The sequence below is a fragment of the Phytohabitans sp. LJ34 genome, assembly GCF_052068095.1.
Classification (GTDB): Bacteria; Actinomycetota; Actinomycetes; order Mycobacteriales; family Micromonosporaceae; genus Phytohabitans.
On the sequence record NZ_JBQHDG010000012.1, the window covers coordinates 115,344 to 172,338 of the forward strand.

Genomic DNA, 56,995 nt, shown 5'->3' on the forward strand with positions numbered 1-56,995 from the left:
GCGCGTCGCGGTGGTCACGGCGGTGGCGCTCATCGTGGCGGGCGTGTTCACGTTCCTGTACTGGGATGTGCGGCTACTGGCCCGGCGGGAGATCATCCCCTGGTACCCGACCGCCCCCTGGTCCTGATCAGCGGCGGCGTGGGAGGGACGACGATGGGTGCGATCATGATCCACGGCACCCGCCGGGCGGGTGTGGAGCAGGTGCGATACCTCACCCCGATCCGGCTACGGGCCGCGCAGGGCCTCGTGGCCCGCGTGTACGAGCAGGTCGAGCGCGACTTCGGCATGCTGGCCCCGCCGGTCAGCCTGCACTCGCCCGCACCGGGACCGCTCGCCGCCTGCTGGTCGATGCTGCGCGAGACGCTGCTCGCCGGCGGCGTGGCCGACCGGGCGGTGAAGGAGGTCGTGGCGACGGCGGTCTCCCTCGGCAACTCCTGCCCGTACTGCGTGGACGTGCACGGCGCCACGCTGCACGGGCTGTCCTGGGGCGACGACGCGGCCGCGATCGCCGCCGACCAGATCGAGACGATCGCCGACCCCCGCGTGCGCGAGGTCGCCGACTGGGCACGGGCCTCCGGCACCCGGGAGACCGCCACCCGGCCGGTGCCGTTCGCGGCCGCGCTCGGGCCCGAGCTGATCGGCGTGGCGGTCGTCTTCCAGTACATCAACCGCATGGTCAACATCTTCCTCAGCGAGTCGCCGTTCCCGCCGGGGCTGCCCGCCGTGGCGCGCGGTGTGGTCAAGCGCGTCTTCGGCCGGATGCTGCGCCCCCTGGCCCGGCGGGTGCCGGAGCCGGGCGACTCGCTCGATCTGCTGCCGGCCGCCCCGCTGCCGCGGGACATGTCGTGGGCGGCCGGCAGCTCGGCCATCGCGCAGGCGTTCGCGCGTTCGGCCGCCGCGATCACCGCGGCGGGCGAGCGGTCGGTGGCCGCGCCGGTCCGCGAGCTCGTCACCGCGCGGCTCGCCACGTGGGACGGGCGCCCGGCGGGCCTGAGCCGGGCCTGGGTCGACGACGCCGTAGCGGGCCTGGCCACCGCCGATCGGGCCGCCGGCCGGCTGGCTCTGCTGGCCGCCTTCGCCTCGTACCAGGTGGGGCCGGACGACGTCGAGGACTTCCGGCGTGGCCACCCCGCCGACCAGGCACTCGTGGAGCTGACCTCCTGGGCCGCCCTGGCGGCGGCGCGGCAGGTGGGCACCTGGCTCGCGGTCGGGCTGCCGGCCGAGCCGCGGCCCGCCACCGGCCGGCCGGACAGCGGCGCACGCTCGAAGTAGGCCGGTCCGGACCCGCGCGCCAAGCTCGGTGGAGTGGGACGGGGAGGTAGCCATGGTCGCGGGTCGGGTCGTGTCGTCGGTGGTGCAACGTCAGGTCAAGTACGTGCGGACGGTACCGCCATCCGCCGCGGAAGGCCTCGTTGACGCCGTGTACCAGCAGGTGGCCGAGGAGATGCGGCTCGTCGTGCCGCCGGTCCTGCTGCACTCGCCGGCGCCGCCGGTGCTGGCCGCGTACTGGATGCTGATGCGCGAGCCGCTGATGACCGGGGGAGCCGTCGACCGGCTGGCCAAGGAGGCGGTGGCCGCCGCCGTTTCGGTGGCCAACATCTGCCCCTACTGCGTCGACATGCACAGCATGGGCATGTACGACCTCTCCACCGAGCACGACGCCGAGGCGATCGTCGCCGACCGGGTCGAGGAGGTAGCCGACGCCCGCGTGCGTGACCTGGCGGCGTGGGCCCGGGTGGCGCACCAGCCGGACGCGCCGGCGGTGCAGCGGCCCCCGTTCGCCGAGGCCGGCCGCGCCGAGCTGGTCGGCGTCGCGGTGAGCTTCCACTACCTCAGCCGGATGGTCAACGTCTTCCTGTCCAGCTTCCTGGTGCCGCCCCGTCTCGGCCCGCGCGCCCGCCGCCGCCTCAAGCAGGGCATCAGCCGCGTGCTCAGCGCGTCACTGCGGGAGATTCGCCCGCCCGGGCGCTCGCTGCCGCTGCTGCCCGACGCGCCGCTGCCGGCCGACGCCGGGTGGGCGGCAGGAAATCCAGCGGTCGCGTCCGCGGTCGCCCGGTCCTACGCCGCGCTCGAGGCGGCCGGCGAGCGGTCGCTGTCGCCGGCCGTACGCGAGCTCGTGCGGCGCCGGCTGGAGACGTGGCGTGGCGAGGAGCCCGGCCTGAGCCGGGAGTGGTGCGAGCGCCTGGTCACCCAGCTGCCCGAGGCCGACCAGGCCGCCGGCCGGCTGGCGTTGCTGGTGGCATTCGCCTCGTACCAGGTCGACGAGGACACCATCCGGGAGTTCCGGATCGGGCAGCCGGACGACGGGGCGCTGGTGGAGGCCGTCGCGTGGGCGAGCTACGCCGCCGCCCGCCGCGTGGGCAGCTGGCACCTGGTCGGCTGCGCGTCCTGATTCCACTAAAGTCCACAGTGGACATTGCACATCTGCGCAGCTAAGCGATAGTGGCAATCGCCACAACCGCATTATTGCGCTTCTGTCGCACGTTGGAAGAAGTCCGCAGCAAGCGCGAAGAAGACATTGGTAACGGTCCCTGCGAGGCTTCTACGGAGCCCACTCTCCGCGATGGGCAAAAGTCGACCGTTTGGGGGAGAGTTGACCAGTGCATGGCGAGCGCTGAGGCGCCGTATTTTGACACCTGACGTCTCGAACACGAGGCTCGACGTGCGCGGCTTCCACGTCAAGGACGCGGAATCGCGAGATTTGTTGGAGACCGTCGGCCGGACGTTTCTTCTCGGTTATGGATATGCCGCCGAGGCGCGCATGACAACCGACGCGGAAGAGCGCCTGGAAAGCGTCCCGACACGTTTTCGCGGTTTTGCGTACGAGGGCGCGGCAATGGGTTTCGCAATTCGCGACGCCATGCCCTTCGGCCGCGGAAACAGGGTCGCGCGATTCATCGCCGGCCGCGCCGAGGCGCACATCTACATGGTGTACGTCGGGGTCGGCTGGGCGATGGCCCGGCTGCCCCGGATGCTCTGGTCGCGGATCGCGCCGACCGATCCGCTGCTGCGCTGGCTCGCGCTCGACGGGTACGGCTTCCACCAGGCCTACTTCCGCACCCAGCGGTATGTGCACGAGCAGTACCGCGAGGAGCGGTTCCCGTGGCCGGCGGACGGACCGCGGTGGTACGCCGACCGCGTCATCGACCAGGGCATCGGCCGGGCGATGTGGTTCGTCGGCGGGACCGACGCGGACCTCGTCGCCACGATGATCGAAAAGTTCGCCGAACACCGGCGGGCCGACCTGTACGCCGGCGCCGGGCTGGCCGCCACCTACGCCGGTGGCGCCAGCGAAGCCGAGCTGCGGTCGTTCTGGGATCGGGCCGGCGACTGCCGCCCACAGGTCGCGCAGGGTTCCTCCTTCGCGGCGTCGGCCCGCCTCCGGGCCGGCCTGGTGGTGCCGCACAACGAGGTCGCGACCCAGGTGTTCTGCGGAATGGCGGCCACCGAGGCGGCGGAGGTGAGCGACCGCGTGCGCCCGGACGGGCCGGTCCGCGGCGAGTACCCCGCGTACGAGGTGTGGCGCCAGCGCATCGCCAACGAGTTCGTGTCGATCGGAAGGTGCTAGCACATGGCCCAGAGAGTTGGTTGGCTGCGTAGGCAGCTGCCCGGAATCGTCGCCCTGGCGCTCGTCGCGACGCTGTTCCAGGTCTCCCGGCTGCCCAGCGCGTCAGCCGCCGAGCTGGAGAGCATGGCGAGCAGGTACGGGTTCGAGTCGATGTCGATCGCGATGCCCGGCGGGTACCCGCAACAGACGATCCGCAAGGTCAACAAGGACTACCGGAACATCGACGCGTGGATCTCGTCGGTCGGTGCCGGTGTGGCGATGAACGACCTCGACGGCGACGGTCTGTCGAACGACCTGTGCATCACCGATCCCCGCATCGACAAGGTCGTGGTGACGCCGGTGCCCGGCGCCCGGGAGGGCCGGTACGCGCCGTTCGCGCTGGATCCCGCCGGGCTGCCGATGGGCGTGGCGATGGCGCCGATGGGCTGCCTCCCCGGTGACTTCAACGAGGACGGGCGGATGGACGCGCTCGTCTACCTGTGGGGCCGCACGCCGATCCTCTACCTGGCGCGCGAAACCCAGGGCGAGACGGCGTTGAGCGCGGCCTCCTTCCAGCCCACCGAGCTGGTGCCGGGCGGCAAGGGTCCGGGCTATACCGGTCCACTGTGGAACTCCAACTCCGCTGCGGCGGACGACTTCGACGGTGACGGCCACGTCGACATCTACATCGGCAACTACTTCCCGCACGGCCCGGTGCTGGACGACACGAAGAGCACGGGCGTGTCGATGAACCACTCCATGTCCAACGCCTTCAACGGCGGTGAGGACTACCTCTTCCGGTTCACCGGCGCCACCGCCGGCACGCGGCCGGCGGCCACGTTCGAGATGGTCGCGGACGCGCTGCCGCGCGACGTCTCCAAGGGCTGGGTGCTCGCGTCGGGCGCGAACGACTTCGACGGCGACCAGCTGCCGGAGCTTTACCTGGCGCACGACTTCGGCCCGGACCGCCTGCTCTACAACCAGTCGACGCCGGGCCGGTTCAAGTTCTCGCCGGTCAAGGCGGTTCGCGAGCCGTTCGTGCCCAAGTCGAAGCGGGTCGGCGCGGACTCGTTCAAGGGCATGGGCGTCGACTTCGGCGACCTCGACGGCGACGGCCTCTACGACATGTACGTCAGCAACATCACGACGACGTTCGGCCTGGAGGAGAGCCACTTCGCGTACATGAGCACGGCCAAGGACGTGGACGACCTGCGGGCCAAGCTGGGCGACGGCACCGCGCCGTTCGAGGACCGCAGCGCCCCGCTGGGCCTGGCCTGGTCCGGCTGGGGCTGGGACGTGAAGCTGGCCGACTTCAACAACAGCGGCAACCTGGCCGTCGCGCAGACGACCGGCTTCGTCAAGGGCGAGGTCAACCGCTGGCCTCAGCTTCAGGAGCTGGCGATGGCGAACGACGGCGTGGTGACCAACCCGTACTGGTGGCCGCACGTGGTGGCCGGCGACGACATCGGCGGCAGCCAGCGACTGCACTTCTTCGTCAAGGACGAGAACGGCCGGTACTGCGACCTGTCCAAGCAGCTGGGCCTGGACGTGCCGGTGCCCACGCGGGGCATCGCGACCGGTGACGCGGACGGCGACGGCCGGCTCGACTTCGCGGTCGCCCGGCAGTGGGACGCGCCGGTCTACTACCACAACGAGAGCCCGTCCCCGGGCGCCTTCCTAGGGCTGCGGCTGACCCACGCGCCCGCGCCGGCCGACGGCCCGTCCGCGGGGGACCAGCCCGGCACCAATACGGACCAGCCCGGCACCACCACGGACCAGCCCGGCACCGCCACGGACCAGCCCGCCGCCGACGTCCCCGGCTCCCCGGTCGTCGGCGCGCAGGTGACCGTCACGACCGAGGACGGGCGCACGCTGCTCGGCCGGGTCGACGGCGGCAGCGGCCACTCCGGCAAGCGCAGCCACGAGGTGCACATCGGCCTCGGCGAGAACGTCAACGGGCCGGTGCAGGTGCACCTGCGGTGGCGGGACCGTGCCGGAGAGGTGCACCAGCAAGACCTTCGACTGACCCCGGGCTGGCACTCGCTCGAGCTCGGCGCCCTGGCCCTGGAGAGGTGACGGACATGGCCGCGACCCAGACCAACGCACCACGCCACGACCCTAAGGTGATCAAGGCGCTTCGCAACTTCGCGATCTCGATCACCGTGTTCAACATCCTCGGGTACTCGCTCTTCGGGTTCGAGCAGCCGTGGACCTGGCCGATCATCGCCATCCTGACCGGTTACACGATCGAGATCGCGCTGGAGATCATCGGGGCCCGCGCCGAGGGACGTTCGCCGCGGTTCATGGGCAACGGCGTGCGCGGGATGGTGGAGTTCCTCTACCCGGCGCACATCACCAGCCTCGCGCTGAACATGCTGATCTACGTCAACGACCGGCTGCTGCCGATGATGTTCGGGGTCGCGGTCGCGATCGGGGCCAAGTGGGTACTGCGGGCCCCGGTGCGCGGCCGGCTGCGCCACTACATGAACCCGTCGAACTTCGGCATCACGGTGATCCTGCTCGTCTTCCCGTGGGCCAGCGTCGCGCCGCCGTACCACTTCACCGAGCACGTCGGCGGTCCGGTCGACTGGATCATCCCCGCCGTCATCATCTTCGGCGGCACCATGATCAACGGAATGTTGACCGGCCGCATGTGGCTGATCGTCGGCTGGCTGGGCATGTTCGCCATCCAGGCCATCTTCCGGGGCGTCGTGCTGGACACGTCGATCCCGGCCGCTCTGATCATGATGACCGGCGTCGCGTTCGTGCTCTTCACCAACTACATGGTCACCGACCCGGGCACCAGCCCGTCCAAGCCCGCCGCACAGTTGGCCTTCGGTGCCGGCGTCGCGGTCGTCTACGGGTTCCTCACCGGTGCCGGCATCGCGTACGGAATCTTCTTCGCCACCGCGATCGTCTGCCTGATCCGGGGCGGCTTCCACTGGTCCGTCCACTTCATGAACAAGGCCCGTGAGGAGCGCGAGCGGGCCGAGCGTGCCGCGGCGCTCGCGGTCGCGACGCCCGAGCCGGCAGCGGCGGTATCGCCCAACGGCAAGGACCACAGCGAGAAAGAGGTCGTGAACGCATGACCCGGATCGCCATCGTCGGTATGGCCTGCCATTACCCGGACGCCACCTCACCCCGACAGCTGTGGGAGAACGCACTCGCCGGGCGCCGCGCCTTCCGCCGGCTGCCGGACGTGCGGATGCGGCTCGCGGACTACTGGGACCCGGACCCGGCCACGCCGGACCGCTTCTACGCCCGCAACGCCGCGGTCATCGAGGGGTACGAGTTCGACCGGATCGCCTACAAGGTCGCCGGCAGCACGTACCGCTCGACCGACCTGACCCACTGGCTCGCGCTCGACACCGCGGCGCTCGCCCTGGCCGACGCGGGCTTCCCGATGGCCGAGGGGCTGCCCCGCGAGCGCACCGCCGTGATCGTGGGCAACACGCTCACCGGCGAGTTCTCCCGCGCCAACCAGCTGCGGCTGCGGTGGCCGTACGTGCGCCGCATGGTCGCCGCCGCGCTCAAGGAGCAGGACTGGGACGACGACCAGCTGACGTCCTTTTTGGACGGTTTCGAAGCGACGTTCAAGAGCCCGTTCCCGGCGGTCGACGAGGACACCCTGGCCGGTGGCCTGTCCAATACGATCGCCGGCCGGATCTGCAACCACTTCGACCTCAAGGGCGGCGGCTTCACGGTCGACGGCGCCTGCTCCTCCTCGCTGCTGTCGGTCGCGACCGCGAGCAAGAACCTCATCGACGGCGAGGTGGACGTCGCGGTCGCCGGCGGCGTCGACCTCTCGATCGACCCGTTCGAGATCATCGGTTTCGCCAAGACCGGCGCGCTCGCCCGGGGCGAGATGAAGGTGTACGACCGCGGCTCCAACGGCTTCTGGCCCGGCGAGGGCTGCGGCATGGTCGTGCTGATGCGGGAGAAGGAGGCGATCGCCGCCGGACACCGCATCTACGCCACGATCGCCGGCTGGGGCATCTCCTCCGACGGCAAGGGCGGCATCACCCGGCCCGAGGTGAGCGGATACCAGCTCGCCCTGCGCCGGGCGTACGAGCGGGCCGGCTTCGGCATCGGCACGGTGAGCCTCTTCGAGGGCCACGGCACCGGCACCGCGGTCGGCGACACGACCGAGCTCAAGGCGCTGTCGCAGGCCCGCCGCGACGCCGCCCCGGAAGCGGCGCCCGCCGCGATCGGCTCGATCAAGGCGATGATCGGCCACACCAAGGCCGCGGCCGGCGTCGCCGGGCTGATCAAGGCCGCGATGGCGGTACACCAGGAGGTCCTGCCGCCGACGCTCGGCTGCGTCGACCCGCACCCGGTGCTGACCGAGGATTCGGCGGCGCTGCGCGTGCTGCGCAAGGCGGAGGCGTGGCCGGCCGGGATGCCGGTGCGCGCCGGTATCACGGCCATGGGGTTCGGCGGCATCAACACGCACGTCGTGCTGGACAAGTCGGACCCGCCGCGGCGGATCTCGTTCGACAGCCGCACCCGCGCCCTGGCCTCGTCGGGACAGGACGTCGAGCTGCTGGTGGTCGACGGGGGCACGACGCAGGAACTGCGCGAGCGGCTGGAGCGGCTCGTCGAGTTCGTGCCCGGGTTGGCGTACGCCCAACTCGCCGACCTGGCCGCCACGCTGCACCGGGAGCTGCGCGACCTGCCCTACAGGGCGGCGGTCGTGGTCTCCTCGCCGGAAGACGCCGAGCAGCGGCTGCGGCGCGTGTGCGACGCGCTCGACGCCGGTGAGACGACGCTCTTCGCGGCCGACGGGCGCAGCTTCCTCGGTCACACGAGCGGGCCGGGCCGGATCGGATACCTCTTCCCGGGCCAGGGCTCGGGGCGCGGGACCAGCGGCGGTGCGCTGCGCCGCCGGTTCGCCGAGGTCGACGAGGTGTACAGCAAGGCGGCCCTGCCGACCGGAGGCGACATGGTCGCGACGGCGGTCGCCCAGCCGCGCATCGTCACCGGCTCGATGGCCGGCCTGCGCGCGCTCGAAACGCTCGGGTTGGAAGCCACCGTCGCGGTGGGACACAGCCTCGGCGAGATCTCGGCGCTGCACTGGGCCGGCGCGATGGACGAGGAGACCCTGCTGCGGGTCGCCGCGGTCCGCGGCCGCACGATGACCGAGCACAGCGCATCCGGCACGATGGCCGGCATCAGCGCGTCGGCGGAGACCGTGGGCGCGCTCGTGGCCGGCCTGCCGGTCGTGATCGCCGGCTACAACGGTCCAACCCAGACGGTCGTCGCCGGCACCGTGGAGGCGATCGAGGCGGCCGCGCGCAAGGCGGCTGACGCGGGCCTGCAATGCACCCGGCTGTCGGTGTCGCACGCGTTCCACTCGCCGCTGGTGGCGCCGGCCGCCGACGCGTTCGGCGACCGGCTGGCCGGCGAGCGTTTCGGCCGGGTCGGGCGGCGGATCGTGTCCACTGTGACCGGTGAGGCGCTGGCGCAGGAGACCGACGTGCCCGCCCTGCTGCGCCGGCAGATCACCGACCCGGTGCTCTTCGCGCAGGCGGTGGCGCTCGCCGCCAAGGACATCGACCTGCTCGTCGAGGTCGGGCCCGGACGGGTGCTCAGCGGGCTCGCCGGCGCCACGACGGACGTGCCGGCGGTCGCCCTCGACACCGACGACGAGTCGCTGGCCGGGCTGCTGCGCGTGGTGGCGGCGGCCTACGTGGTCGGCGCCGCGGGCGTGCACGACACGCTCTTCCACGGCCGGCTCACCCGGCCGCTCCAGGTCGGCACCGAGTTCAAGTTCTTCGCCAACCCGTGCGAGGCGGCCCCCGTGGTGGACGTGCGCGGCGGCGTCGGTGCCGCACCGGCGGCCGCGGCACCGGGCGCGGCGACCGTGGTCGACCCGGCAGAGTCCAGTGTGGACGTGCTGCGCCGGCTGGCGGCCGAGCGGGCCGAGCTGCCGGTGGATATGGTCCGCGAGGACAGCCGGCTCCTGGACGACCTGCACCTCAGCTCCATCACGGTCGGTCAGGTGATGAACCAGGCCGCGCAGCACTTCGGGCTGTCGCCGGCCCAGGCGCCGACCAACTTCGCGACCGCCACCGTGGCCGAGCTGGCCCAGGCGCTCGCCGAGCTGGCCGAGACCACCCAGGCGGGAGACGCGGCCGGGCCGGCGGTCGTGGCGGGTGCCGCGGCGTGGGCCCGAGCGTTCACGCTCGACCTCGACGAGTCGCCGCTCCCGGCCCGCGTCGCACCCGAGCGCAACGGCGCCTGGCGGGTGTACGCGGCCGGGGACAGCCTGCTAGCCGAGCCGCTGCGCCGCGCGCTCGAACGCGGCAACGTCGGCGGCGGGGTGCTCGTCTGCCTGCCCGAAGACTGCACCGAGGAGCACCTGGAGCTGGCCCTCTGGGGCGCCAACGCGGTCGCGACCGGTGCCACCGGCAACCGGTTCGTGCTCGTACAGCACGGCCGCGGCGCGGCGGGCCTGGCCAAGACGCTCCGGCTGGAGGCGCCGCACGTGCGCACCACGATCGTGCACCTGCCGCCGACGCCCGAGGCGGCGGACCGGGTGCTGGCCGAGGTGGCCGCGACGACCGGCTTCAGCGAGGCGTACTACGACGCGGCCGGTGTGCGGCGGGTGCCCACGCTGCGTCCGATGCCGGTGCGCCCGGCCCGTACGAGTCCACCGCTGGACGGCTCCGACGTGCTGCTCGTGACCGGCGGCGGCAAGGGGATCACCGCCGAGTGCGCGCTCGCGGTGGCGACCGACACCGGTGCCGCGCTGGCCGTACTCGGCCGCTCGGACCCGGACGCGGACCCGGAGCTGGCGGCCAACCTGCGCCGCATGGCGGACGCCGGTGTGCGCGTGCACTACGCGCGGGCCGACGTCACCGACCCCGAGCGGGTACGGGAGGCGGTCGCCGGCGTGACAGCGGAGCTGGGCCCGGTCACGGCCGTGCTGCACGGCGCCGGCCGGAACGAGCCGGCCGCGCTGACGAGCCTCGACAAGGACGCGTTCCGCCGCACGTTCGCCCCGAAGATCGACGGGCTGCGCGCGGTGCTCGACGCGGTCGACGGCGACCGGCTGCGCCTGCTCGTCACGTTCGGCAGCATCATCGGCCGGGCCGGGCTGCGCGGCGAGGCGCACTACGCCACCGCGAACGAGTGGCTCGCCGACCTCACCACCGGGTACGCCGAGGCACACCCGCACTGCCGCGCGCTCTGCATGGAGTGGTCGGTCTGGTCCGGCGTGGGCATGGGCGAGCGGCTCTCCGTCGTCGAGGGGCTCTACCGCGAGGGCATCACGCCGATCTCGCCGGACCAGGGCGTCGAGATCATGCGGCGGCTGCTCGCCGACCCCGACACCCCCGGCGTGGTGGTGGTCAGCGGGCGGACCGAGGGCATCGACACGGTCCGGCGCGAGCTGCCCGAGCTGCCGCTGCTGCGCTTCGTCGAGAAGCCGCTGGTCCGCTACCACGGAGTCGAGCTGGTCTCCGAAGTGGACCTGAACGCGGGCACCGACCTCTACCTCGCCGACCACCGCCTCGACGGCAACCTGCTCTTCCCGGCGGTGTTCGGCATGGAGGCGATGTCCCAGGTGGCCACCGCGGTCACCGGGCGGGGCACGGTGCCGGTGCTGGAACGGATCGAGTTCGAGCGGCCGATCGTGGTGCCGCCGGACGGGACCACGACGATCCGCATCGCCGCCGTCGTCACCGACGACGACACAGTGGACGTTGCCATCCGCAGCTCGGAGACCGGGTTCGCGGCCGACCACTTCCACGCCCGGCTGCGCTTCACCGGTGCGGGCGTACCGGACGGGCCGCCGGACGAGGTCGCCGAAGGGCTGCCCGCGGTGGCCCTGGATCCGGCCCGCGACCTGTACGGGGACACGTTGTTCCAAGGTGGACGTTTCCACCGGCTGCTGCGCTACCACCGGGCGGCCGCGCGGCAGGTCGACGTCGACGTCGCCGCGGTCGAGGCGGGAAACTGGTTCGCCGGTTACCTTCCCGGCGAGCTGCTGCTCGGCGACCCGGGCATGCGCGACGCGCTCATGCACGGCAACCAGGTCTGCGTACCGCACGCGACCCTGCTGCCGGCCGGCATCGAGCGGGTGCACCCCGCCGGAGACAAGCTCTCCACCGCGGGCGAGGTGCGCTTCTGCGCCACCGAACGCAGCCGCGACGGCGACACCTACGTCTACGACATCGCCGTGCGTACCAAGGATGGCGAGGTCGTCGAACGGTGGGAGGGCCTGCGTCTCCAGGCCGTGCGCAAGAAGGACGGCCGCGGGCCGTGGGTCGCCCCGCTGCTCGGGCCCTACCTGGAGCGTGCGCTGGAAGACCTGCTCGGCCTGCGGGCCGCGGTGGCCGTCGAGCCCTACCCGCGGGAGCGCGAGGCGTACCACCGCGACCAGACGGCGCTCGCCGCCAGCCGCGCGCTCGGCGGACCCACCCAGGTCCGGTACCGCCCGGACGGGCGACCGGAGGTCGACGGCGACCGGGCCATCTCGGCCTCGCACGGCGCGGGCGTGACGCTGGTCGTCGCGGCCACCGGCACCGTCGCCTGCGACGTGGAACCGGTCGCCGACCGGGATCCGGCGGACTGGCGGACGCTGCTGGGCGGCCACGCCGGCCTGGCCGACCTGGTCCGCACCGAGCTGGGCGAGTCGGCGGACACGGCCGCCACGCGGGTGTGGGCGGCCATGGAGTGCCTTCAGAAGGCGGGCCTGCCCGCGCACGCCCCGCTCACCGTCACGCCGCAGCGGCACGAGGCCTGGCTGGTCCTCGCCTCCGGCACCCTCCGGATCGCCACGCTTGTCACGAGCCTGCGTGACACCGCGGAACCGGTCGCGATCGCGATCCTCACCGACGGATGGAAGTAGCAGATGGACAAGTACTTCGAGTACGCGCACACGGTCGGCTTCGAGGAAACCAACATCGTCGGCAACGTCTACTACGTCAACTACCTGCGTTGGCAGGGGCGCTGCCGGGAGATGTTCCTCAAGGAGCGGGCGCCGGCGGTCCTCGCCGACCTCCAGGGCGACCTCAAGCTGTTCACGCTCAAGGTGGACTGCGAGTTCTACGCCGAGATCACCGCCTTCGACGAGCTCTCCATCCGGATGCGGCTGGTCGACCTGGCACAGACGCAGATCGAGTTCAGCTTCGACTACGTGCGGCTCGAACCGGGCGGCGAGACCCTCGTCGCCCGGGGCCGGCAGCGGGTGGCCTGCATGCGCGGGCCGAACACCGCCACCGTGCCGACAAGGGTGCCGGAGGCGCTGGCCAGCGCGCTCGAGCCGTACGCACCCGCCCGGGTGTAGCGATGGGGGAGGCGAGCGTGAACGGATCCACGACGGCCGGCGGGGTCACCGACGCGAAGTTGCTGCGGCGCGCGTTCGGCACGTTCGCGACCGGTGTCACGGTCGTCACCGTGGGCGGCAGCGTCGCGCACGGGATGACGGCCAACTCCTTCACGTCGGTGTCGCTCGACCCGCCGCTGGCGCTGGTCTGCGTCGACCGGGACGCGATCATGCACACGAACCTGACCGCGGCCGGCTGCTTCGGCGTGTCCGTCCTGGCCGCCGACCAGGAGGACGTGGCACGGCACTTCGCCAACCGCTGGCGTCCACTGGGGATCGCGCAGTTCGAACCCGTGTCCTGGCAACCCGGCGGGCTCACCGGCGCACCGCTGATCGGCGGTGCCGTCACCCACTTCGAATGCGAGCTGTGGCGCGCCTACGGCGGCGGCGACCACACCATCTTCCTCGGCAAGGTGGTCTCATTGGACCGGCGCTCCGACGACGACGTGCTGGTCTTCATCAACGGCCGGTTCCGCGCGGCCGCCGTGTCAGCGGAGGTGACGACATGACCCTTGCCCCCACTCGACGCGTGCCGCCCGGGCCACCGGCCCGGAAGGCACCCGGCCTGCTCTGGAAGCTGGTACGGGACCGGCTCGGGCTGATGTCGTCGGCCGCCGCCTACGGCGACGCGGTGCGGATCGCCATCGGCCCCAAGGTCCTCTACTTCTTCAACCACCCCGACCACGCCAAGTACGTGCTGGCGGACAACCCCACCAACTACCACAAGGGCGTCGGGCTGGCCCAGGCCAAGCGGGCGCTCGGCGACGGCCTGCTCACCAGCGAGGGCGACCTGTGGCGCAAGCAGCGCAAGGTGATCCAGCCGGTGTTCCAGGCCAAGCGGATAGCGCAGCAGGCGGGCATCGTGGCGGAGGAGGCGGCCGGCCTCGTCGCCCGCCTGCGGGCCCACGCGGGCGGTGAGCCGGTCGACGTCGTACGCGAGATGACCGGCCTCACCCTCGGCGTGCTCGGCCGCACCCTGCTCGACGCCGACCTGGGCGGCTTCCGGGAGATCGGGCCGTCCTTCGAGGCGATGCAGGACCAGGCGATGTTCGAGATGGTCTCGATGAGCATGGTGCCGATGTGGGTGCCGCTGCCGCACCAGCTCCGCTTCCGCCGCGCCCGCCGCGAGCTCCAGCGGATCGTCGACGAGCTGGTACGGCGGCGCGGTGACCGCCCGGCCGCCGACGACGCCCTGTCCCGACTGATCGACTCCACCTCGCGCGAGGGCGACCCGAAGGTGGGCCGGCAACGCATGCGCGACGAAATGATCACCCTGCTGCTGGCCGGCCACGAGACCACGGCGAGCACGCTGAGCTGGACCTTCTACCTGGCCGACCGCCACCCGGAGGTGTGGGAGCGGCTGCACGCCGAAGCCACCGAGGTGCTCGGCGACCGCCTGCCCACCTACGAAGACCTGCACCGGTTGCGGTACACCGCGATGGTCGTCGAGGAGGTCATCCGCCTCTACCCGCCCGTCTGGATGCTCTCCCGCCTCGCCCAGGAACCCGACGTCGTCGGCGGCTACGACATCCCGGCCGGCTCCGACGTGCTGATCTGCCCGTACACCCTGCACCGGCACCCGGCCTTCTGGGACCAGCCCGAGCGCTTCGACCCGGAGCGCTTCGACCACGCCCGCGCCGTGGACCGGCCGCGGTACGCGTACATCCCGTTCGGCGCCGGCCCGCGGTTCTGCGTCGGCAACAACCTGGGGATGCTGGAGGCCACATTCGTGGTGGCGATGGTCGCCCGCGAACTACGCCTCACCAAGGTCCCCGGCTACGCCGTCGTCCCCGAGCCGATGCTCTCCCTCCGCGTCCGCGGCGGCCTACCCATGAGCATCAGCGCCCGCTAAGACCTTCCGTCTTCGAAGCGGCGCTGCCGATCGTGGCGTCGATCAGGATCTCGGCCGCCTGCCGGGCCTGCCGCGCCGCGTCGCTCGTGCCGGCGATGGCCGCCGTTGTCTGCGCCCCCTCGGCGAGGATCGCCAGCTGGGCGGCGAGCGACGGCGGCCCGCCGGCCTCGGCGACGAGCGCGGTCAGCCGGGCCTGAAACTCCGCCTTGTGCGATCGCACGATCTCGGCGATCCGGGGTGCCGTCGTGCCCAGCTCGCCGAAGGAGTTGATGAACACGCAGCCGCGGAAGTCGTCCTGGTCGAACCAGCGGGCCAGCGCGTCGTAGAGGGCGAGCAGCCGTTCGCGGGAGTCGCCGGTGCTCATCGCCTCGTCGACCAGCGTGTGCCACATCTGGCGCCGGCCGAGCAGGACCTGCTCGACGATGGCCTCCTTGGAGGAGAACAGCCGGTAGAGCCGCTTGAGCGGCACACCCGACTCGGCCCGCAGGGCGTCCATGCCCACGGCCTGGATGCCGAGCCGGTAGTAGAGCCGGTCGGCCGCCGCCAGCACCTGGGCTCGCGCCGTCTCGTCGTCCATATTCCCCTCCGTCCCACCACGTGCGGTGACACCTCTCACGGTGTCGTGAGAACGCTCGTTCTCTAGACTACATCGCAGCGGTGAGAACGATCGTTCTCCCCAGATCGCAGGAGGCAGAGATGCCATTCGTCACCGTCGGCTCGGAAAACGACACCAGCATCGACCTCTACTACGAGGACCACGGCTCCGGTCAGCCGGTCGTCCTCATCCACGGCTACCCGCTGGACGGGCACTCGTGGGAGAAGCAGAGCGCGGTGCTGCTCCAGGCCGGCTACCGCGTCATCACGTACGACCGCCGGGGCTTCGGGCGTTCCAGCCAGCCGACCACCGGCTACGACTACGACACGTTCGCCGCGGACCTGAAGGTCCTGCTGGACACGCTGGACCTCACCGACGTCGTCCTGGTCGGCTTCTCGATGGGCACCGGTGAGGTCGCCCGCTACCTCGGCAGGTACGGATCGGCCCGGGTGGCCAAGGCCGCCTTCCTCGCCTCGCTGGAGCCCTTCCTGCTCAAGACCGACGACAACCCCACCGGGGTGCCGCAGGAGGTCTTCGACGGGATCCTCGACGCCGTGACCCGCGACCGGTACGCCTACTTCACCGCCTTCTACCGCGACTTCTACAACACCGACGAAAACCTCGGCACCCGGCTCTCCGAGGAGGCGCTGCGCAACAGCTGGAACGTCGCCGCCGGCGCGTCCTGGTTTGCCTCCAGCGCCGCGGTGCCGACCTGGGTCACCGACTTTCGGGGCGACATCCCGAAGGTCGACGTGCCCACCCTGATCCTGCACGGCACCGCCGACAACATCCTGCCCATCGACGCCACCGCCCGCCCGTTCCACCGGCTGCTGCCGGCCGCCGACTACGTCGAGGTCGACGGTGCGCCGCACGGTCTACTGTGGACGCACGCCGACGAGGTCAACGAAGCCCTGCTCGCCTTCCTCGGCAAGTAACCGGATTTCGGGGTCACCGCGGTCGTCGACCACGGTGACCCCGGGGTCCGAAGGCCGTCTCGTGGACCGGGCGGGAGAAGAGGTGGCCCTGGCCGAGCTCGCAGCCCAGCTCGCGGAGCACGGCGTGCTGCTCGCGGTCTTCGATGCCCTCGGCGATCACGCCCATGCCCAGGTTGTGTCCCATCAGGATGATGGTGCGGATCAGCTCGCGTGCCCTGGCGCTGGAGGCGACGTCGTTCACAAAGGACTTGTCTATCTTCAGCGCGTCGATGGGCAGCTCGCGCAGCAGGCTCAGCGACGAGTAGCCGGTGCCGAAGTCGTCCACGTAGAGCTTCAGCCCTTGGCCGTGCAGGTCGTGCAGCATGCGCCGGGCGGCGCCGACGTCGTGCACCACCACGCTCTCGGTGATCTCCAGCGCGACGCAGTGGGCGGGCAGCTCTTCCTGGCGCAGCGCCGCGGCGACGGTCGCGGCGGCGTCTCCGTACCAGAACTGCCGGTCCGACAGGTTGATGCTGACCCATAGGTCGTCGGGGACGGTGCCGGCCCGGCGCCAGCCGGCCAGCCGCCGGCACGCCTCGCCGATCACCCACTGGCCGATCGGCACCATGAGCCCGGCCTCCTCGGCCACCGGGAGGAACCGCGCGGGCGGCAGCAGGCCCTGCGTCGGATGGCGCCACCGCAGCAGCGCCTCCAGCGCCACCGTCGTGCCCGCGGCGAGGTCGACGATCGGCTGGTAGTGCAGCTCCAGCCGGCTGTCGGCGAGGGCCTGGCGCAGCTCGGTCTCGATACGCAGCCGGTCGACCGCCTCGGCGCGCATCGACACGTCGAAGACCGCGTGTGAACCCTTCTTGCGCGTCTTCGCCCGGTACATCGCGATGTCGGCGTTGCGCAGCAGGTCTTCGGCGCTCTGGTAGTCGCTGGTCCCCTCGGCGATGCCGATGCTGACGCTCACGACCACCTCCTGGCCGGCCACCATCTGCGGTCGGCCGACGGCCTCGCGCAGACGCTCGGCGACGGCGGCGAGCGCGGCGGGGTCGCCGATGCCGTCGACGAGGATGGCGAACTCGTCGCCCGCGAAGCGTGCCGGCGTGTCCACCGGCCGCACCTCCGCCCTGATCCGCTCCGCCACCTGGCACAGCAGGCGATCACCGGCCAGGTGCCCGAGGCTGTCGTTGATCACCTTGAGGCCGTCGAGGTCGAGGAAGAGCACGCCGAAGCGGTAGCCCGAACCGCCACCGGCCCGACCGAGCGCGCCGCCGATCCGTTCCAGGAAGAGCGTGCGGTTGGGCAGGCCGGTCAGCTGGTCGTAGAGGGCGGCGTGGCGGAGCTGCTCTTCCTGCCGCCGCAGGGACGTCACCACTTCCCGGTGGTCGAGCATGCCGCAGAGCAACGCCGCCCACTGGTTGACGGTCTCGACGATCGAAGACTTCTGCGTGTCGATCGGGCCGACGTGGGCGAGCATCCCGCGGTCGCTGTCGCGCAGGCGCACCGGCACCACGAACGCGATCTGTCCGGCGCCGGGATCTGACTCGTCGATCAGCTCGGCCGGCGGGAACGCGTCGACCGTGACCGGGCTCTCCGGCTTGAGCTGGCGGGTCGGGTCGCGGTGGTACGTGCCGGCGATATCCAGCAGCGGATCGGCGGTCCGGTCGGGCAGCCACAGGCCCAGGCACCCGGCGGTGGCCCGGGAACGCTCGAGCCACCCCAGGTCCGCCGGGTTGCCCTCGCTGCGCAGCAGCTCCATGGAGATGCCGTACTGGCTGCTCAGCGCCTGTTCCAGATATTGGTTTTCGGCCGCGAGCCGCAGCGGCGCGCTCGCCGCGTCGGGCCCGGGCTGGCGCGGGCGGCAACCACACGACTGGCGCACCACGAGGCGGGACCGGCCCTCGCGGGCGAACCGCTTTCCCGCCGGCACGTCACCGCCTTCCAGCATCGCCAGCAGCGTCTCGCCCGCCTCCTGCCCCACCTCGTCGAAGGCCCCCTCCACAGTGGACAGATTTGGGACGACGTGCTGCGCGGCGGTCACGTCGTCGAACCCGACTATGGCCAGATCGCGCGGCAGCGTGCGGCCCGCGGCGGTGAGCCCGCGGATCAGGCCCACCGCGTTGTAGTCGTTGGCGCAGAAGGCTGCGGTGACCGGCATGCCCGCGCGGACCATCAGCTCGGCGGCCACCTCGCCGCCGGTCGTCACGTTGTCGCCGGCGGGGAAGAGCATGCCCTCCTCGTACGGCAGGCCGTGTGCGGCGAGCGTCTCCCGGTACGCCTCGTGCCGCTGCCGGATGTCCTCCTGCGCCATCCAGCCCACGAACCCGATCCGGCGGTGTCCGTGTGCGATCAGGTGCTCGACGGCCAGCCGGGTGCCGCCGCGGTTGTCGGGCAGGACCACCGGGCAGTCGAAGCCGGGCACCTCCTGGCTCACCATCACGACCGGCTTGCCGGCGTCGCGCAGCGCGTCCAGGTACGGCCGGTCGGCCGAGTTGAGGACCACGACGAAGCCCGCCACGTGGCGCCAGGCGACGGGCCGCCGGAAGTTCGAAAGGTCCAGGTAAGCGATCTCGTCGACACCGGGGTCGAACGTCTGCACCGCGACCACGCGGCCGCCCGCCGCGGCGGCGGCGCGCGCGACACCCCGCAGCAGCCCTCCGAAATAGTGTCCGGACAGCAGCGGCGTTAGCACGCCGACGGTGATTCTCGATGACAAATCGGGCCCCCGCCCCTCACGGAGCAGCATCTGGTTGAGCATAGCCAGCGCCCGCCGCGTGAGCTGGGCCGATCGGTGCGGCGTCAGCGGGCGACGTAGCCGCCGTCGACGCTGAGGATGGTCCCGGTGATGCCGGCGGACTCCGGCGAGGCGAGGAAGACGATCGCGCGGGCGACCTCGTCCGGGGTGGACATGCGCCCGATCGGATGGTTGCTCAAGGTGACCGCGAGGCTCGCCGCCGGGTCGGGGTCGGCCGCCCGCGCCTCGGCCATGAACTCGGTGTCGACCGCGCCCGGTGCCACCGCGTTCACCCGCACGCCGCGGCCCGCGCACTCGATCGCGAGCTGGCGGGTCAGCTGGACGACCGCGCCCTTGGTCATCGCGTACACGCTCTGGTTGGGCACGCCGATCAGGCCCGAGATCGACGCGACGTTGACGATGCAGCCGCCGGCGTCGGTCAGGTGGGGCAGAGCGGCCCGCGCGAACCGGAACGCCGGCCGGACGTTGACCGCGAAGAGGGCGTCGAACTCGTCGTCGGTGGTGTCGAGGATGGGCCGGCGCAGAAACCGGCCGGCGTTGTTGACCAGCAGGTCGAGCCGGCCGAAGGCGGCGATGGCGCGCGCGACCGCGGCGTCCGGTGTCGCGGCCGCCGTCACGTCGGCGGGCAGCGGCACCACCCGGCCGTCTTCGGCCAGATCGGCGACCGCGGGCGAGACGTCGACCGCGACGACCCGGTAGCCCTCGGCACGCAGCCGGGTCACGACGCTGCGGCCGATGCCGCGGGCCGCGCCGGTCACGACGGCGGTCAGATCCATGCGATATCCCGTCTACCGGGGTAAGTATCCTGCAATGCAGGATGGGCTCTCCTGTCTGATCCCGTCAAGGGGCAAGATCTAACTCCTCGGCAATCCGGTTGAAATCTTCGTCGAGGGCTTGACAGGGCTCGGGCGTGATCACCTACATTCGCCGTACCGGATAGCTGGATGGTCGCCCCGCAATGCGGGACGGCGCCCGAGGTGGCGAGGAGGACACCCATGACAAACCCGTCCCGGGGTTCGCGTCCCGCCGCCGACGGGCTCGAGATCGCCAGCGGCGACATCCAGGTGGTGGCGCGCGTCGTCCAGCTGCTCCGGCTGCTGGCGGCCAACGAGACCATCGACCTGGTGTCGGCCGCCGAGGAGCTGGGCGTGGGTAAGTCCACGGCCCACCGCTACCTCGCGTCGATGGAAAACCACAGCCTGCTACAACGCCGAGACCGAAACCGGTACGAGTTCGGGGTCCTCCTCGCCGAGTTGGGCACGATGGCGCTCTCTCGGCTCGGGGTCACCGACCTCGCCGGTCCGGTGATGGAAGAGATCAGCGTGCGCGTCCGCCACACGGTCGTGCTCAGCGTGTGGAACGGTCAAGGTCCCACCGTGGCGCGGGTGCACGAGGACAGCAGCCGCACCGCGCACGTGTCGATCGCGGTCGGCAGCCGGCTCGGCCCGAGCACGGCGCAGGCCGTGGTCTTCTGGGCCTTCCGCGGCCAGTCGTTCTACAGGTTCGGCGCGGGGGCGGCGGACGCGACCGAGGAAGAGCTGGCGGAGGTTCGCCGGACCGGGATCGCGGTCCGGGCGAGCCGCAACGAGGGCGTGAGCGCGGTCGCGACTCCGGTCCGGGATCCAGCCGGTCGGGTCGTCGCCACGCTGGCCGTTGTCGGCATATCCCAGTTCGTGCCCATGGAGAGCGACAGCCCGGTGGCGCGCGCTCTGCTGGCGGGCGCGGAAACGATCAGTCGCCGGATGGTCAGCCCGCTCGAAGGCGGGTCGGACTGACGTACCGGACGCGATAGCTCCCAATCGATCGTCGAAAAAAAGGCGAAAAATGAGGACATTTCGGTTCTTAACCGTGGCCGCGATCGGTTCCCTGATGCTGACGGCCTGTGGCGCGGGTGGAGAGTCCGGCGGCACGGGCGGCGAGCAGAAGCTGACCTGGGCGAGCACCGGCGGACAGTTTCAGGAAGACGAGAAGAAGGCCCTCCAGGAGCCTTTCACCACAAAGACGGGCACCCAGTTCGCCAACGTCAGCCCGGCCGAGATCGCCCAGGTCCGCACCATGGTCAAGGCGGGCAAGACGATCTGGGACCTGGCCAACATGAGCTGGATCTACGCCGGCGCCTACTGCGGCGAGCTGTACGAGAAGCTCGACGATCCCGCCCTCGACCGCAGCAAGTTTCCCGAGGGTACGACGGGGGAGTGCTTCGTACCGACCTACCGGTACGCCAACATCTTCAGCTACAACGCGGACCTCTTCCCCGGCGAGAAGCCGACCAGGATCGAAGATTTCTTCGACGTCAAACGCTTCCCGGGTAAGCGGATCGTCTACGACTACCCGAAGGCCGGTCTCCTCGAGGCCGCGCTCGTCGCCGACGGCGTGCCGCCCGAGAAGGTCTACCCGCTCGACCTCGAGCGGGCTCTCCGGAAGATCGACACGATCAAGAGCTCGGTCGTCTTCGCGCCCAGCTACGGCGCGATCCAGCAACAGCTCGTCGACAAGCAGGCCAGCATGGTGCTCACCGTGACGGCGCGGTCGATCGTCACCTCGCAGAGCGGCGCCAAGCTCGTCCCGGTCTGGGACTTCAACACCACCGACATCGGCGCCCTCGTCATCCCGAAGGGCAGCCCCAACAAGCAACTCGCCCAGGAGATGCTCGCGTTCGTCACCGAACCGGCCCAGGCCACCGCGTACGCCAAGCTGACCGGCACGGCGCCGGCCCGGACCGACGTCGACGTCACATCCATCGGGTACACCGAGCAGCAGAAGGCGTTCAACGCGTTCCTGCCCGACCGTGGCCGGCTCGTCGAGCAGGACAAGCAGTGGTGGATCGCCAACACCGACGCGGTCGTCAAGCGCTGGACCGCGTGGAAGGTCGGCTGACGCGAATGGCCGCGCCAACAGCCACGGCCGAGGCGCCCCCCACGGGGCGCCTCGGGCGGGCCCGCGCCGACCGGAAGCAGGGCGCCGGATGGCTGCTCCTGCTGCCGTCGCTCGTCGCCCTGGCTGTCTTCTTCGTACTGCCGCTCGCGAACGTCGTCGTGGACAGCGTCACCGAGCCGGACATCGGCCTCGGAAACTACGCCTCGCTCTTCACCGACGGTTACACGCTGCGGGTGCTGGGCCGGACGCTGCTCGTCGCGCTGGTGGTCTCGGCCGTGGGCGTGGTGCTCGCCTACCCGTACGCGTACGCGATGACGCTGGTCGGCCCGACCATGCGCGCCGTGCTGGTGACCGTCGTACTCGTTCCATTTTGGACGAGCATGCTGGCGCGCAACTTCGCGTGGATGGTCCTGATGCAGGACGACGGCATGGTGCAGCGGATGCTCTCGCCGTTCGGGCTCGGCGACGTCACGCTGCTGGGCTCCACGACGGCCGTCGCGATATCGATGACCCAGGTGCTGCTGCCGTTCCTGGTGCTCCCGATGTACAGCGCGATGGACCAGATCGACCGGCGGCTGCTGGCGGCCGGGCAGAGCCTCGGCGCGCCGCGCGGGCGCGCGTTCCGCAGGATCTACCTGCCGCTCTCCATGCCGGGCGTCGTCGCGGGGGTCTCGCTCGTCTTCGTGCTGGCGCTGGGCTTCTACGTCACGCCGGCCCTGCTCGGGTCGACGCGAAACGCGATGATCGCGCAGGTGATCAACGTGCGCACCAAGGAGCTGCTCGACTTCGGGGGCGCCGGCGCGATGGGCGTCTTCCTGCTCGTCGTCACCCTCGTCGTGCTCGGCGTCAGCCGCCGCCTGGCCGGGCAGCGCGTCTCGTCCGTCGCACCCGGATACCAGCCGGCCCGCTCGCGCGGCCGGGAAGACCAGCCGACGGAGATGCGGCCCTGGCTCAAGGTGCACACGGGGCTCGTCGCGGTCCTCCTCGTCGCGCCGACCCTCGTGGTCATCCCGATGAGCTTCTCCTCGGGAAGGACCTTCCAGTTTCCGCCGAACGGCTGGTCGCTCCAGTGGTACGAGCGGCTCTTCACCTCGCCGGAGTGGACGGCCGCGATATTCAACTCGATCCAGGCGGGGCTCATCACCGCGCTACTCGCGACGGTGCTCGGCACGACGGCGGCCCTCGGCCTGATGCGGCTCTCCCCGCGCTGGCGCGGCGCCCTCACCGGGTTTTTGCTCTCGCCGCTCATCGTGCCGCACATCCTCGTCGCGCTGGTGGTCTTCGCCGCGTTCCTCCAGGTGGGCCTCAACGGCACGCTCATCGGCATCATCCTGGCGCACACCGCGATGGCCCTGCCCTTCGTGGTGATCGCGGTGACCGCGCGGTTGCAGGGGATGGACGGCCGGCTGCCCGGCGTCGCGGCGAGCCTCGGCGCCAGCCCGTTCGCCGCGTTCCGCAAGGTGACGTTTCCCCTGCTGCTGCCCGGCATCATGTCCGGCGCCGTGCTGGCGTTCGTGACGTCGCTGGACGAGGTCGTCATCGCCCTGTTCCTCCAAGGGCCCGGTGCGGTCACGCTGCCGGTCCAGATGTTCAACAGCGTCACCGTCCAGATCGACCCGACGATCTCCGCCGCGTCGAGCCTGATCGTCGTCCTGGTGAGCGTGCCCATCCTGCTCGCCCAAGTCGTCAGCGCGCGGCGCGGAAAGGGAAGGTAGCCGGTGAGTATCCGGACGGCCGGTGGCGGGCGCATCGAGTTGGTGGACCTGTGCAAGCGATACGGGTCCAGCGAGACGCCCGCGGTCGACCACGTCAGCCTCGACATCGAGCCAGGCGAGTTCGTCACGCTGCTGGGCCCCAGCGGCTCGGGCAAGACGACCACGCTCAACATGATCGTCGGCTTCACGACGCCGACGTCGGGTGGCATCCGCCTCAACGGGCGGGACATCTCCCGGCTCCCGCCGCACAAGCGCGAGTTCGGCATGGTATTCCAGAACTACGCGCTCTTCCCGCACCTCACCGTGGCCCAGAACGTGGCCTTCCCGCTGGGCGAGCGCAAGGTGTCCAAAGTAGAAATCGAACGGCGGGTGGGCGAGGCGCTGGAGCTCGTCGACCTGGGCGGGATGGAAAAGCGCCGCCCGCACGAGCTCTCCGGTGGCCAGCAGCAGCGGGTGGCGCTGGCCCGCGCCGTGGTGTTCTCGCCCAGTGTGCTGCTGCTCGACGAGCCGCTGAGCGCGCTCGACCGTAAGCTCCGGCAGTCGCTCCAGCGTGAGGTGAAGCGGCTCCACCGCGAGCTGAAGCTCACGTTCGTCTTCGTCACACACGACCAGGACGAGGCCATGACGCTGTCCGACCGGATCGCGATCTTCGACCGCGGCCGGATCGACTCCGTCGGCACACCCACCGACCTCTACCACCGGCCCACGACCCAGTTCGCGGCGCGGTTTCTGGGCGAGTCCAACGTCTTCGCGGGCCAGCACCGCGGCGGTGGCGTGTACGAATGGCGCGATCGCAAGTGGACGGTCGGCGACCCGGACCGCGGCAGCGTGCTCATCGTGCGGCCCGAGCGCACCGGCGTCGCTCTCGACGAGGCGTCGGTGCCGCCAGGCGCCAACGCCGCCGAGGCGGTGGTCACCGACGTCTCGTTCTACGGCACGTACTACCGGCTCGAGCTGACCTACGGCGACGGCTCGGTCGGCTGTGCCGCGCTGCCCGTCGGCACACCGGCGGCCGTCCAACCGGGCGCCACCGTGGTCGCCCACTGGCGGCCCGAAGACCAGGTCCTGGTGACCGAGTGAAGACGCGAGGAGGCGGGATGATCGCGGAGGTCTCCCTTTGGGACCCGGAGCTCGACGCGGACCGGAGGCTGCCCGACGAGGAGGTGGACAGCCTTCTGGTCGGCGCGGTCGACCTGCATCAACACCCCGGACCGAGTCCTTTCCCGCGGCGGATGAGCATCCTCGACGCGGCGCGCGACGCGGCCGGAGCCGGCTTTCGCGCGATCGTGGCCAAGTCACATCACCACAGCATGGTGAGCGACATCCTGGCGCTGCGCTCGGCGGGGCTGGCCGACCTCCCGATCGAGGTCTTCGGCGGCATCGCGCTCAACCGGACCGTCGGCGGCCTCAACCCGTACGCCGTCGAGCTGGCGCTGCGGATGGGCGGCAGGGTGGTGTGGTTTCCCACGCTCACCTCGGCCGCGCACGTGCGCCACCACGAGGAGCACGACACGGGCTTCCCCACCTCGGTGGTGAAGCTGCGTCCGCAGGAGGTCATCTCGATCCTCGACGAGAGCGGCGCGGTACTCCCGGTGGTCCGGGACATCCTGTCGGTTGTCGCGTCCGAAGACGCGGTGCTGACCTGCGGCCACCTCGGCGTCACCGAGTCACAGCGGCTGATCGACGCCGCGCTGGAGGCGGGTGTGCGGCGCATCGTCGTCAACCACCCGTGCTTCGTCGTCGGTGCCTCGGTGGAGCAGGCGGCGGCCTGGGCACGGCAGGGCGTCTACATCGAACACTGCGCCGTCATGTACTTCGGCCGCCCGGAGCGCCGCCGGGACCTCGGGGAGCTTCTCTCGTTCGTCGAGGCGGTCGGTGCCGGGCAGACCATCATGTCCTCGGACTCGGGGCAGAAGGACAACCCGCTGCCGGTGACGCTCTACCGCCGCGCCGTGCGGGGCATGCTGGACGCCGGCGTCTCCGCGGCGGACGCCCGGCAGATGGTGGGCACCAACGCGGCGCAGCTGCTGTTGCCATGAGCGGGAGTCGGGAGGCTACGGGTCTCGACCACGACGGCGAACGAGCGCCGAGCGACGGAGCGTGGAAGGCGCAGCACGAGGTGCTCGCGGTCCGGTACGGCACGCGGACGACCCGCAGGAGCGAGGTCTTCCTGCACTACGACACGTACGGCGAGCCCGACGCCGGTGTCGTCATGGACTACTACTTCTGGGTCGTGCGGCTCGACGGCCGGACCACGCTCGTCGACTGTGGATTCAACGACGCGAGTGGTGGGCGCCGCCACCGCACCATGCTCTGCCCACCGGAGCGGGCCCTCGTCCGGCTCGGCGTCGACCCGGGCGAGGTGACGACGGTCGTGCTGACCCACGGCCACTACGACCACATCGGCAACCTGCGCGTCTTTCCGGACGCCCGGCTGGTGATGTCCCGCCGCGAGTACGACTTCTGGACCGGCCCGATGGCCCGCAAGCCGCTCTTCGCGGGCTCCGTCGAGGACGAAGACGTCGCGGCCCTGCGCGTGGCGCACGCGGCGGGCCGGCTCGACCTCGTCGACGGCCGCACCACCCTGGCCGGCGGCATCGAGCTGGTGGAGGTGGGCGGGCACACTCCCGGTCAGCTCATCGTCCTGGTGGGCGACGTCGTCATCGCCTCCGACGCGCTGCACTACTACGAGGAGCTCGATCGTGACCGTCCGTTCGCGCATGTCGCCGACCTGCCGGCGATGTACGGGGCGTTCCAGCTGCTGCGCGAGCTCGCCGACACGCACCGCCTCGTGGCCGGCCACGACCCGGACGTGATGCGGCGGTTTCCGGTCGTCGGCGACGGCCTCGCCGCGACCATCGCGCTGGGCGGGAGGTAGGCGTGCGCGGGCTCGCGGGCAAGGTCGCGGTGGTGACCGGTGCGGCCGGCGGCATCGGGGCGGCCACGGCGCGGCGGCTGGCCGAGGCGGGAGCGCACGTCGTCGCGGTGGACAACGCCGACGGTGCCTGGGTTCGCGCCGACGTGTCCACAGAAGACGGTGTCGCCGCGTACATGGCGGCCGCCGTCGACAGGTTCGGCCGGGTCGACCTGCACCACCTCAACGCGGGCATCTCCGGTTCGTTCGCGAGGCTGCCCGAGCTGACGGTGGAGGAGTTCGACCGGGTGATGGCGGTGAACGTGCGCGGGGTCTTCCTGGGCGTGCGGGCGGCCTTCCGCCAGTACGCCGCGCAGGGCGGCACCGGCAGCATCGTGATCACCGGCTCGATCGGCAGCCTGCGCGGCAGCGCGGACCTCCTGGCCTACCAGACGTCCAAGCACGCGGTGCTGGGCGTCTTGCACGGCGCCGCGATGTACGGCGGCCCGCTGGGCGTCCGGGTCAACGCGGTCGCGCCCGGCATCGTGCCCACCGACCTGTTCGCCGGCGCGCCCGGCGCGGTCGGCGGCAAGGACGACATGGTGCGCCGGGCCGGCAGCACCCCGCTGCGCCGGGCCGGCACCGGCGACGACGTGGCGAGCGTGGTGGCCTTCCTGCTCAGCGACGAGGCCGCGTACATGACCGGCGAGGTGGTCTCGGTCGACGGCGGGGCGAACATCGTGAGCACGGTACGGCCCTCGGGCGGCGCCGGCGCCTGGGACTTCGCCGCGTACGACCGCGCCCTCTACGGGAGGAGCACTCCGTGAAGGTGGGTTTCATCGGCCTGGGCAACATGGGCGGACGCATGACGCGCCGGCTCGTCGACGCCGGCACGCCGGTGCTGGGCTTCGACACCGAGCCTTCGCGGGCCGCGGCCGCGGGCGCCGAGGCGGCCGGCGACGTGCGAGCCGTGGTGGAGGCCAGCGACGCCGTCCTGCTCTCCCTGCCCGACAGCACGGTCGTCGAGGCGGTCGTGCTCGGCCCCGGCGGCGTCCTGGAGTCCGGCCGCGCCGGCCAGATCGTCGTCGACCTCAGCACCGCCGCACCCGCCTCGACCGTCCGCGTGCACGCGGCGCTGGCCGCCATCGGTGTCGAGTACCTCGACGCGGGCATCTCCGGTGGCGCGGCCGCGGCGGAGCGCGGGACGCTCACCGTCATGGTCGGCGGCTCGCCGGACGCGCTGTCCACGATGGAGCCGGTGTTCGCCGCTTTCGCCCGCGCCGTCATCCACATGGGACAGCCCGGCGCCGGCCACACGACGAAGGTGCTCAACAACTTCCTCAACGCGATCAGCCTCGCCGCCACCGCCGAGGTGATGGTGGCGGCGAAGCGGGCCGGCCTCGACCTCGACCAGGTGCTCGACGTGCTCAACGCCAGCAGCGGCGTCAACTTCGCCACGCTCAACCGGTTTCCGCACATCGTCAAGGGCGACTACCTCGAAGGCGGTCTCACCAACGCGCTGATGACGAAGGACGTCACGCTCTACGTGGACTGCCTCGCCCAGCTCGGCGTGCCGTCGCTGTCGGCGGCCGGCCCACTGGCCGCGTTCGGGCTCGCCAACAACCTCGGTTACGCCGACCAGATAAGCAACCGGGTCGTCGACGCGATCGGCGACCTCGCCGGCGGGACGCGCCTGCACACACCGGAGGAGCACTGATGGAGATCGTCCGGGCACACGCCGACCGGCTGCCGTCGGAGCGGCGCACGGCCATGTTCACCGGCACGGTGTTCGCCGACCCGCTGCGGTCCGGGCCGGACGTCACGGTGGCGAGCGTCTTCTTCGCACCCGGCGCCCGGACCCACTGGCACACCCACGAAAAGGGCCAGATCCTGCTCGTCACGGCCGGCGCCGGGCTCGTCTGCTCGGCGGGCGGGGACCCACAGGCGCTCCGCCCCGGCGACACGGTGTGGGTGCCGCCCGGTGAGGCGCACTGGCACGGCGGCGCACCGGACACGTACCTCGTGCACCTGGCCGTCTCGCTCGGCCAGACGGCCTGGCGCGATCCGGTCGCCGACGACGACTACCTGGCCCGGACGTGATCGGCTTCGTCGGGCTGGGCAACATGGGCGGACCGATGGCCGCGCGCCTTGTCGCGGCCGGGCACGACCTGTGCGTGTACGACGTGGTGCCGGCCGCCCGCGAACGCTTCGCCGGCAGCGCCGCGCTCGCCGCCACGGTGACCGGTGTGTCCACAGCGGACACGGTGCTCCTCATGCTGCCGGACTCGGCGGTCGTCGAGCGGGTCCTGCTGGGCGACGGCCTCCTCGACCGGCTCCGTCCCGGCACGCTGCTGGTCGACATGAGCTCCTCCGACCCCGGCCGCACCCGTTCGCTGGCCCGTGTCGCCGGGGAACGCGGCGTCACGCTCGTCGACGCGCCCGTCTCCGGCGGCGTCGCCGCCGCCCGGGACGGCACCCTGACCATCATGGTCGGCGGCCCGGGCGCCGCGCTCGCCGAGCTCCGCCCGATCTTCGACGCGCTCGGCTCGCGCGTGGTGCACGCCGGCGAGGTGGTCGGCGCCGGCCACGCCGTCAAGGCGCTCAACAATTTGATGTCCGCCGCGCACCTGATGGTGGCCTCCGAGGCGCTGCTCGCCGGGCAGGCGTTCGGCCTCGACCCGCGCGTGATGCTCGACATCGTCAACGCCTCCAGTGGCCGCAGCGGGTCGACCGAGACCAAGTGGCCAAGGTTCGTGCTCCCCGGCACGTACGACTCCGGCTTCGGCCTGCGCCTGATGCTCAAGGACATGGGCATCGCGCTCGGCTTGCAGGAGGCGACCGGCACCCCGTCCGCGGTGTCGGCGGCGGCGCTGGCGGCCTGGGCGGCGGCCGCCGAGGCGCTCCCGCCGGACGCGGACCACACCGAGGTCGCCGCCTGGCTGGCGGCGCGCATGAAAACCGACGAACGAGGGAGTGGCCCGTGTTGACCGCCGAACAGCAGCAGATCAAGGACGAGTTCATCGCGGTCCGCTCCACCTGGAGCGACACGTGGGAACGGATACTCGAACTCGATCCCGCGTTCCTGCGCGCCTACCTGAACTGGTCGGCGGTGCCCTGGCGCAAGAACCACCTGGAGCCGAAGGTCAAGGAGTTCATCTACATCGCGGTCGACGCGGCGGCCACCCATCTCTACACCCCGGGCATCCGCCAGCACATCCGCGCCGCGATCGCCTTCGGCGCGACAGCGGACGAGCTGATGGAGGTGCTGGAGCTGACCAGCACGCTGGGCATCCACGCCTGCAACATCGGTATCCCGCTGCTCATCGAGGTGCTGGAGGAGGAGGGCAGGCGCACCGGACCGGCACCGCTCGACGAGCGGCGGGAGAAGCTCAAGGCCGAGTTCACCGCCAACCGCGGCTACTGGCACGAATTCTGGGACGGCCTGCTGGAGCTTGACCCCGAGCTGTTCGAGGCCTATGTGGAGTTCTCCTCGGTGCCGTGGCGGACCGGCGTACTGCCACCGAAGGTCAAGGAGTTCGTCTACATCGCCTTCGACGCGGCGGCCACGCACCTCTACGCCCCCGGGCTCAAGCTCCACATGCGCAACGCGCTCCGCCTCGGCGCCACCACCGAGGAGATCGTCGAGGTGCTCGAGATCGCCAGCGTCATCGGCATCCACGCGGCGACCACAGCCGTACCCATCCTCGCCGAAGAGCTGGCCCGCGGCGCTAGCTGATGGCCGCCTCCTGCTCGATGACCTGCTGGGCAAGGCGAAACGACTCCAGCGCGGCGGGCGCGCCACAGTATGCCGCGGTCTGTAGCAGGACCTCCTGGATCTCGTCCAGCGTGCAGCCGTTGCGGAGCGCGCCGCGCACGTGCACGGAGAACTCGTGCGGGCGGTTGAGCGCGGTCAGCATCGCGAGGTTGAGCAGGCTGCGGGTGCGGCGGTCGAGCCCGGGCCGGGACCAGACGTCGCCCCAGCAGGTCGCCGTCACGTACTCCTGCACGACCCGGGTGAAGTCGGTGGCCCGCGCCATCGACCGGTCCACATGCGAATCGCCGAGCACCTCACGCCGGACCCGCATGCCGCGCTCGAACCGGCTCTCGTCGTCACCCATGGACCGCTCCCTCCGAATGTCCGACCATCATACAATCTGGTCGGCGCCGGGGAAGGGCGCGCTACGCGCCGTCCTGCTCGGAGAGGGCGGTCAGCCCCGCCCGGCCGGCCTCCTCGACGTGGCGCGCGCAGGCCGCGGCGGCGGCTTCGGCGTCGCCCGCCAGCACGGCGTCGACGATCGCGCGCAGCTCCTTGGTGCTGTGCTCGACCCGGCCGGGCACCGACAGCGACAGCGAGCGCAGCACGCTCACTCGCGCGTGCAGGCTGCCCGCGACCGACCGCAGCGCGTCGTTGCCGCCGCCTTCGAAAAGCACGTCGTAGAAGGCGTCCTTGGCGGCCAGGACCGGGGAGCCCTTCGCGGCCAGCCGCTCGATCCGCTCCAGCGCGCGGACGAGTGCCTTGCGCTGTGCCGCGCCGGCGTGCTCCACGAAGAGGCGGCCGGCGAGCGCCTCCAGCACCGCGCGCACCTGGTAGAGCTGGCGCGCTTCCTCGGCGCTGACGCTGGTGACGATCATCCCCTTGTTGGGGATCGCGGTGACCAGACCCTCCGCGGCCAGCTCGCGCAACGCCTCGCGGACACTCGTGCGCGAGACGCCGGTGAGCTCCACGAGCTCGCGCTCGATCAGTCGCTGCCCGGGCGCGAGCCGGCGGTCGAGGATCGCCTGCCGCAGGTTTTCCACCACCTGCGAGCGGATCAGAGCCGGCGACCGCTCAACCCGCAACGTATTGGCTCGGGTCACCGCCGTCCTCCTTGTACCAGGTGTGCCCGCACATCGTACCCAGCGCGCACCGGCGCCTCCGCCGTTGTTCCAGATCGTATGACGATGCTACAATCTTGCGGACTGAAATCCCACGTGAGGAGCGTTATCGTGCGGTTGGGTTTCGCCCGCCGACTGGCTTCCAGCGATCGGTGTCTGGTGGGCACGTGGGTGAAGATTCCGGCGCTCGAGCCGGTGGAGATCCTCGCCGACGCCGGGTTCGACTTCGTCGTCGTCGACCAGGAGCACGCGCCGCTGACGTTCGAGTTCGCCTACCAGGCAACGGTCGTGGCGCAGGGCGCCGGCATGTCGGTCCTCGTCCGCGTTCCCGACCGCAGCGGCGGCTACCTCCAGCGGCTGCTCGACGCCGGCGTCGACGGCATCCTGGTGCCGCGGGTGACCTCCGTCGCCGAGGCGAGTGCGGCGGTCCGGCAGATGCTCTTCTCACCGGGCGGCGAGCGCGGCATCGGCATCACCTCGCGGGCCGGGCGCTGGGGTGCCACCCCGCGCGCGGAGTACCTGCGCTTCGGCGACGAGGAAGTCATGCGCGCGGTCCAGTTGGAGGAGCGCGCCGCGATCGAGGCGGTCGACGACATCCTCGCCGTCCCCGGGCTCAACGGCGTCTTTCTCGGCATGGGCGACCTACAGCTGTCCTCCGGGCTGCCGGAGGCAGACCCGTCGATCCAGAAGCTCGTCGACCGGCTGCTGGCCGCCGCCCAGGCGCGTGGTGTGCCCGCCGGCACCGCGGTGCGGAGCGCCGCGCAGGCACAGGCCGCCGCCGACCGCGGCTACCGGTACGTCATGGTCGGCAACGACACCAGCTTGCTGAGGAGCGCCGCGGCGTCCGCCGTCGCCGACGTCCGCAGCCGACTCTCCGGAGGGAAACCCCATGGCGTATGACGCCAGCGATCTGCGCTCGACCCTGCCGGCGAGCGCGGCGGCCTCCGCCGTGCCGGAGCGGTTCTCCGGGTCGGAGCACGTGAAGTTTCGCGACCTGGCCCCGGTGGAGAAGACCGACGGCGTCGCGACCTGGTACGCCCGCGGGCAGAACTTCGTCGTCGGATACTCCGAAGTGGACGGCACTGCCGAGTTCACGCGCCGTGGGCAGCCCGACGAGTACGTGGTGCTGCTGGCCGACGACGCTCTCGCCGCCCGCGTGGAGGCGCCGGGCGAGGAGGTCTCGGTGACCGGCCGCACGATGCTCGTCCTGCCGCCCGGCGACAGCACGGTGACTGTCACCGGGCAGGGGCGCGTGCTGCGGTTGCTGACCACGCGCTCAGCCGACGTCGCCGCGCTCGCCGCCAACGCCGAGTCCTACGCCGAGCCGCACGAAAACATCCCGCCGTTCCAGCCGTGGCCCGAGCCCGTCGGCGGCTATCGCGTGCGCAGCTACGACCTGACCGTGCCACCGCTGTCGAGCCCGCCGTTCCGCCTGTACCGCTGCACCACCTTCATGGTCAACTTCATCGACCCGAAGCAGGGCCCGCGTGACCCGGCGAAGCTGTCGCCGCACAAGCACGACGACTTCGAGCAGTGCTCCATCGTGCTGGCGGGGGAGTACGTGCACCACATCCGCTGGCCGTGGACGACAAACCGGGCCCACTGGCGAGACGACGAGCACGAGCTGTGCCACGCGCCGTCCGTCACGGTGATCCCGCCGCCCTCACTGCACACGAGCGAGGCGATCGGTGCGGGCGAAAACCACCTCGTCGACGTCTTCTCGCCACCGCGCTTCGACTTCTCGGCCATGGAGGGCTGGGTGTTCAACGCCGACGACTATCCGGCACCGCCCAGCCGATGAGGCGCGACCACACTCCGGTCCGGGTGGCCATCATCGGTGCCGGGCTGGGCGGCATCGCGGCCGCGGTCAAGCTCCGCCGGCTGGGCTCGGTCAGGTTCGTCATCTTCGAGCAGTCCGCCGGCGTCGGTGGCACCTGGTTCGACAACAGATACCCCGGCTGCGAGGTCGACGTGCACTCGCACGCGTACTCGTTCTCGTTCCTCAAGTACGACTGGCCGCGCACCCACGCGACCCAGCCGGAGCTGCTCGCCTACGCCGAGCACGTGGTCGAGCGCTTCGGGCTCACCCCGCACCTGCGCCTGAACACGCGGGTCACCGACCTCGTCTGGGAAGAGTCGAGCGGCTGCTACGTGCTGTCCACAGAGCACGGTGAGAGCACGGAGTTCGACGTCGTCATCTCCGCGCTCGGCCTGCTCAACGTGCCGCGCTATCCCGAGTGGCCGGGGCTCGACACCTTCGCCGGGCCGTGTTTCCACACCTCGCGGTGGGAAGACCACGACCTCACCGGAAAGTCGGTCGCGGTCGTCGGCACCGGGTCGACCGCCGTGCAGATCGTCCCGGCCATCGCGCCGGTCGCCGGCCAGGTCTACGTCTTCCAGCGGCAGCCCGGCTGGATCGAGCCCAAGCACGAGCGAGACTTCAGCCCGCGCGAGCGGTGGTGGTATCGCAACGTGCCGCTGGCCCAGCGGTTGAGCCGGGCCCGCATCTTCCACCAGGGCAACCGGCGGTTCAAGGGGTACGACGCCGGCTCCAGCCGCCAGCGGCGGATGCGCGAGGTGTGCCACAGGTTCATCGCCGAGAGCATCGACGATCCGGTGACGCGGGCGGCGGTGACACCGGACTACCCGTGGGGATGCAAGCGACCGGTCATCTCCTCGACGTTCTATCCCACGCTCAACCGCGACAACGTGGAGCTGGTGCCGCACGCGGTGAGCCGGGTGACCCCGACCGGGGTGGTCGACGCGACCGGCACCGCCCGCGAGGTCGACGTGCTGGTGCTCAGCACCGGCTTCCAGCCGACGAGGTTTCTGGCCAGCATCGACGTCAAGGGTCGCGACGGGCGCAGCATCCACGACGCCTGGCGCGAGCGGGCCAGTGCCTACATGGGCATCACCGTGCCCGGCTTTCCCAACTTCTTCATCCTCTATGGACCCAACACCAACGGCGGCGTGTCCATCATCGCCCAGCTGGAGCGGCAGGCCGAGGTCGTCGTGGCGGCCGTGCGGCGGCTGGCCCGCGGCCGCGCGCGGAGCATCGACACGTCACCCGCGGCGGCGCGGCGCTTCGTCGCGTGGGTCGACCGCCGGCTGGCCACCCGCGCCTCCGCGATGGAGTCCGGCTGCCACAACTACTACCACGACCCGGCCGGCCACAACGTGACGCAGTGGCCGGGAGGTCACCTCGCCTACGCCCTCGCCACCCGGCTCATCGCGCGGTGGGGCCTGCGGGCACGACGCTAGGATGCCCGCCGGCCAGGGACACCTCCGCCACGTGCAGGCCACCGTCCACTGTGGCGGTCGGAAACCGGTCCCACACGGCGGCGTCGTGAAACGGCAGGATCCGCCGGCTGTCGCCGCCGACGCTGGTCAGCATCTCGTCGGCGAGGTCGAGCCACGTGGTGGCGCTGCCGGTGCTCATCGCGATGGGCACGAAGACACCGTCGCCGCGCAGGCCCTCGATATTCTCGTAGCTGTACATGTTGTCGCCGGCGAACACCCATGTGCCGTCCGCCTCGTTGGTTACCGCGACGACCTGTGAGCCGGCGGTGTGGGTGTCGTACGCCGGCCGCAGCTCGATGCCCGGCGCCACCTGGGCCACCCCGTCGACGAGCGTCGCCCGCCGGGCGGCCAGCCGCCGCGGCAGGTCTGGCTGGCAGAAGCGGGTGAGGAACTCGAACCGGCCCGGCCGGGCGGCGGCGGCAAGGTACTGCTCGATCTCCCGCCGCTGGATGTAGACGTGCGCGGCGGGAAACGCGTCGACGCAGCCGGCGTGGTCGAAGTGGTTGTGCGTCAACAGGATCGTGTCGACCTGCTCGGCCTCGACACCCACGCCGGCGAGCACGTCGACCGGCGCGCGCCACGCGGTGTGCCCGTACTTCGCGGTGAGCCGGTCGTAGACCGCCTGGTCGACGAAGCCGGTGTCCACCAGCACGCAGCGTTCCGCCGACCGCACCAGCCCGAAGCAGTACGGCATCGGCCGGTGTCCCTCGTTGGGCTGCGCCGCGAAGATGTTGCTCGCCGGGAAGCGGTCGACGAAGCCGTACTCGAGGATCCAGATGGAGTAGCTCACGGCGCCTCCGGCGGCTGGACGTCGAAGACGGCGAGCTGCATGGCCACCATCGTGTAGTAGCCGATGATGGTGACCAGCTCGAAGAGGCCGGCCTCGCCGAGCACACCGGCGGCGTCGCGAAACTCGCCGTCGTCGAGCGTGCCCCGGTCGAGGATCCGCCGCGTCGTGCGGAAGACGCAAGACTCCACATCGGACATCCCCGCGGGCTCCCGCGCGTCGGCCAGCCCGGCGATGTCCGCCTCGGTCAGACCGGCGGCCGCCCCCGCGCGCCGGTGTGCGTACAGCTCGAAAGCGCTGCGATGGCGGTGGCCGACGAGCAGGATCGCGATCTCGCACGCCCGGGCCGGCAGCCGCGAGCCGAACCGCACCGCTCCGCCGATGTGTACGAGCGCCTGGCCGAACGTGGGGCTGAGGATCCAGACCGCGGGCGGCCCCTGGAGCCGGCCGTCCGGGCCGACGAGCAGGAAGGGGCTGTCCGGCGCCGCGCGCGGGCCGGTCGTGTACCGCTCGTACAGCGGTCGCTGCTCGTCGGTCATGTCCGCGGGATCGATCGCGTCAACTCTCATGCCGCATCTCCAGAAACGCTCGGGGGTTGGCGACCACCATCGTGGCGATCTGCTCGGCGGTCCAGCCGAGGTAGGCGAGCTGCTCGACGAACATCCGCAGGCACTCCGGCTCGGGCGGCACCCAGCGGGAGAACACGTCCGTGGTGAGGATCGCCCGCTCCGGCCCGACCGCGGTCAGTGCCTCGTGCACGTCGCGGACGGTCAGATGCCCGTCCGGATGCACCAGTGGCGCGTTGCAGAACTCGACGTAGGCGCCCATGTCGACGAACTCACGCAGCCGCGCCGGATCCTTCGTGTAGTGCAGCGGATGGGTGACGAGCAGCCGCTGCCCGACCGCCGCGCAGTACCCGGCGACCGCGCGGCTCTCCTCGACGGAGGCGTGGCCGGTGGCGAGCGCGAGGCCGAGCGCGTGGCAGGCGTCGACCACCGCGCGCGCCCGCCCGGACAGGGCACCGGTGGGGTCGAGCAGCGCGACGGCCGTGCGGGCGTTGTATTCGCCGAAGGATGGCGAGAGGCGTCGCAGCAGCGTCGAGATGTATCCGTCGCGCGCCGTGTCGGCGGCCGCACCCCACGTCGGCAGAAACACCACCCGCGCGCCATGCGCGGCGGCGAGCTCGACGACCGCGGGCTCCAGGCCGCCGACCGGCGGGTTGAGCGTGATGCTGCCGTAGACCCTGAATCCGGTCTCCGCCATGGCCCGCTCGACGCGTGCGGCTCTGTCCATAGTGGCCCACAGGTGTGACTTGAGGACCCAGCCCGACATGCCGTACGCGTGCGCCAACCGCGCCACCTCGACGTCGTCGCCCCGGTTGGCCAAGCCGGCCGACAGGTCGGGCTGACCGTGGACGTGCACGTCGACGGCACCGCGCAGCAGCCGGTCGAACCCGTCCGGCAGCGCCGCCGCAAGGCCCATCCGCGCACCTCCCGTCTTGTAGGACGATACTACAATCTGCGGGCGTCCAGCCGTCCAGGCCGTCGCGCCGGAGACCTGGGACCGCTCAGGAAAACGTCACGTCGGGGGACCAGCCGAGTGACGCGGAGAGGGCGGTGGCGGCGGCGGCCAGCCGGGCGAGGGCGTCGTCGGCGCGGGCCTGGTCGAAGCGGATCGTGGGCACGGAGACGCTCATCGCGGCGACCGTGCGGCCGGTGTGGTCGCGCACCGGCACGGCGACGCAGCGGACGCCGCGGGTGTACTCCTCGTTGTCCGTGCTGTGGCCGCGCTCGCGGATCCGCGCGAGCTCCTCCTCCAGCCGGCCGAGGTCGGTCAGCGTGTGCTCGGTGAAGCGCTCCAGCGGCTGGCCGGACAGCAGAGACCGGCGCTCGGCGTCGGGCAGGTCGGCGAGCAGCACCTTGCCGACGCCGGTGGCGTGTGCCGCGAGCCGCCGGCCGACGGCTGAGGCGAGCACGAGCATCTGCGTGCCGTCGACCTTCGCGACGTAGACGTTGTGCCGCCCGTCGAGGACGGCGAGCTGGACGGTCTCGCCGAGGGCGTCGCGGACGCGCTCCATGTGTGGCCGCGCGCGGTCGGCCAGGTCGACCGCGCGCAGGTAGGTGTTGCCGGCCTGCCACGCGCGGATGCCCAGCGTGTAGCGCCGGGTGACAGGGTCGAGCTCGGCCCAGCCGGATCGCACGAGCGTGGCGAGCAGGCTGTGCAGGCTGGACCGCGGATAGCCAAGCGCGCCGGCGATGTCGGTGAACGTCAGCGGGGTCTCGCGCCCCGTCAACAGCTCCAGGATCGCGAGCACGCGCTGCGCCGACTTGACCGTCTCCACGCCACGCACGGTAGCGCCAGTTCACGTATGCGAACAAGCGTCTCCATCCTTGACATCCGCCGCGATGGCGGGGCTAAAGTGCGGATCATGACGTTCGCGGTGCGGGCGCTCCCGGTCGGGCGGACGGAGATCCCCGGGCCGGAGCTCTTCTGGATGGGGGAGTGGGACCGCTGGTTTCCGCTCTCGTTCAACGTGCTGCTGGTCCGGGGCGAGGGCGTGACCGCGCTCGTCAACACCGGTGCGCCCGCCGACCTCGCGCCGCTCAACGAGATCTGGACCTCGATCCTGGGGCCGCGCGCGCTGTACCAGCGGGACGAGGGCGAGACCCTCGAAGCCCAGCTGGGCCGCGTTGGTGTGCGCCCCGACGAGGTCACCCATGTCTTCGCCACGCCGTTCCAGCTCTACACGACCGCGGGCATCCCGCTCTTCCGCAACGCGCGGGTGTGCCTGTCGAAGCGGGGCTGGATCCACTTCCACACCACGCACGACCACCCGCACGACAACCGGTGGACCTCGCTCTCCCGCGAGGTGCTCGTGCACCTCGTCACCGACGCGTGGGACCGGGTGCGGCTGCTGGAGGACGAAGACGAGGTGGTGCCCGGCCTGCGCACGTGGTGGGCGGGCACGCACCACCGCGCCTCGGTCGCCGTCGAGGTCGACTCCACCGCCGGCACCGTCGTCGCGTCGGACGCCTTCTTCTACTACGAGAACGTCGAGGATGGCCGCATGCTCGGCATCAACGAGAACATGTACGAGGGGCTCGCCTGCTACGAGCGCACCCGCCAGGTCGCCGACCACATCGTGCCGCTCTACGACCCCAAGGTCTTCGACCGGTACCCGGACGGCGTCGTGGCGGGGGAGTGACCGATGCGCGCGCTCGTCTTCCACGGACCCGGTGACCTGCGGGTGGAGCAGGTCCCCGACCCGGTGCCCGCCGGCGGCGAGGTGCTGATCCGGGTCGCCGCCACCGGCATCTGCGGCTCCGACCTGCACGGCTACACCGGGGAGAACGGCCGGCGCCACCCCGGCCAGGTGATGGGGCACGAGACGGTCGGCCGGGTCGAGGGCGAGGGCACGCTGGTGACGGTCAACCCGGTCATCGGCTGCGGCGACTGTCCACAGTGTGCCGCCGGCACCGAGCAGCTGTGCGCGCGCCGCCGGGTCATCGGCGTCGACCCCACCTACCGGTCGGCCTTCGCGGAGCTCATGACCGTGCCGGAGCGCAACGTGGTCGTCCTGCCAGCCGACATTCCCATCGAGTACGGAGCACTTGTCGAGCCGCTGGCTGTCGGTTACCACGCGGCCAAGCGGGGCGGCGTAGGCCCGGACGACCGGGCGCTGGTGATCGGCGGCGGGCCCATCGGGCAGGCCTGCGCGCTCGCGGCCCGCCGCCTCGGTGCCGCCGCGGTGGTGGTGAGCGAGCCACACCCGGGCCGCCGGGCGCTGCTGTCCCGGCTGGGCTTCGACGCCACCCATCCGTCCGATGTCGACGGTGCCGCGACCGTGGTGCTCGACGCGGTCGGCAGCAGCGCCAGCCTCGCCGCCGCGCTCGACAGATCCACATTGGGCGCCCGCGTCGTGCTCGTCGGCATGAACGCGCCCCAGGTGACCCTCGCCGCGTACGCGGTGAGCACCTACGAGCGCACCATCCTGGGCAGCTTCTGCTACCCCTCGGCGGAGTTCCGCGAGACGGCCGCCTGGGTCGCCACCCGGCCGCCAGGCCTGGAACACCTCGTGGAGGGGCGGGCCGGGCTGGGCGGCGCGCCGGACGCGTTCGCCGCGCTGGCCGCCGGCTCGCTGGACGCCAGCAAGGTGCTCGTCTTCTGCGGTGAGGCGTGAGCATGGGCATGCCGATCGTCCGCCAGGTGCGCGCGTACACGGTGCGCGGCGGTGGCGGCGACTACCACGACCAGGACACCGGCCACTGGATCGACGACCACATCGCGACGCCGATGGCCCGCTACCCGGAGTACCGGGGGAGCCGGCAGTCGTTCGGCATCAACGTGCTCGGCACGCTGGTGGTGGAGGTGGAAGCCGACGACGGGAGCGTCGGCTTCGGCGTCACCGTCGGCGGCGAGGTGGGCGCGTGGATCGTCGAGCACCACCTGGCCCGGCTCGTCGAGGGCCTGCGGGTCAGCGACATCGAGAAGGCGTGGGACCAGATGTACCGCGCCACGCTCTACTATGGACGTAAGGGCGTGGTGCTCAACGCGATCAGCGGCGTCGACCTGGCCCTGTGGGACGTGCTCGGCCACGTCCGTCAGGAGCCCGTGCACCAGCTGCTCGGCGGCGCGGTGCGCGACGAGCTCGTCTGCTATGCCACCGGGCCGCGCCCCGACCTCGCCCGCGAGATGGGGTTCATCGGCGGCAAGCTGCCGCTGCGGCACGGCCCGGCCGAGGGCGAGGAAGGGCTGCGCGCCAACCTGGCCGCGCTGGCCGAGATGCGCGACCGGGTCGGCGACGACTTCTGGCTGATGTGGGACTGCTGGATGTCGCTCGACGTCGACTACGCCACCCGCCTCGCGCACGCCGCCGACGCGCTGGGGCTGCGCTGGATCGAGGAGCCGCTGCTCCCGGACGACTACTGGGGCCACGGTGAGCTGCGCCGCCGCATGCCCGCGCGCATGCTGCTGACAGCGGGCGAGCACGAGGCCACCCGCTGGGGCTTCCGCCTGCTGCTGGAGCTCGGCGCCGTCGACATCGTGCAGCCGGACATGGGCTGGTGCGGCGGCATCACCGAGCTGCTGCGGATCGCCGCGCTGGCCGACAGCCACGGCAAGGCGGTGGTGCCGCACGCGTCCAGCGTGTACTCGTACCACTTCGTGGTGAGCCGGCCCAACAGCCCGTTCACCGAGTTTCTGATGATGCACCCGGACGGGAGCGAGGTCGTGCCGATGATGCGCCCGCTCCTGCTCGACGAGCCGGTGCCGGTCGGCGGCCGGATCCGGGTGCCCGACCGGCCCGGCTTCGGCGTGCGGCTCAACCCGGACGTCACGCTCACCCGGCCGTACCCGCGGGAGGGACCACCATGACGCTGGAAGGCAAGGCGGCGCTGGTCACCGGCGCGTCCCGCGGCATCGGGCGGGCTATCGCGCTCGGCCTGGCCGCCGCCGGCGCCGACGTCGCGGTCAACTACCACGTGCCCGGCACCGCGGAGTTCGGCCACGACAACGCCGGTGACGCCGCCGCGGTGGTCCGCGAGGCCGAGGCGCTGGGCCGGCGGGCGGTGGCGGTCGAGGCGGACGTCTCCGACTCCGCCGCGGTGACCGCGATGGTGACGGCGGCCGCCGGTGCGCTCGGTGGGCTGGACATCCTGGTCAACAGCGCCGGCATCTGCCCGTTCCACGACTTCCTCACGATGCCCGAGGAGCTGTGGGACCGGGTGCAGGGGGTCAACCTCAAGGGCGCGTTCCTGTGCTCGCAGGCGGCCGCGCGGGTGATGGTGGAGCAGGGGCGCGGCGGCCGCATCATCTCGGTCAGCTCGATCAGCGCGCTGGTCGGTGGCGCGCTTCAGGCCCACTACACGCCGACCAAGGCGGGCATCCACTCGCTCATGCAGTCGCTTGCCATCTCGCTCGGCCCGCACGGCATCACCTGCAACTCGATCCTGCCCGGCGCGATCGCCACCGACATCAACAAGGACGACTGGAGCGATCCGGCCAAGCGGGCCTACCTCGACCAGCGGATCCCGCTGGGCCGCTTCGGCGAGCCGAACGACCTCGCCGGCCCCGCCGTCTTCCTCGCCTCCGACGCCGCCCGGTACGTGACCGGCGCGAGCCTGCTCGTGGACGGCGGCCTGTTCGTCAACCTCCAGTGACGTAACAGGATTGCACGGGGTTATCACGTCGCTTCGTCACGCTTCCGTATGTGCTCTGACCTGGCGAAACGTCTGCCTTGACACGCCGATGACACAGCCATACGCTCCTCGTAACAAGATTTCTGCTAGTTTTAACACTCGCTCTCACAGTCATGGGAGAGGAACGCATGACAGCGACAGATAACCGTCTCAACCGGGCTCAGTTTCTGCGGATGATCGGCGGGCTGGCGGCCGGCGTGGGTGCCTCCGGCCTGCTCGCCGCGTGCGGCGACGACTCGTCGGGCGGCGGCGGGTCCAAGACGCTCAGCCTGGTCGGCGTCGCCGACGAGAAGGGCCCGCTCGACGTGCTGACCAAGCAGTACACGGACAGCGGCGCCGGCGTGACGTTCAAGACCTCGTACGCGCCGACCGACCAGGTGACCACCTCGGTGCGCACCCAGCTCGGCGGCGGCAACGCGCCCGACCTGCACGTGCTCTACCCCGGCGCGGGCAACTCGATGTCCACCACCGAGCTGGGCAAGGCGGGCCTGCTCGCCGACCTGAGCGGCCAGTCGTGGGTCTCGATGATCCCGGAAAACCTCAAGTCGTCCTTCACCTACGACGGCAAGACCTACCTCTTCTCCTCCGGACTCACCGTCATCGGCGCCATCTACAACAAGAGCGTCTTCTCCGGTGCCGGGGTCGAGATCCCCAAGACCTGGCCGGAGCTGATCAGCGCCTGCCAGAAGCTCAAGGCGGCCGGCAAGGTGCCGATCGCGCTCGGCGCGCAGACCCAGTGGGTCACCCAGCTCATCACGTACGCGCTGGTGGCCGGCTACGTCTACCGCGACACCCCGGACTTCGACGACCAGATGCTGGCCGGTAAGGCGACGTTCCTCGACTCCGGGTGGAAGAAGTCGATGGAGCTCTACATGAGCCTGCGCGACCAGGGCTTCTTCAACGACAACCCCAACGGCACCACGCTGGAGCAGCAGACCGCGATGGTCGGCACCGGCCAGGCCGCGATGGCCGTGCAGGTGGCGCCGCTGCTGCCGGCGTTCCGCGACGCGGCCACCAACAAGGACGACATCGACATGTTCCCGTTCCCGAACGCGGACACGGCCGACCAGGTCTACACCTGGGGCGCCGCGAACGTCGGCCTGGGCGTGCACGCCAAGAGCAAGAACAAGGACGCCGCGCTCGCGTTCGTGGAGTACCTCGGCAAGCAGGAGAACATCAACAAGTGGTGCGAGGTCGTCGCCGCCATCCCGATCAAGCGGGACGCGACGTCCAAGGTGGACCCGGCGCTCCAGTCGTTCCTGCCGTTGCTCGACGGCGGGCGCGTCGCGGCGGTCGGTTCGCGCTGGCCCAACGCCGAGGTGCAGCCGACGCACTTCTCGGTGATCCAGGACCTGCTGGCCAAGAAGATCACCGTCGACGACGCGCTGAAGAAGATGGACGAGGCCTACAAGAAGGCTCAGTGACCGTGACGAGAGCGAGCAGCGTGGCCACCGCAGCACCGGAGTCGAGCCCAGCAGCACCCCCGACGCGACCGGCGCGGCGGCGGCCGCGCAACAAGCTGGGCCCGCCCTGGCTCTTCGTGGTGCCCGCGCTGCTGTGCTACGCCGCGATCGTGCTCTACCCGAGCATCGCCGGCGTCGTCTACGCGTTCACCGACTGGACCGGGCTGGGCGACTGGTCGTTCGTGGGGTTCCGCAACTTCGACACCCTGCTGCACGACGACCAGACGCTCGGCGCACTGAAGAACACGCTGCTGCTGACCGTCGCGATCGTGGTCGTCCAAAATGGAGTCGGCCTGCTGCTGGCGCTCGGCGTGCACGCCCGCATCAAGAGCCGGATGCTGCTGCGGGCCATCTTCTTCGCGCCGGTCGTGGTGAGCCCGGTGATGGTCGCGTTCCTGTGGAAGTACGTGTACAACCCCGCGCCCGACGAAGGCCTCAACGGGCTGCTGGGCGCGGTCGGCCTGGGTTCGCTGCGGCAGGACTGGCTCGGCGACCCGTCGCTGGCGCTTTGGTCGGTGGCCGCGATGGTCGTGTGGCAGAACGCCGGCTACTCGATGGTGATCTTCCTGGCCGGGCTGGAGGGCATCGGCAAGGACGTGCGGGAGGCGGCCACCATCGACGGCGCCGGCCCGGTCGCCCGCTTCCGGTACGTCACCTGGCCGCTGCTCGCGCCCTCCACCACCATCAACGTGATGCTCTCCACCATCGGCGGGCTCAAGCTCTTCGACCAGGTGTTCGCGGCGACCGGCGGCGGACCGGGATACGCGACCGAGACACTGTCCACTGTGCTCTACAAGCAGGCGTTCGTCTTCGGCCGGTACGGCTACAGCACCGCGGTGGCGCTCGTGCTGGCCCTCTTCGTCGCCGCCGTTTCGCTGGTGCAGATCCGCTACCTGCGTGCCCGGGAGGATTCCGCGTGAACCGGTACCGCCCTCGTACGTTCCTGCTCGAGCTGGTCATGGTCGTGGCGGCCGTCGTGTTCGTCTTTCCGGTATATGCGTTGATCACGCTATCTCTAAAGGACCCGGGGCAGATCGCCGCTCACCCACTGTCGCTGCCCACTCCACCCACATTGGACAACTACTCGTCGGCGTGGTCGTCGGCCTCGCTGGGTGGCGCGCTGCTGAGCAGCACGTTGATTACCGTGGTGAGTCTGGTGTTGTTGATCGTGGTCGGCTCGTGTGCTGCCTATTGGATCGCCCGCACCGGCACCCGGCTCGGGTACGGGCTCTACATCCTCTTCCTGCTCGGCATCGTGCTGCCCTTCCAGCTCGGGATGATCCCGCTCTACAACCTCTTCTCCCGGCTCGACCTCATCGGCAGCTACCAGGCGATCATCCTGTTCTACACGGGGATCCAGCTGCCCTTCACGGTCTTCCTCTACACCGGCTTCATCCGCGCGCTGCCGCAGGAGTACGCCGCCGCCGCGCTGGTCGACGGCGCCTCGCACGTGCAGGCGTACACCCGGATCGTCTTCCCGCTCCTGCGACCGATCACCGGCACGGTGCTGATCCTCAACGCGGTCTTCATCTGGAACGACTTCTTCACGCCGCTGCTCTACCTGGCCGGATCGGACAAGGAGACGGTGCCGGTGCGCATCTTCGCGTTCGTCGGGCAGTACGTCTCCGACTACGGCCTCGTCTTCGCCGGCCTGGTGCTCGGCGCGATCCCGATCCTGGTGGTGTTCCTGGTGCTTCAGCGGTACGTCATCAAGGGCTTCGCGAGCGGGCTCAAGGGATGACGCTGCCCCCCTCGCTGGCCGCGGTGCTGGCCGAGCCGCCGCGCGCGTTCTCGCCGACGGCCATCTGGTGGTGGAGCGGCGACCCGCTCGACCGGCGGCGGATGCGCTGGCAGCTGGAGCGGTACGCGGCCGGTGGCATCCACAACCTCGTCATCACCAACCTCGCCGCCACCGGGCCGCTGTTCGGCAGCGACCCGGACCGGCCGGCGTTCTTCTCCGACGAGTGGTGGGCGCTGCTCGACGAGGTCTGCGACGACGCGGCCGAGCTGGGCGTGTCGCTGTGGTTCTACGACCAGATCGGCTTCTCCGGGGCCGACATCCCGGCCCGGCTCGTGGAGGAGCACCCCGGGTACGCGGGGCAGTGGCTGCTGCCGGACGGGAGCGTCGAAACGGGCGGCTTCGACTACCTCTCGCCGGAGGCCTGCGCGGCGCTGCTCGACCGGGTGCACGGCGAGTTCGAGCGGCGGCTCGGCCACCGGCTCGGCACGGTCGTCGTGGGCTCGTTCCAGGACGAGCTGCCGGCGATGCCGACCTGGTCGCCCACGTTCGCCGCGGAGTTCGCGCGGCGGCGCGGATACGAGCTGGCGCCGGTGCTGCCGGCACTGTGGGATGTGGACGATCCCGCCGGTCGCGCGATCCGCCGCGACTACCACCTGACCCGGGCCGAGCTGGCCGAGGAGGCGTTCTTCCGCCCGCACGCCGAGTGGCACGAGCGGCACGGGCTGCTCTCCGCCTGCGACCAGCAGGACCCGGCCCGCGCCGGCCATCCCATCGAGGGCGTGCAGCTGTACGCGGATTACGCCCGCACCCACCGGTGGTTCAGCGCGCCCGGTTCCGACCACCACGGCGACGCCCGGCTGCACTCCTCGCTCGCCCACCTGTACGGGCATCCGCGCGCCTGGCTGGAGGCGTTCCACTCCAGCGGCTGGGGTGGCACGCTGGAGGAGACGTTCGACTGGCTCCTGCCCTGGCTGCGGGCCGGCGCCACGCTCTACGACCCGCACGCCACCTACTACTCGACCCGTGGCGGCTGGTGGGAGTGGGCGCCGCCGTCGACCGACTGGCGGCAGCCGTACTGGCGGCACTATCCCGTCTTCGCCGGCGCGGTGGCCCGCCTGTGCGCGGCGCTCTCGCTCGGCCGGCACGTCTGCGACGTCGCGGTGCTGCTGCCGACCACCACCGTGCAGGCCGGCACCGGCGTACCGGGTGCCGCGACCACCGAGGTGGCGACCGACGCGGCCGCCCGCCTGGCCCACCGCACCTACCTCGACCTGGTCGGCGACATGACCTGGTTCAACACCGTGCCCGGCGTGCTCGACCGGCTGCGCCGCGAGGCGGACGTGATCGACGACGACTCGCTGGCCCGCGCCGACGTCACCGGCGGCCGGGTGCGGGTCGCCGGCGAGGAGTACCGCGTCGTCGTCCTGCCCGCGATGACGTTCGTGGACGATCGGGTGGCGGAGCGCCTCGACGCCTTCGTGGCCGGCGGCGGCCTGTTGGTGGCGGTCGGGGCGCTGCCGTCACACGGCGCGCTGCTCGCCCATTTCGAGGCCGGCAGGGCGCATTTCGTGCGTGACGTCGACGACCTCGGCGCGTTGCTGGCCGCCGTGCCGCCGCCGGTGGACGCGCCGGTGCCGTCGCTGGTCCGCGACGTCGACGGCACCCGGGTGGTCTTTCTGCCCGCCGCGGCCCCACGGGCGAGCGAGGTGGCCGTGGGCAATCCCGAGGCGCGGGGGATCTCGCTGGGCTGGCTGGACGCCGAGTACGACTTCGACCCCGGCCGCTACCACGACAGCATCCCCGTGCGGGTACGCGGCGTCGCGCCCAACGCGCTGCTCATCGACCCGTTCACCGGGCGGGCGCGGCCGCTCGACTGCACACCGTCCGGCGACGCGGTCGACGTACGCGTGCCGTTCGACGGCGGCCCGGCGGCCCTGCTCGTCTTCCCCTCCGCGCCGTCGGCGGCGACCCCTTCGCCGGCGCCCGCCCCGACGCACGCCCTCGACCTCGGCGACGAGTGGACGGCGGAGCTGGTGTCCACCATGGACAACACGTGGGGCGACTTCGCCCGGCCCTCCGGCGGCATGGTCCCGGTGCAGCGCTGGGAGGTGCGGCACTCCCTCGACGGCGAGACCTGGACGCCGGCCTACGCGACGTTCGGCCCGCACGCGGTCGCCGGCGGCCCGCTGGTGTACTCCACCTCGCGGGGCATCCGCAAAGACCCGATCCACCGCGAGACGCTCGGCCCGAAGGCCCACGTGCCGGAAGAGTTCCTCGCCCTCGGGCCGGCCACCGCCGGGGCCCCCGTGCGGGTGTGCACCGAGCTGGTGGTGGCCGCCGACGTCACCGGCTGGCTCGCGGTCGGCGCGCCCGCGGCGAAGGCCGCCACATTGGACGGTACGCCACTGCCTCTCGACGACCGCGGCTACCTGGCGCTCACCGAGGTGCGGCTCGCGCCCGGGCGCCACCCGCTGGAGCTGGCACTGACCCCGGACGAAGACCTCGACCTGCGCGCGTACATCGCGGTCGTCGGCGACCCCGCCCGCTTCGAACGTCCGGAGTGGATGGTCGCCGCCGGCGCTCCGGGCGGCCACGTGGTACTGCGGACGGCGGTCGGCGCGCCGTCCGGTGCCGTGCAAGTGGCCGCACGGGAGCGCTGCGTCCTGCGCGTCAACGGCGTCGAGGTCGGCCGGCAGGGCGGCTTCGAGCCGTACGCCGAACAGGAGACGCCGCGCGTGCGCCGCTACGACCTCACCCCGCACCTGCGGCCAGGTGAAAACGAGCTGTCGGTCGAGCTCACCGAAGGCACGGCCGCGGCCGCCGTCCTCGTCGACGGCGCCGCCCTCTCCGGCCGGCACTGGTCGGCCACCCGCGACGGCGTGCCGGTGGACACGCTGGTACGCCGCCGCCAGTACGGCGACCCGGCGGCCCTGCACCTGCCGCGCCGGCCACACCCGCTGCCGGAGACCGCCTGGCTGGAAGACACACCGGCCGACGGCACGGTACTTCCCGTGGTGCTCGCCGCGCCCGACCAGCCGCCGGTGCAGTGGCTGTCGTTCGTGGTGCCACCCGGTGCCACGGCGCTGCGCCTGTCGGCGTACGGCGAGGTCGCCGTACTCGTAGACGGCGTCACGCTGGCGAAGGGCGCCGGTGACCCGGTGACGCTGACCGTCGACCTGCCCGACTCGCGCGAATGCGTGCTGCGCGTCGTCACCCGACCCGGCTACTCGCACGGCGCGATCCTGGCCGGCCCGATCACCTTCGAGGTCGGGAGCGGGACCATCGCGCTCGGCGACTGGGAAGACGTGGGCCTGCCCGAGTACAGCGGCGGCGTCCGCTACCTCACCCGCTTCACCGCCGCCGGCGCCGGTCCGGCCACTGTGGACCTGGGCCGCGTGCGCGGCACCGCCGAGGTCACCCTCAACGGCCAGCCGCTCGGCGCCCGCGTCTGTTCGCCCTACGTCTTCGACGCCGCCGGCGCACTCCGCGACGGCGACAACGACATCGAGGTGGCGGTCTACGGCACGCTGGCCCCGTACCTTGACGCGGTCAGCCCCACCCACTTCGTCTTCAAAGGCCAACGCACCGCCGGCCTCTTCGGCCCGGTGACCCTCCGCTGGTGATTTGGACCGAGATTTGAGCTACCGCGATGTGCGTCGTGGTCCATACCGTTGCTCCCGCGGCCTCACCCGTCCGCCGCTGGTCGCGCTCACCCTGCGCGCAGCCCGCCCGGGGGAGAAGGGGGCCGGTGGATTGAGCTGGCACCAGGCGATGGTCGACGTTTGTCCACAATGCCCGCTCCCGGATCGCCGATCCGGGAAAGCAACAGGGGTTTCGTCGCCGCGAGTAGCCGCCGCGGCGGTGTGAGCGGCGTCCCGACCCCGGCCTGGTCACGCTGCGTCAGATCGTGGAGGTAGGGCCGCGAAGACCCGTCGGGGCTTGTTCCGCGGAGCCGGCAGTGGACGGCCGGGGAGTGCCTGACCCTGACCCCAAATGTCTCTAGGGGTTTACTTGGCCGGGTAGGGGAGTGCCGGCGGCGTAGGCGGTGACGACCTCGGCGGCGAGGCGGGCGGCGCGTTCGGCGGTCTGGACCGTGGCGCCGGCCAGGTGGGGCGTGAGCACCACGTTGGGCGCGGTGAGGAGCCGCGCGCCGGCGGGGATCGGCTCCGGGTCGTAGACGTCGAAGGCGGCGGCGCCGAGGTGTCCGGACTCCAGCGCGTCCACGACCGCGTCATAGTCGACAAGGCCGCCACGGGCGGTGTTGACGAGCAGGCCACCGCGCGGCATGCGGGACAGGGCGGCCGCGTCCATCATGTGCCGGGTCTCGGCGGTCAGGCGGGCGTGCAGGCTCACGATCGACGAGCGGCCGAGCAGTTCGTCCAGAGTGGATACGAAGCCCTCGCTCGGCTCGGCGTACGGGTCGTAGACGAGCACGGAAGCGTCGAAGGCACGCAGGATGCGGGCCACACGGGCGCCGATCGCGCCGTAGCCGACGAGGCCGGCCGTGGTGCCGGAGAGCTCGCGGCCGGCGGCGTTCAGCGCGTAGAGGTCGCTGCGCCATTCGCCGGCGCGGACGGTGCCGTGTACGTCGGGGATGTGGCGCAGGGCGGCGAGGATGAGCGCGATGGTGTGTTCGGCCGCGGCGGGCGCGTTGCGGCCGGGTGTGGCGCAGACGGCGATGCCGCGTTTGGTGGCGGCCGCGAGGTTGACGTTGACGGGGCCGCCTCTCGTGCAGACGATGAGGCGCAGCGCGTCGGCGGCCTCGATGACGCGTGACGTGAACGGCGCCATTTGCGTGATCGCGACCTCGACGCCGTCCAGCGCCGCGATCAGCTCGGATTCGTCGCCGCTGGCCTCGTCGACGTCGGCGATCGGGCCGAAGGGCTCGTAGGGCCACGGCAGAAGCAGCGAACTGACGTCCACACCGGACGGCAGCGAGGATGCCACGAGCGCCGGCGTCACGAAGTGGTCTCCGGCGACCAGGATCTTCACGGCTGTGCCCTCCACCAGTCTCGTGCGTGGCCGACCGCCCGCAGGTAGCGGGCGTAACCGTCGGCGTAGATCGCCGCGGCCGGGCCCGGCTCGACGAGCGTGCCGGCCGGGGCGGGCCAGCCCGTCGCGCCGGCGGCCAGCGCGGCGCCGCGCGCGCCCACCTCGTCGCCGGCGAGTGCGCGCAGCGGGCGGTCGAGCACGTCGGCGAAGATCCGCAGCCACGGGAGGCTGGCCGCGCCGCCGCCGCAGACGACGAGGTCGCCGGTGAGGCCGGCGGCGGCGAAGCAGTGCCGCGCGGCGTACGCGATGGCCTCGGCGGCGGCCCGCACGATGTCGGCGCGGCCGGTGCCGACGTGCAGGCCGTCGATGCGGGCGCGGGCGCGGGGCTCGACGAACGGCGCCCGTTCGCCGGCCTCGGCGAAGAACGGCAGCACGGTCACGCCGTTGGCGCCGGGCGGACTGGCGGCCAGCAGGTCGGGAAGCTCGGCCACGGTGGCGCCGACGATGTCGAGGACCCAGTCGAGCGCGGCGGCGCCGACCATCGCGGGCATCGCGCGCAGCCAGCGGCCCTCGGCCCAGGTGGCCAGGGTCAAGCCGCACGGCTCGCCGGACGTGTCGACGGTGTCGGTCAGCACCTGGCAGGCGAGCGTGGTGCCGAGGATGAGCAGCCCGTCGCCGACCTCCGTGACCCCGCCGCCCCAGGCGCAGGCGGGCAGGTCGTACGGCGCGGCGACGACCGGGATGCCGGCGGGCAGGCCGGTGCGGGCGGCGGCCGCGGCGGAGAGCGGTGCCCGCGGCCGGCGCAGCACGGGTGCAAGCAGCCGGCGATAGCGGTCGAGGCCGCAGAGCTTGAGCAGGTCGTCGGCGTAGTCGCCGGTGTGCGGGTCGAGAAACGGCACCGAGGCGTCGGACGGGTCGGTGGCGCGCAGGCCGGTCAGCCGCTCCAGCACCAGGTCTTTGCAGTAGCCGGCGGTCGCGGCCGCCTCCAGCGTCGCGGGCTCCTCCGCGGCGAGGGCGGCGAGGATCGGCGCGGCGGCCCCGAGGAAGAGCAGCGACCCGGTGCGCCGGAACAGCGCCTCGAGCGTCCCGTCGGCCTGCCACCGGGACAGGATCTCGCCGGCACGGGCGTCGAGCCAGGAGACGGCCGGGCGGACCGGCTCGCCGTCGGCGCCGGCCAGCCACACCCCGTCGCCCTGCCCGGTGATGCCGATCGCGTCGACTGGGCCGTGGCCGGCCAGCTGGCTGAGCACCGACTCCGCCGCGGCGAAGACCTCGCGCACGTCCTGCTCGTACCGGCCGGGGCCGGGTCGGTCGAGCCGCGTGCGCTCGGCCGCGCGGGCCAGCGGCGTGCCGTCGTCGGCGAACGCGACCGCCTTGATGAGCGTGGTGCCCAGGTCGAGCCCAATGATCATGTAATCACCTCGTACCGCACGCCGTGTTCGCGCATCTCCGCCAGCGACTCGCGGCTGGCTGACCCGTCAGTCAGCACCAGCTCGAAGTCGCGCAGTGGGGCCAGCCGGTGCAGCGCCACCCGGCCGAGCTTGGTGTGGTCGACCATCAGCACCGAGCGCTGGGCGGCCCGCATCATCGCCCGCTTCACCAGCACGATCTCCTGCTCCTGGTGGTAGGCGTAGCCGCCGCCGATCGCGGACGTCGACGCGAAGAGCAGGTCGACGCGCAGCGCCTCGATCGCCTCGATGCAGGGCACGCCGAGGAACGAGTCGTGGGTGCCGTGGTACTCACCGCCGAGCGCCAGCAGCCGCAGGCCCGGCCGGCCGGCGAGCAGCTTGACCGTCTCGAGGAAGTTCGTCACCACGGTCAGCGGGGTGATGCCCTCCAGCAGGCGGGCCAGCTCCAATGTGGACGTGGAGTCGTCGAGCATCACGGCCATGCCGGGCTCGATGAGCGTGCGGGCGTGCCGGGCGAGCGCCTGCTTTTCGGCCAGCGCGGCCTGCATCCGGTAGGACACGTTGCTCTCGAAGACGCTCGACGGCTGGGCACTGACGCCGCCGCGGTACTTGCGCACGACGCCCTGGCGTTCCAGCTCGTCGAGGTCGCGGTGGATCGTCATGAGACTCACGCCGAACGCCTCGGCCAGGTCTGTGGCGGAGACGGAGCCGCGGCTGACGACGTACTCGGCTATCTCGGCCTGGCGCTGCGCGGGCCGGCTGCGCTCGGCGGAGGGGGTGGCGGTCATGCCGCACATCCTGCGTCCAGAGGCACGTTGTAGGCCAGCAACGCGACCGCGCCGCCCCGCACTTCCAGCTCCGTGCGGGAGGCGGGGGCCAGGCGGGGGAGCTTGCGGCGGTACTCCCGGAGCGGCACGCCCAGCGCCGCGCACACCACGAGCCGGATGAGCGTGCTGTGCGCGACCACCAGCAGGGTGCCGTCGGGGTGCGTCGCCGCCAGGTCGGCCAGGGCGGCCGTCGCGCGGGCCACCGCGTCTTTGGGCGCCTCGCCGCCGGGCATGTGGTGCGTGTCCGGGTCGGCGACGAACCGCTCGACCGCGGCCGGGTCCTCGGCCCGCATCTCGGCGAGGGTGCGCCCCTCGGCCCGCCCGAAGTCCAGCTCGCGGAGGCGCTTGTCGACGAGCGGGGTCAGCCCGGTACGCGCCGCCGCCGGCTCCGCGGTGCGGACCGCCCGGCGCAGGTCGGAGCAGGCCAGCGCCGTCAGGCCGGCCCCCTCGGCCCACCGCGCCAGGGCCTCCGCCTGGCCGACGCCGACCTCGTCGAGGTCGATGTCGGAGCTGCCGGTGTACCGGTTGGGCCGGTGCCACGGCGTCTGCCCGTGCCGGGCGAGGTGGATGAGAGTCACGCCAGGCCTCCCCGCGCGTGCTTGGCCAGGGCCGCGTCGATGTATCCGCGCCGGAGCAGCTCGTCGACGAACAGCCCGAACGGCTCGGCGAACCGCTCCGCCGCCCCCGGCCGCGGCTCGACGGCGCCGACCAGGCGGACCATCCGCCGGGCGGTGACCGACAGCGAGCCGTTTCCGGCCGCCGCGAGCACCGCCATGCCGAACGCCGGCTCGGCCTGTGCCGGCAGGTGCAGCGGCCGGCCGAGCACGTCGGCGCGCAGCTGGGTCCAGTAGTCGCTGCGGCTGCCCCCGCCGGTCACCATCGTGCGGCCGTCGACGCGGGCGCCCAGCGTCTCCAGGTACGCGTAGCAGAGCCGCTCGACGTACGCGACGCCTTGGAGGACCGCCGCGTACCGGTCGGTGTCCGAGCGTGGGGTGCCGAGCAGGAACCCCTCGGCGTCCGGCCGTACGAACGGGAACCGCTCGCCCCGCGACGCGAGCGGGTAGGCCACCGCGCCGGCCGGCTCGCGGTCGGCGGCCGCGGCGTCGAAGCCCGCCAGGTCGGCGCGGAACTCCGGCGGTATCGAGCCGGCGCCCACATTGGACGCTCCGCCGGGCAGCCATCCGCCGTCCGGGTGCCGGTGCGAGTAGACGGCACCACCGGGGTCGGCGAGCCGCCCGGCGGTGACGCCCTTGAGGACGAGCGTGGTGCCGAGCACGGAGTTCCACTCGCCGGGGGCGAGGGCGCCGGCCGCGATCTGGGCGGCGCAGCCGTCGGTCATGCCGGCGAGCACCGGTGTGCCGGCCCGCAGCCCGGTGTGCGTCGCGGCCTCCGCGCCGACCGTGCCGAGGCGGGTGCCCGGCCGCACCACGTCGGGCAGCATGGCGAGGGGCATGCCGAGCTCGTCGAGCACCTCGGTCGGCCAGCGGTGCGCGGCCAGGTCGTACCCCGTCTTGAGCGCGTGGCTGAAGTCGGTCGCGACCGGAGCGCCCACGAGCCGGCCGGCGAGGTAGTCCGCGGAGTGGGCGAGTCGCACTCCGCCGCGCTGTGCCGCCCGCCGGGTGTCCGCGTCCGCCCGGCCGAGCAGCCACAGTGCCTTCGGCAGGGCCCAGGAGCGCTGCATCGGGTAGCCGAGCGACACCCACAGCGCGCCACCGGCCTCGGCCGCGCGCTGCTCCTCGGCGGCCGCGCGGGCGTCGTCGTACATGAGCGCGGGGCCGAGCGCGGCACCCTCGCGGTCGGTGAGCAGGACGGTGCCGGAGGTGCTGCACAGCGCGATGCCGCGCACCCGCTCGGGCGCGATGCCGCCGAGGGCGGCGCGGCTGGCCTCGCCGAGCGCCCGCCACCAGGTCGCCGGGTCCTGCTCGTGGATGCGGCCGGGCGCCCGCTGGCTGGCGAGGGCACGCGCCGCCTGCCCGACCACCGAGCCGCCGGCGTCCACGACGGCGACCCGGAGGCTCTGCGTGCCGACGTCGACCCCGGCCCACAGCGGATCGCCATTGGTCGCTGACGAGTGAACCATGGGCGATCGGCGCTCCCTCCTCCGACTTAACGTGGAATATAACAGGCTCGGGTGTTAACTAGACAAGCAGGGCTTTAAAAACGGGCCCCGGATGTGTGGCCGCGGCGTTGCGGGTACCGATGGGCCGATGTCGCGCGATCCCAGCGAGACCGAGGGCTGGAGTAGCCGCGACGAGACCGGCGGCGCGGAAATGGGTTGCGTGGGGCCTGCCTCGGCGGCAGGCTGTGCGGGTCGATCGGGAGCCGGTCTTTGAGCCGGTGAGCGGAGGGAGGCGAGTCCTGTGTTGAAGCCCGTCGCGGGCGCGATGACGCCTGCCTTGACCGCTTTCTTCCCGAGGAGCTCCTCCCTTGCGCGACTTCACTTCGCGACGCCGTGGCAAACGGCGTTTTGACGACGACGAACCAAGCTACGACAAGCGCCACCCCGGCCGCGCCCAGCTGCCCAGCGAAGACGCCCTCGATGCCGTCGACGGGCTGCCGGAGGGTGACCGCTGGTCCACATGGGACCAATCCACGGCCGGGCAGCGCGGGCCGCGACCGCATCCTGACTGGCTCGTCACCGCGCTCGCCGCGGTCGACACCGAGCTGGGTGTGCTGAAGACCGGCAAAGAGGCCGACGTCTTCCTGCTGCGGCGGGGTGTGCCGGACACCGGCGAGTCCTGCCTGCTCGCGGCGAAACGCTACCGCGGCGCCGAGCACCGGCTCTTCCACCGCGACGCCGGATACCTGGAGGGCCGGCGGGTCAAGGAGTCCCGCACCAACCGGGCCATGGCCAACCGCACCGCGTTCGGGCGGCAGATGGTCGCCGGGCAGTGGGCGGACGCCGAGTTCGGCGCGCTGTGCCGGCTCTACGAGGCGGGTGCGCCGGTGCCGTATCCGGTGCAGATCCTCGGCACCGAGGTGCTGCTGGAGTTCATCGGCGACGACGACGGCACGGCGGCGCCGCGGCTCGCCGAGACCCGCACGCGGGGTGCCGAGCTCGTTCCGCTCTGGGACCAGGTCGTGGAGATGCTCGTGACGCTGGCCCGCTTCGGGTTGGCGCACGGCGACCTGTCCGCGTACAACCTGCTGGTCCACCGTGGACGGGTCGTCATGATCGACCTGCCGCAGGTGGTCGACGTGGTGGCCAACCCGCGCGGCGCCCACTTCCTGGAGCGGGACGCGCTCAACGTGGGGAAGTGGTTCACCGGGCACGACCTGACCGGCGGGACAGTCGCACCGGACGAGCTGCCCGCCCTGCTCCGCAAGGAGGCCGGCCTCGACTGACGCCACACCGTACGTCCACGCCTCACCGACCGCCGGTGTTGCGGTACTCGAAGAGCCGGTTGTACGCGGGATCGTCGAGGTCGCGCCCGGCGTCGGTGCGAGCGGCGAAGGGGCGCGCCGTGGTGGCCGCCGGGGCCCACGGTGCCACCGCATCGAAGCCCGCGCCGAGGTAGCTGTCGCGGATGACGAGCTGCCCGTTGGGACTGACGCCGGGCACGTATCCCGTGGCGCCCGCGCCCTGGTCCCACGCCCGCCCCAGGTGCCCGGTGGGTGCGGCCGCGTAGCCCTCGTCGGCGGTGATCAGGCAGTGCCGGACCAGGAAGCCGTACGGATAGGCCGGTGCGGTGCTCGGCGCGAAGATGACGCCGCCGGACGGCTTGCGGGTCGACACGAGGTGAAACCTTGTGCGCTCGAAGAGCGCGCTGGCCCGCCCGAAGACGAAGTCGGTGTCGCCTTCGATGTAGCTGTCGCGGACCAGCACGCGGGCGATGCGGTCCGGGTCGTTCGCGTTCGCGTAGAACGTGTCCTGGCGGCTGACCAGCCGGACCTGCTCGATCTGCGTGCGGTCGGCGTCCGTGCGCAGCGCGAGCGCCTGGTGCGTGCCACTGTCCACGGTGTCCAGCAGGGTGTTGGTGATGGTCAGCCCGCGCAGTCGCAGGTCGGTGCTCTGCGACCAGACCACGGTGGCGCACAGCCCGGCCGTCGCGCTGGTCCTTGTCGCGCACGACTGGTACATGTCCCACGCCGGGTCGCCCTCGCGGTACTGCCCGGACGGGTTCACCCGGGCCGCCCATTGGGCCGGGGTGACCGTCGCGTCCACTGTGAACTCCAACCGCACGTCGTCGGGGCGCCGTCCGGCGCCGTAGAGCGTCAGCGGTGGCGTGCCGGCGGGGATGAAGACCGTCCCGGTGTACGTGCCGGGCAGCACCTTGATGTACCGGCGGCCGGTCCCGCCGGCGGCGAACGCCGCGTTGACCGCCGCCTGCACGGTGGGGTGGCTGCCGGCCGGCGCGCCGACGACGAAGTCCGGACGGCCGGTGGCGAGGATCGGGCCGGGGAGCCAGGGGTCGCGGACCGGCGCCGTGTACGGCCCGGACCAGCCCAGGTAGTTGCCCGGCGTGTAGGGCGCGGCCTCGGCGGGGGAGAGGATCGGCCGCGCGGATGTGCCCGGCGCGATCTGCCCAGGGTGGGCCTGCGCGGGCGCCGCCCACAACAGAGCCGCCGCGGCGACCGCGGCAAAGAGCTTCGTCATCGGACCCCAATCAGCGAGGAAAGCGCTTGCCTCAGCGCGGGCAGGCTGATCATAGACGGGGTTTCGATAGATCGCTATCGTTGGCCTGCCCGGCGGGGTGGAATGCCGTTGCAATGGTCAACTACCGTCCATAGCGGCGTATCCAAGGGAGCGGCTCATGAGGCGATCCAATGCCGTACCGCTGGGGCGGAGCTACCTCACATTGGCGGCCCTGGCCACGACGGCCGGGCTGACGGCGGCGTGCCAGAGCACGCAGAGCGCGCCCGAGCGGCAGGTCTACTGCGGCGACGACCAGGGCGTGATCGTCGAGGAAGACCGGTGTGACGAGCCGAACGGGCGCTACTTCCTGTGGACCGCGGCG

The 56,995-nt window shown here is 71.9% G+C and carries 50 protein-coding genes (2 of these 50 only partly in view); 35 read left to right on the top strand and 15 right to left on the bottom strand.

The features are described 5' to 3' along the window. From ACTMTJ_RS22030 to ACTMTJ_RS22075, 10 genes are all read left to right on the top strand, one after another. Positions 1-127, top strand: the 3' end of a protein-coding gene (locus ACTMTJ_RS22030) for a hypothetical protein (protein WP_441219457.1). 866 nt of this gene lie to the left of the window's left edge; 127 of the gene's 993 nt are visible here — the last part of the coding sequence; its start codon lies beyond the left edge, outside the window; it ends in the stop codon at positions 125-127. A 26-nt stretch (positions 128-153) separates the two neighbouring features. Continuing rightward, positions 154-1,272 carry a carboxymuconolactone decarboxylase family protein gene (locus tag ACTMTJ_RS22035; protein WP_441219459.1) on the top strand — a complete coding sequence of 373 codons (1,119 nt, stop codon included), beginning with the start codon at positions 154-156 and terminating at the stop codon, positions 1,270-1,272. Positions 1,273-1,324: 52 nt separating this feature from the next. Beyond that, positions 1,325-2,392: a carboxymuconolactone decarboxylase family protein gene (locus ACTMTJ_RS22040; protein WP_441219460.1), complete on the top strand. Its 1,068-nt coding sequence runs from the start codon at positions 1,325-1,327 to the stop codon at positions 2,390-2,392. A gap of 171 nt (positions 2,393-2,563) precedes the next feature. Next, positions 2,564-3,568, top strand: a complete 1,005-nt coding sequence (locus tag ACTMTJ_RS22045; RefSeq protein WP_441219461.1) for a DUF1702 family protein — start codon at positions 2,564-2,566, stop codon at positions 3,566-3,568. 3 nt (positions 3,569-3,571) lie between these two features. After that, complete coding sequence (locus ACTMTJ_RS22050) at positions 3,572-5,623, top strand: CRTAC1 family protein (RefSeq protein ID WP_441219463.1); 2,052 nt, start codon at positions 3,572-3,574, stop codon at positions 5,621-5,623. Positions 5,624-5,628: 5 nt separating this feature from the next. Beyond that, positions 5,629-6,636, top strand: coding sequence for an enediyne biosynthesis protein (locus ACTMTJ_RS22055; protein WP_441219465.1), 1,008 nt, complete (start codon positions 5,629-5,631; stop codon positions 6,634-6,636). Next, complete coding sequence (locus tag ACTMTJ_RS22060) at positions 6,633-12,401, top strand: type I polyketide synthase (protein WP_441219467.1); 5,769 nt, start codon at positions 6,633-6,635, stop codon at positions 12,399-12,401. The genes ACTMTJ_RS22055 and ACTMTJ_RS22060 overlap by 4 nt, the downstream gene beginning before the upstream one ends. A gap of 3 nt (positions 12,402-12,404) precedes the next feature. Then, entirely contained in the window at positions 12,405-12,839 is a 435-nt protein-coding gene (locus tag ACTMTJ_RS22065) for an acyl-CoA thioesterase (protein WP_441219469.1), read from the top strand. Positions 12,840-12,856: 17 nt separating this feature from the next. Then, a complete protein-coding gene (locus ACTMTJ_RS22070; RefSeq protein ID WP_441219471.1) occupies positions 12,857-13,387 on the top strand; it encodes a flavin reductase family protein in 531 nt (176 codons plus the stop codon). Beyond that, positions 13,384-14,730 (top strand): cytochrome P450, encoded by a 1,347-nt coding sequence (locus ACTMTJ_RS22075; protein WP_441219473.1) that lies wholly within the window; start codon positions 13,384-13,386, stop codon positions 14,728-14,730. The genes ACTMTJ_RS22070 and ACTMTJ_RS22075 overlap by 4 nt, the downstream gene beginning before the upstream one ends. Here ACTMTJ_RS22075 and ACTMTJ_RS22080 read toward each other — a convergent pair. Next, positions 14,717-15,307, bottom strand: a complete 591-nt coding sequence (locus tag ACTMTJ_RS22080; RefSeq protein ID WP_441219475.1) for a TetR/AcrR family transcriptional regulator — start codon at positions 15,305-15,307, stop codon at positions 14,717-14,719. The two genes, ACTMTJ_RS22075 and ACTMTJ_RS22080, sit on opposite strands and share 14 nt — an antisense overlap. 119 nt (positions 15,308-15,426) lie before the next feature. Between ACTMTJ_RS22080 and ACTMTJ_RS22085 the strand changes: the two genes are divergently transcribed. Then, a complete protein-coding gene (locus ACTMTJ_RS22085; RefSeq protein WP_441219477.1) occupies positions 15,427-16,260 on the top strand; it encodes an alpha/beta fold hydrolase in 834 nt (277 codons plus the stop codon). A 13-nt stretch (positions 16,261-16,273) separates the two neighbouring features. Here the strand turns inward: ACTMTJ_RS22085 and ACTMTJ_RS22090 are convergent, their stop codons facing one another. Further along, positions 16,274-18,991, bottom strand: a complete 2,718-nt coding sequence (locus tag ACTMTJ_RS22090; protein WP_441219479.1) for an EAL domain-containing protein — start codon at positions 18,989-18,991, stop codon at positions 16,274-16,276. A 53-nt stretch (positions 18,992-19,044) separates the two neighbouring features. Next, positions 19,045-19,776 carry an SDR family NAD(P)-dependent oxidoreductase gene (locus tag ACTMTJ_RS22095; protein WP_441219481.1) on the bottom strand — a complete coding sequence of 244 codons (732 nt, stop codon included), beginning with the start codon at positions 19,774-19,776 and terminating at the stop codon, positions 19,045-19,047. Positions 19,777-19,995: 219 nt separating this feature from the next. Here ACTMTJ_RS22095 and ACTMTJ_RS22100 point away from each other — a divergent pair, with 219 nt between their 5' ends. The 11 genes from ACTMTJ_RS22100 (at position 19,996) to ACTMTJ_RS22150 (ending at position 30,182) form a co-directional block, all read left to right on the top strand. Further along, positions 19,996-20,775 carry an IclR family transcriptional regulator gene (locus ACTMTJ_RS22100; protein ID WP_441219483.1) on the top strand — a complete coding sequence of 260 codons (780 nt, stop codon included), beginning with the start codon at positions 19,996-19,998 and terminating at the stop codon, positions 20,773-20,775. A 94-nt stretch (positions 20,776-20,869) separates the two neighbouring features. After that, positions 20,870-21,877, top strand: coding sequence for an extracellular solute-binding protein (locus ACTMTJ_RS22105; protein WP_441219485.1), 1,008 nt, complete (start codon positions 20,870-20,872; stop codon positions 21,875-21,877). A gap of 5 nt (positions 21,878-21,882) precedes the next feature. Then, positions 21,883-23,592 (top strand): ABC transporter permease subunit, encoded by a 1,710-nt coding sequence (locus tag ACTMTJ_RS22110; RefSeq protein ID WP_441219487.1) that lies wholly within the window; start codon positions 21,883-21,885, stop codon positions 23,590-23,592. Positions 23,593-23,595: 3 nt separating this feature from the next. Then, positions 23,596-24,672, top strand: coding sequence for an ABC transporter ATP-binding protein (locus ACTMTJ_RS22115; RefSeq protein WP_441219489.1), 1,077 nt, complete (start codon positions 23,596-23,598; stop codon positions 24,670-24,672). Between the two features lie 17 nt (positions 24,673-24,689). Further along, positions 24,690-25,631, top strand: a complete 942-nt coding sequence (locus tag ACTMTJ_RS22120; RefSeq protein ID WP_441219490.1) for a DUF6282 family protein — start codon at positions 24,690-24,692, stop codon at positions 25,629-25,631. After that, positions 25,628-26,470 (top strand): N-acyl homoserine lactonase family protein, encoded by an 843-nt coding sequence (locus ACTMTJ_RS22125; RefSeq protein WP_441219492.1) that lies wholly within the window; start codon positions 25,628-25,630, stop codon positions 26,468-26,470. The genes ACTMTJ_RS22120 and ACTMTJ_RS22125 overlap by 4 nt, the downstream gene beginning before the upstream one ends. A 2-nt stretch (positions 26,471-26,472) precedes the next feature. Next, positions 26,473-27,273 carry an SDR family NAD(P)-dependent oxidoreductase gene (locus ACTMTJ_RS22130; RefSeq protein ID WP_441219494.1) on the top strand — a complete coding sequence of 267 codons (801 nt, stop codon included), beginning with the start codon at positions 26,473-26,475 and terminating at the stop codon, positions 27,271-27,273. Further along, positions 27,270-28,163, top strand: coding sequence for an NAD(P)-dependent oxidoreductase (locus ACTMTJ_RS22135; protein ID WP_441219496.1), 894 nt, complete (start codon positions 27,270-27,272; stop codon positions 28,161-28,163). The genes ACTMTJ_RS22130 and ACTMTJ_RS22135 overlap by 4 nt, the downstream gene beginning before the upstream one ends. After that, entirely contained in the window at positions 28,163-28,546 is a 384-nt protein-coding gene (locus tag ACTMTJ_RS22140) for a cupin domain-containing protein (protein ID WP_441219498.1), read from the top strand. The genes ACTMTJ_RS22135 and ACTMTJ_RS22140 overlap by 1 nt, the downstream gene beginning before the upstream one ends. After that, the gene (locus ACTMTJ_RS22145; protein WP_441219500.1) at positions 28,543-29,433 is read left to right on the top strand and encodes an NAD(P)-dependent oxidoreductase; all 891 of its coding nucleotides are present in this window, start codon (positions 28,543-28,545) and stop codon (positions 29,431-29,433) included. The genes ACTMTJ_RS22140 and ACTMTJ_RS22145 overlap by 4 nt, the downstream gene beginning before the upstream one ends. Further along, positions 29,427-30,182 carry a carboxymuconolactone decarboxylase family protein gene (locus ACTMTJ_RS22150; protein ID WP_441219502.1) on the top strand — a complete coding sequence of 252 codons (756 nt, stop codon included), beginning with the start codon at positions 29,427-29,429 and terminating at the stop codon, positions 30,180-30,182. Before ACTMTJ_RS22145 ends, ACTMTJ_RS22150 begins: the two co-directional genes overlap by 7 nt. Here the strand turns inward: ACTMTJ_RS22150 and ACTMTJ_RS22155 are convergent. Together ACTMTJ_RS22155 and ACTMTJ_RS22160 are read right to left on the bottom strand one after the other, a co-directional pair. Beyond that, complete coding sequence (locus ACTMTJ_RS22155; RefSeq protein WP_441219504.1) at positions 30,175-30,564, bottom strand: carboxymuconolactone decarboxylase family protein; 390 nt, start codon at positions 30,562-30,564, stop codon at positions 30,175-30,177. The two genes, ACTMTJ_RS22150 and ACTMTJ_RS22155, sit on opposite strands and share 8 nt — an antisense overlap. A 61-nt stretch (positions 30,565-30,625) precedes the next feature. Further along, positions 30,626-31,303, bottom strand: a complete 678-nt coding sequence (locus ACTMTJ_RS22160) for a GntR family transcriptional regulator (protein ID WP_441219506.1) — start codon at positions 31,301-31,303, stop codon at positions 30,626-30,628. A 189-nt stretch (positions 31,304-31,492) separates the two neighbouring features. Here ACTMTJ_RS22160 and ACTMTJ_RS22165 point away from each other — a divergent pair, with 189 nt between their 5' ends. Genes ACTMTJ_RS22165 through ACTMTJ_RS22175 form a run of 3 tightly spaced genes read left to right on the top strand, consistent with a single transcriptional unit; the run spans position 31,493 to position 34,582 of the window. Then, positions 31,493-32,221, top strand: coding sequence for an HpcH/HpaI aldolase family protein (locus ACTMTJ_RS22165; protein ID WP_441219508.1), 729 nt, complete (start codon positions 31,493-31,495; stop codon positions 32,219-32,221). Next, positions 32,211-33,122 (top strand): hypothetical protein, encoded by a 912-nt coding sequence (locus ACTMTJ_RS22170; RefSeq protein ID WP_441219510.1) that lies wholly within the window; start codon positions 32,211-32,213, stop codon positions 33,120-33,122. Before ACTMTJ_RS22165 ends, ACTMTJ_RS22170 begins: the two co-directional genes overlap by 11 nt. Next, positions 33,119-34,582: a flavin-containing monooxygenase gene (locus tag ACTMTJ_RS22175; protein WP_441219512.1), complete on the top strand. Its 1,464-nt coding sequence runs from the start codon at positions 33,119-33,121 to the stop codon at positions 34,580-34,582. Before ACTMTJ_RS22170 ends, ACTMTJ_RS22175 begins: the two co-directional genes overlap by 4 nt. Here ACTMTJ_RS22175 and ACTMTJ_RS22180 read toward each other — a convergent pair. The 4 genes from ACTMTJ_RS22180 to ACTMTJ_RS22195 form a co-directional block, all read right to left on the bottom strand. Further along, on the bottom strand, positions 34,548-35,411 hold the full coding sequence (locus tag ACTMTJ_RS22180; RefSeq protein WP_441219513.1) for an N-acyl homoserine lactonase family protein: 864 nt from the start codon (positions 35,409-35,411) through the stop codon (positions 34,548-34,550). The genes ACTMTJ_RS22175 and ACTMTJ_RS22180 overlap by 35 nt on opposite strands. Then, on the bottom strand, positions 35,408-35,977 hold the full coding sequence (locus ACTMTJ_RS22185) for a carboxymuconolactone decarboxylase family protein (RefSeq protein WP_441219514.1): 570 nt from the start codon (positions 35,975-35,977) through the stop codon (positions 35,408-35,410). The genes ACTMTJ_RS22180 and ACTMTJ_RS22185 overlap by 4 nt, the downstream gene beginning before the upstream one ends. After that, positions 35,967-36,890: a DUF6282 family protein gene (locus ACTMTJ_RS22190; RefSeq protein ID WP_441219515.1), complete on the bottom strand. Its 924-nt coding sequence runs from the start codon at positions 36,888-36,890 to the stop codon at positions 35,967-35,969. Before ACTMTJ_RS22190 ends, ACTMTJ_RS22185 begins: the two co-directional genes overlap by 11 nt. An 85-nt stretch (positions 36,891-36,975) precedes the next feature. Continuing rightward, positions 36,976-37,749, bottom strand: coding sequence for an IclR family transcriptional regulator (locus ACTMTJ_RS22195; protein ID WP_441219516.1), 774 nt, complete (start codon positions 37,747-37,749; stop codon positions 36,976-36,978). A gap of 87 nt (positions 37,750-37,836) precedes the next feature. Between ACTMTJ_RS22195 and ACTMTJ_RS22200 the strand changes: the two genes are divergently transcribed. The 8 genes from ACTMTJ_RS22200 (at position 37,837) to ACTMTJ_RS22235 (ending at position 48,432) form a co-directional block, all read left to right on the top strand. Then, entirely contained in the window at positions 37,837-38,613 is a 777-nt protein-coding gene (locus ACTMTJ_RS22200; RefSeq protein ID WP_441219518.1) for a hypothetical protein, read from the top strand. A 3-nt stretch (positions 38,614-38,616) separates the two neighbouring features. Next, a complete protein-coding gene (locus ACTMTJ_RS22205; protein WP_441219520.1) occupies positions 38,617-39,588 on the top strand; it encodes a zinc-dependent alcohol dehydrogenase in 972 nt (323 codons plus the stop codon). Between the two features lie 2 nt (positions 39,589-39,590). Beyond that, entirely contained in the window at positions 39,591-40,781 is a 1,191-nt protein-coding gene (rhmD, locus tag ACTMTJ_RS22210) for an L-rhamnonate dehydratase (protein ID WP_441219522.1), read from the top strand. Continuing rightward, positions 40,778-41,566 carry an SDR family NAD(P)-dependent oxidoreductase gene (locus ACTMTJ_RS22215; RefSeq protein ID WP_441219524.1) on the top strand — a complete coding sequence of 263 codons (789 nt, stop codon included), beginning with the start codon at positions 40,778-40,780 and terminating at the stop codon, positions 41,564-41,566. The genes rhmD and ACTMTJ_RS22215 overlap by 4 nt, the downstream gene beginning before the upstream one ends. Positions 41,567-41,733: 167 nt before the next feature. Further along, positions 41,734-43,029 carry an ABC transporter substrate-binding protein gene (locus ACTMTJ_RS22220; RefSeq protein ID WP_441219526.1) on the top strand — a complete coding sequence of 432 codons (1,296 nt, stop codon included), beginning with the start codon at positions 41,734-41,736 and terminating at the stop codon, positions 43,027-43,029. Beyond that, a complete protein-coding gene (locus ACTMTJ_RS22225) occupies positions 43,026-43,988 on the top strand; it encodes a carbohydrate ABC transporter permease (protein WP_441219528.1) in 963 nt (320 codons plus the stop codon). The genes ACTMTJ_RS22220 and ACTMTJ_RS22225 overlap by 4 nt, the downstream gene beginning before the upstream one ends. Continuing rightward, positions 43,985-44,809, top strand: a complete 825-nt coding sequence (locus ACTMTJ_RS22230; RefSeq protein WP_441219530.1) for a carbohydrate ABC transporter permease — start codon at positions 43,985-43,987, stop codon at positions 44,807-44,809. Before ACTMTJ_RS22225 ends, ACTMTJ_RS22230 begins: the two co-directional genes overlap by 4 nt. Further along, entirely contained in the window at positions 44,806-48,432 is a 3,627-nt protein-coding gene (locus ACTMTJ_RS22235; protein ID WP_441219532.1) for a glycosyl hydrolase, read from the top strand. Before ACTMTJ_RS22230 ends, ACTMTJ_RS22235 begins: the two co-directional genes overlap by 4 nt. A gap of 376 nt (positions 48,433-48,808) precedes the next feature. On the opposite strand, the gene ACTMTJ_RS22240 is transcribed toward ACTMTJ_RS22235, so the two are convergent. From ACTMTJ_RS22240 to ACTMTJ_RS22260, 5 genes are read right to left on the bottom strand one after another with little or no spacing between them, the layout of a single operon-like run. Next, complete coding sequence (locus tag ACTMTJ_RS22240) at positions 48,809-49,801, bottom strand: 2-hydroxyacid dehydrogenase (RefSeq protein ID WP_441219534.1); 993 nt, start codon at positions 49,799-49,801, stop codon at positions 48,809-48,811. Next, positions 49,798-51,213, bottom strand: a complete 1,416-nt coding sequence (locus tag ACTMTJ_RS22245; RefSeq protein WP_441219536.1) for an FGGY family carbohydrate kinase — start codon at positions 51,211-51,213, stop codon at positions 49,798-49,800. Before ACTMTJ_RS22245 ends, ACTMTJ_RS22240 begins: the two co-directional genes overlap by 4 nt. Further along, complete coding sequence (locus tag ACTMTJ_RS22250; RefSeq protein WP_441219538.1) at positions 51,210-51,998, bottom strand: DeoR/GlpR family DNA-binding transcription regulator; 789 nt, start codon at positions 51,996-51,998, stop codon at positions 51,210-51,212. Before ACTMTJ_RS22250 ends, ACTMTJ_RS22245 begins: the two co-directional genes overlap by 4 nt. Then, positions 51,995-52,615 (bottom strand): histidine phosphatase family protein, encoded by a 621-nt coding sequence (locus tag ACTMTJ_RS22255; RefSeq protein WP_441219540.1) that lies wholly within the window; start codon positions 52,613-52,615, stop codon positions 51,995-51,997. Before ACTMTJ_RS22255 ends, ACTMTJ_RS22250 begins: the two co-directional genes overlap by 4 nt. Then, entirely contained in the window at positions 52,612-54,117 is a 1,506-nt protein-coding gene (locus ACTMTJ_RS22260) for an FGGY-family carbohydrate kinase (protein ID WP_441219542.1), read from the bottom strand. Before ACTMTJ_RS22260 ends, ACTMTJ_RS22255 begins: the two co-directional genes overlap by 4 nt. Before the next feature lie 347 nt (positions 54,118-54,464). On the opposite strand from ACTMTJ_RS22260, the gene ACTMTJ_RS22265 reads away from it, so the two are divergent. Further along, positions 54,465-55,382, top strand: a complete 918-nt coding sequence (locus tag ACTMTJ_RS22265; RefSeq protein ID WP_441219544.1) for a serine protein kinase RIO — start codon at positions 54,465-54,467, stop codon at positions 55,380-55,382. Positions 55,383-55,404: 22 nt separating this feature from the next. Here the strand turns inward: ACTMTJ_RS22265 and ACTMTJ_RS22270 are convergent, their stop codons facing one another. Next, positions 55,405-56,634: a putative acyl-CoA thioester hydrolase gene (locus ACTMTJ_RS22270; RefSeq protein WP_441219546.1), complete on the bottom strand. Its 1,230-nt coding sequence runs from the start codon at positions 56,632-56,634 to the stop codon at positions 55,405-55,407. Positions 56,635-56,791: 157 nt separating this feature from the next. On the opposite strand from ACTMTJ_RS22270, the gene ACTMTJ_RS22275 reads away from it, so the two are divergent. After that, a protein-coding gene (locus ACTMTJ_RS22275) for a hypothetical protein (RefSeq protein WP_441219548.1) crosses the window boundary here: on the top strand, positions 56,792-56,995 show its 5' portion. Its footprint extends 174 nt past the window's final position; the window shows 204 of its 378 coding nt (coding positions 1-204); the start codon lies at positions 56,792-56,794; its stop codon lies beyond the right edge, outside the window.

Bases quoted from the DNA above. Each gene is read 5' to 3' on its own strand.
- ACTMTJ_RS22035 (WP_441219459.1), top strand. From the start codon at position 154: ATGGGTGCGATCATGATCCACGGCACCCGCCGGGCGGGTGTGGAGCAG.
- ACTMTJ_RS22040 (WP_441219460.1), top strand. From the start codon at position 1,325: ATGGTCGCGGGTCGGGTCGTGTCGTCGGTGGTGCAACGTCAGGTCAAG.
- ACTMTJ_RS22045 (WP_441219461.1), top strand. From the start codon at position 2,564: ATGGGCAAAAGTCGACCGTTTGGGGGAGAGTTGACCAGTGCATGGCGA.
- ACTMTJ_RS22050 (WP_441219463.1), top strand. From the start codon at position 3,572: ATGGCCCAGAGAGTTGGTTGGCTGCGTAGGCAGCTGCCCGGAATCGTC.
- ACTMTJ_RS22055 (WP_441219465.1), top strand. From the start codon at position 5,629: ATGGCCGCGACCCAGACCAACGCACCACGCCACGACCCTAAGGTGATC.
- ACTMTJ_RS22060 (WP_441219467.1), top strand. From the start codon at position 6,633: ATGACCCGGATCGCCATCGTCGGTATGGCCTGCCATTACCCGGACGCC.
- ACTMTJ_RS22065 (WP_441219469.1), top strand. From the start codon at position 12,405: ATGGACAAGTACTTCGAGTACGCGCACACGGTCGGCTTCGAGGAAACC.
- ACTMTJ_RS22075 (WP_441219473.1), top strand. From the start codon at position 13,384: ATGACCCTTGCCCCCACTCGACGCGTGCCGCCCGGGCCACCGGCCCGG.
- ACTMTJ_RS22080 (WP_441219475.1), bottom strand. From the start codon at position 15,307: ATGGACGACGAGACGGCGCGAGCCCAGGTGCTGGCGGCGGCCGACCGG.
- ACTMTJ_RS22085 (WP_441219477.1), top strand. From the start codon at position 15,427: ATGCCATTCGTCACCGTCGGCTCGGAAAACGACACCAGCATCGACCTC.
- ACTMTJ_RS22090 (WP_441219479.1), bottom strand. From the start codon at position 18,991: ATGCTGCTCCGTGAGGGGCGGGGGCCCGATTTGTCATCGAGAATCACC.
- ACTMTJ_RS22095 (WP_441219481.1), bottom strand. From the start codon at position 19,776: ATGGATCTGACCGCCGTCGTGACCGGCGCGGCCCGCGGCATCGGCCGC.
- ACTMTJ_RS22100 (WP_441219483.1), top strand. From the start codon at position 19,996: ATGACAAACCCGTCCCGGGGTTCGCGTCCCGCCGCCGACGGGCTCGAG.
- ACTMTJ_RS22105 (WP_441219485.1), top strand. From the start codon at position 20,870: ATGCTGACGGCCTGTGGCGCGGGTGGAGAGTCCGGCGGCACGGGCGGC.
- ACTMTJ_RS22110 (WP_441219487.1), top strand. From the start codon at position 21,883: ATGGCCGCGCCAACAGCCACGGCCGAGGCGCCCCCCACGGGGCGCCTC.
- ACTMTJ_RS22120 (WP_441219490.1), top strand. From the start codon at position 24,690: ATGATCGCGGAGGTCTCCCTTTGGGACCCGGAGCTCGACGCGGACCGG.
- ACTMTJ_RS22125 (WP_441219492.1), top strand. From the start codon at position 25,628: ATGAGCGGGAGTCGGGAGGCTACGGGTCTCGACCACGACGGCGAACGA.
- ACTMTJ_RS22140 (WP_441219498.1), top strand. From the start codon at position 28,163: ATGGAGATCGTCCGGGCACACGCCGACCGGCTGCCGTCGGAGCGGCGC.
- ACTMTJ_RS22155 (WP_441219504.1), bottom strand. From the start codon at position 30,564: ATGGGTGACGACGAGAGCCGGTTCGAGCGCGGCATGCGGGTCCGGCGT.
- ACTMTJ_RS22170 (WP_441219510.1), top strand. From the start codon at position 32,211: ATGGCGTATGACGCCAGCGATCTGCGCTCGACCCTGCCGGCGAGCGCG.
- ACTMTJ_RS22175 (WP_441219512.1), top strand. From the start codon at position 33,119: ATGAGGCGCGACCACACTCCGGTCCGGGTGGCCATCATCGGTGCCGGG.
- ACTMTJ_RS22185 (WP_441219514.1), bottom strand. From the start codon at position 35,977: ATGAGAGTTGACGCGATCGATCCCGCGGACATGACCGACGAGCAGCGA.
- ACTMTJ_RS22190 (WP_441219515.1), bottom strand. From the start codon at position 36,890: ATGGGCCTTGCGGCGGCGCTGCCGGACGGGTTCGACCGGCTGCTGCGC.
- ACTMTJ_RS22200 (WP_441219518.1), top strand. From the start codon at position 37,837: ATGACGTTCGCGGTGCGGGCGCTCCCGGTCGGGCGGACGGAGATCCCC.
- ACTMTJ_RS22205 (WP_441219520.1), top strand. From the start codon at position 38,617: ATGCGCGCGCTCGTCTTCCACGGACCCGGTGACCTGCGGGTGGAGCAG.
- rhmD (WP_441219522.1), top strand. From the start codon at position 39,591: ATGGGCATGCCGATCGTCCGCCAGGTGCGCGCGTACACGGTGCGCGGC.
- ACTMTJ_RS22215 (WP_441219524.1), top strand. From the start codon at position 40,778: ATGACGCTGGAAGGCAAGGCGGCGCTGGTCACCGGCGCGTCCCGCGGC.
- ACTMTJ_RS22220 (WP_441219526.1), top strand. From the start codon at position 41,734: ATGACAGCGACAGATAACCGTCTCAACCGGGCTCAGTTTCTGCGGATG.
- ACTMTJ_RS22235 (WP_441219532.1), top strand. From the start codon at position 44,806: ATGACGCTGCCCCCCTCGCTGGCCGCGGTGCTGGCCGAGCCGCCGCGC.
- ACTMTJ_RS22245 (WP_441219536.1), bottom strand. From the start codon at position 51,213: ATGATCATTGGGCTCGACCTGGGCACCACGCTCATCAAGGCGGTCGCG.
- ACTMTJ_RS22250 (WP_441219538.1), bottom strand. From the start codon at position 51,998: ATGACCGCCACCCCCTCCGCCGAGCGCAGCCGGCCCGCGCAGCGCCAG.
- ACTMTJ_RS22260 (WP_441219542.1), bottom strand. From the start codon at position 54,117: ATGGTTCACTCGTCAGCGACCAATGGCGATCCGCTGTGGGCCGGGGTC.
- ACTMTJ_RS22270 (WP_441219546.1), bottom strand. From the start codon at position 56,634: ATGACGAAGCTCTTTGCCGCGGTCGCCGCGGCGGCTCTGTTGTGGGCG.